Genomic DNA, 57,671 nt, shown 5'->3' with positions numbered 1-57,671 from the left:
GCGCGGTGCCCCCGTCGCGCAGCACCACGTCGGCCTCCCAGTGCGCGGGATAGTCGTGCCGGTCCGACGGGGTCTGCATGGGGCCCAGCGTACGGCTCGCGTATGACAACGGCGCGAGGCAGTCTGTGGAGGACGGCCGCCGTGCGGGCTGCATACATGGCGCCGCCCTGGGCACGCTTCACCGTGCGGAAATCCGGCTGGACACCCCTGGTTCATCTGAAGGGCAGCATCACATGGCTGAGCGCCGCGTCAACGTCGGCTGGGCCGAGGGTCTCCACGCCCGCCCCGCCTCCGTCTTCGTCCGGGCCGCCACGGCCTCGGGCGTCCCGGTGACGATCGCCAAGGCCGGGGGCGACCCCGTCAACGCGAGGTCCATGCTGGCCGTGCTGAGTCTTGGCGCCCAGGGCGGTGACGAGGTCGTCCTCACCTGTGACGCCGAGGGCGCCGACGTCGCCCTGGACCGGCTGGCGAAGCTGGTCGCCGAGGGTCTCGAGGAGCTTCCCGAGACCGTCTGACCATCGAACGGCATCGCGCGGAGCCGTGCCCCCTTCCCGCGGGCGCGGCTCCGGCGTCAGCCGTTCGCGGCGCACCGCCCCGGAGCGGGCGCTCGTGGGCCCCCGGGCGCTCGTGGAGCCTGTGGCGTCTCAGACGTGCACGCCGTGCGAGCGGAGGTAGGCGACGGGGTCGATGTCGGAGCCGTACTCCTGGCCGGTGCGCGCCTCGAAGTGCAGGTGGGGGCCGGTGACGTTGCCGGTCGCGCCGGACAGGCCGATCGGCGTTCCCGGAGTGACCTGCCGGCCGACGGAGACTTCGACGGAGGACAGGTGGCCGTACTGGGTGTACGTGCCGTCGTTCATACGGATCACGACCTGGTTGCCGTACGCGCCGCCCCAGCCGGCCTCGACGACGGTGCCCGGGCCCACGGCCTGGACGGGTGTGCCGCCGGCGGCGTGGAAGTCGATGCCGGTGTGGCTGCCGGAGGACCAGACGGCGCCTCCGCTCCGGTAACCGGTGGAGACGTACGAACCCGCGACCGGGGCGACGTAGGTGTTCAGGCGCTTGCGCTCGGCCGCGCGGGCGGCCCGCTCCTTGGCCGCGCGGGCCCGTTCGGCGGCCTCCTCGGCTGCCTTCGCCGCCTTCTCGCGGGCGGCCTCGACGGCTTTGCGCTCCGCCTCGGCCAGGTCGGCGGCCCGCTGCTGGGCGGCGACCTGGGCCTCGATCTCGTCGGCGACCGAATCGCCGATAGTGACGACCGGGGTGAGACCGGTCTGCTCGGCGGCGGGCTCGGCGGCGAGCGCCGGGGCCGCGAGGGTGCCGACGACGCCGGTGGCGGCGAGGGCCGCCACGCCCGCCGCGCGGGCGGTGGAGCGATGCATTCGGCTGGGACGACGGTGCTTCCCGGTGGCGCGCGTGAACGCCATGTACAGGCTTGTCCTTTCCTTCCCTCTCGCCTACCGGGTTAGCTGACGGGTTCGGAGCAGGAAGGTCTCCTACGGACCCCCTCGCGGCACGCGCGGGCGTCCGATTCACCCCAGGGACTGATGGTGGGTCCCCGGCTCCCCCGGCTCGCGCCGTAGGGGGACTCGGCGATGACTGTCCGGTGCCGCGGGTGCGGCGCACTGCCTGACGGACAGACCGGACGACGCTAAACGGGACATCTTTCGATCCCCAAACCGAAGGCGGCTTTTGTAGCGCATGCCACAGGCCAGACAGGCAGCCTCTCCCGCAATCCCCGCCAATTCCGGCATACGGGGGCCCTGGTGGCCGGTCAGCCACCAGGGCCCCCGGTTCGTGCGAGGTCCGGCGTCCTGTCGGTTCAGCTCGCTATTCGGCGGGGACCACCGTGACCTCGCCGATGCCGAGGGCCTCGACGGGCTCCTTGATCCGGGCCGCGTCGCCCACGAGGATCGTCACCAGCCGGTCCCCGGGGAAGGCGCTGACGACCGCCGCCGTGGCCTCCACGGTGCCGGTCGCGGCGAGCTGCCGGTACATCGTGGCCTGGAAGTCGTCGGGCAGGTGCTGCTCGACCTGGTCGGCCAGGGTGCTCGCCACGGCCGCCGCCGTCTCGTACTTGAGCGGCGCCACGCCCACCAGGTTCTGCACCGCCACGTCACGCTCGGCGTCGGTGAGGCCCTCCGCGGCGAGCGTGCGCAGCACCGTCCACAGGTCCTGAAGGGCCGGGCCGGTGCTCTCGGTGTCCACGGAGCCGCTGATGGCGAGCATCGCGGCACCCGAGCCGTCCGGGGCGGACCTCAGGACCTGCGCGAACGACCGCACACCGTAGGTGTAGCCCTTCTCCTCGCGCAGGACGCGGTCCAGGCGGGAGGTGAGGGTGCCGCCCAGGCAGTACGTGCCGAGGACCTGCGCGGGCCACACGCGCGCGTGCCGGTCCGGTCCGACGCGGCCGATGAGCAGCTGCGTCTGGACGGCGCCGGGCCGGTCCACGACGACGACGCGGCCGGTGTCGTCGGCGGTCACCGGCGGCACGGGACGGGCGGCGGCCGGGGAGCCGGTCCACGCGCCGAGCGTGTCGCCGAGCAGGGCGTCCAGGTCGGTGCCGGTGAGGTCGCCGACGATCACGGCCGTGGCGGTGGCCGGCCGCACATGCCGCTCGTAGAAGGCGCGCACGGCCCCGGCGTCGACGGCGGCGACCGTCTCCTCGGTGCCCTGGCGCGGGCGCGACACGCGCGAGTCGGCCGGGAACAGCTCTCTGGAGAGCTCCTTGGCCGCCCGCCGCGCGGGGTTGGCCAGCTCGTGCGGGATCTCGTCCAGGCGGTTGCGGACGAGCCGCTCGACCTCGCTGTCGGCGAACGCGGGCGCCCGGAGGGCGTCGGCGAGCAGCCCGAGTCCCTTGGCGAGGCGGGAGGCGGGCACCTCCAGGCTGAGGCGCACACCGGGGTGGTCGGCGTGCGCGTCGAGGGTGGCGCCGCAGCGCTCCAGCTCGGCGGCGAAGTCCTCGGCGGAGTGCTTGTCGGTGCCCTCGGAGAAGGCCCGCGCCATGATCGTCGCGACGCCGTCCAGTCCGGCGGGCTCCGCCTCCAGGGGCGCGTCCAGGAGCACCTCTACGGCGACGACCTGCTGGCCGGGGCGGTGGCAGCGAAGCAGGGTGAGGCCGTTGCCGAGCGTGCCGCGCTCGGGTGCGGGGAACGCCCAGGGCCTGGGCTCGCCGCCCTGCGGACGGGGGTGGAAGTCCATGGGGGCCAGGTCGGTCACTTGGCCGCCTCCTCGTTCTCGTCGGTGGCGTCACTCGCGTCGGTCGTCGCGTCGGCGCCCGCTTCGGTCCCGGGCCCGGTCGGCTCGTACACGAGCACCGCTCGGTTGTCGGGTCGCAGGCGGGCCTTGGCGACCTCCTGGACCTCCTCGGCGGTCACCTCGAGCACGCGCTGCACGGCGGTGAGGGCGAGCTGCGGGTCGCCGAACAGGACGGCGTACCGGCACAGTTCGTCGGCGCGGCCCGCGACCGTGCCCAGGCGGTCCAGCCACTCGCGCTCCAACTGGGCCTGGGCGCGCTCCATCTCCTCGGCCGTGGGGCCCTCCTCCGCGAACCGGGCGAGCTCCTCGTCGATCGCCGTCTCGATGACCGGCACCTCGACGTCGCCCGACGTCTTGACGTCCAGCCAGCCCAGGGAGGGCGCCCCGGCGAGCCGCAGCAGACCGAAGCCGGCCGCGACGGCCGTACGGTCCCGGCGCACCAGCCGGTTGTACAGGCGGGAGGACTCGCCGCCGCCGAGGACGGTCAGTGCCAGGTCGGCCGCGTCGCACGCGCGCGTGCCGTCCTGCGGCAGACGGTAGGCCGCCATCAGGGCACGCGCGGGAACCTCCTCCTCCACGACCTCGCGCAGCTGCTCGCCGATGACGTCCGGCAGCGTGCCGTCGCGCGGGGCGGGCTTGCCGTCGTGCCCGGGGATGGAGCCGAAGTACTTCTCGATCCAGGCGAGCGTCTGTCCGGGGTCGATGTCGCCGACCACGGAGAGCACGGCGTTGTTGGGCGCGTAGTACGTACGGAAGAACGCGCGTGCGTCCTCCAGTGTCGCCGCGTCCAGGTCGGCCATGGAGCCGATCGGGGTGTGGTGGTAGGGGTGGCCCTCCGGGTAGGCGAGGGCGGTCAGCTTCTCGAACGCCGTGCCGTAGGGGACGTTGTCGTAGCGCTGGCGGCGCTCGTTCTTGACGACGTCCCGCTGGTTCTCCATCGACTCGTCGTCCAGGGCGGCGAGCAGGGAGCCCATGCGGTCGGCCTCCAGCCAGAGAGCGAGCTCCAGCTGGTGGGCGGGCATCGTCTCGAAGTAGTTGGTCCGCTCGAAGCTGGTGGTGCCGTTGAGCGAGCCGCCCGCGCCCTGCACCAGTTCGAAGTGACCGTTGCCCGTGACCTGGGCGGAGCCCTGGAACATCAGGTGCTCGAAAAGGTGAGCCAGGCCGGTGCGGCCCTTGACCTCGTGGCGCGAGCCGACGTCGTACCAGAGGCACACCGCGGCGACCGGGGTCAGGTGGTCCTCGGAGAGCACCACGCGCAGGCCGTTGGCCAGGCGGTGCTCGGTCGCTGTCAGGCCGCCGGAGCCTGCCTGGGCTGTGGCCGTGTGACCCATGGGCATGTACGTCCCTTCGATCGCGGAAACTACAGGGAAACCGCCGGATGCTGCCGGTCCCGCCACTGTATGCAAGCGTGCGCGGGCTTCGCGAAGTTCCCGCGGCGCTGTACGCCCACAGCGAGACAGCCGGCGGCCCCCGGCGGGAATGCCGTCCGCCCGCAGGGGGAAGGGGCTCGCGCCGTGCGAGGGCGTAACCTGCGGGCAGCGCCGGGCCGGGCACCACCCTCTCGGGTCCCGGTCGGTCGCTGTCAGTGCCCCGGTCCACAATGGTCCGCGTCAGATCCGTTCGTTCACTGCTTCAGCAAGGAGCCGGCAGCGATGGCCCGCCGTAGTACGAAGACCCCGCCGCCCGACGACTCGTACGAGGAGAAGATCCTCGACATCGACGTCGTCGACGAGATGCAGGGCTCCTTCCTCGAGTACGCGTACTCGGTCATCTACTCCCGTGCTCTGCCTGACGCCCGCGACGGCCTCAAGCCGGTGCACCGTCGCATCGTCTACCAGATGAACGAGATGGGGCTGCGCCCCGAGCGGGGCTACGTGAAGTGCGCCCGCGTCGTCGGCGAGGTCATGGGCAAGCTGCACCCGCACGGCGACGCGTCGATCTACGACGCGCTGGTGCGCATGGCGCAGCCGTTCTCCATGCGGGTGCCGCTGGTCGACGGCCACGGCAACTTCGGCTCGCTGGGCAACGACGACCCGCCGGCCGCCATGCGGTACACCGAGTGCCGGATGGCCGAGGCCGCCAGCCTGATGACGGAGTCCATCGACGAGGACACCGTCGACTTCGCACCGAACTACGACGGCCAGGAGCGGGAGCCGGTGGCCCTGCCCGCCGCCTTCCCGAACCTCCTGGTCAACGGCGCCTCGGGCATCGCGGTCGGCATGGCCACGAACATGCCGCCCCACAACCTGCGCGAGGTCGTCGCCGCAGCCCGCCACCTGATCCGCCACCCGAACGCGGATCTCGACGCCCTGATGAAGCACGTCCCGGGCCCCGACCTGCCCACCGGCGGCCGCGTCGTCGGCCTGTCCGGCATCCGCGACGCCTACGAGAACGGCCGCGGCACGTTCAAGATCCGCGCGACGGTCACCGTGGAGGACGTGACGCCGCGCCGCAAGGGCCTCGTCGTCACGGAGCTGCCGTTCACGGTCGGTCCCGAGAAGGTCATCGCCAAGATCAAGGACCTCGTCGGTTCGAAGAAGCTGCAGGGCATCGCCGACGTCAAGGACCTCACCGACCGCCTGCACGGCCTGCGCCTGGTCATCGAGATCAAGAACGGCTTCGTGCCGGAGGCGGTCCTGGAGCAGCTGTACAAGCTGACGCCGATGGAGGAGTCCTTCGGCATCAACAATGTCGCCCTGGTGGACGGACAGCCCCTCACACTCGGCCTCAAGGAGCTGCTGGAGGTCTATCTCGACCACCGCTTCAACGTCGTCCGGCGGCGCTCGGAGTTCCGCCGCGGCAAGAAGCGCGACCGGCTGCACCTGGTCGAGGGCCTGCTGACGGCCCTGGTCGACATCGACGAGGTCATCCGGCTGATCCGCTCCAGCGACAACTCCGCCGAGGCCAAGCAGCGCCTGATGGACCGTTTCTCGCTGAGCGACGTGCAGACGCAGTACATCCTCGACACGCCGCTGCGCCGGCTCACCCGGTTCGACCGCATCGAGCTGGAGGCGGAGAAGGACCGGCTGACCACGGAGATCGAGGAGCTGACCCGGATCCTCGACTCGGACGCCGAGCTGCGCAAGCTGGTCTCGGCGGAACTGGCGAGCGTCGGCAAGAAGTTCGGCACCGATCGGCGCACGCTGCTGCTGGAGTCGGCGGGTGTCCCGGCCGCCGTGCCGCTGCAGGTCGCGGACGACCCGTGCCGGGTGCTGCTGTCCTCGACGGGTCTGCTGGCCCGCACGGTGAACAGCGAGCCGTTCCAGGAGGACGCGAAGGCCAAGCGCGTCAAGCACGACGTGATCGTCTCGGCCGTGCCGGCCACGGCCCGCGGCGAGGTGGGCGTGGTCACGTCGGCGGGCCGCCTGCTGCGACTGAACGTGGTCGACCTGCCGCAGCTCCCGCAGGAGATGCCGACACCGAATCTCTCGGGTGGCGCGCCGATCGCCGAGTTCGTGTCCCTGGAGGACGACGAGACGGTGATCTGCCTGACCACGCTGGACGAGTCGTCGCCTGGCCTCGCCATCGGCACGGAGCAGGGCGTCGTCAAGCGCGTGGTGCCCGACTATCCGGCCAACAAGGACGAGTTGGAGGTCATCGGGCTCAAGGACGGTGACCGGATCGTCGGCGCGGTGGAGCTGCGTACCGGCGAGGAGGATTTGGTCTTCATCACGGACGACGCGCAGTTGCTGCGCTTCCAGGCCTCGCAGGTCCGCCCGCAGGGCAGGCCGGCCGGCGGTGTGGCGGGCGTCAAGCTCGCCGAGGGCGCGAAGGTCATCACCTTCACCGCCGTCGACCCCGCGGTGGACGCCGTGGTGTTCACGGTCGCGGGCTCGCGCGGCACGCTGGACGACTCCGTGCAGACGACGGCGAAGCTGACCCCGTTCGACCAGTTCCCGCGCAAGGGCCGCGCCACGGGCGGTGTGCGCTGCCAGCGGTTCCTGAAGGGCGAGGACTGCCTGTCCGTGGCCTGGGCGGGCGCGGTGCCGGCTCGGGCCGCGCAGAAGAACGGCACCCCGGCCGAGCTCCCGGACATGGACCCCCGGCGCGACGGCTCGGGCGTGTCCCTGCCGAAGACGGTGTGGGTGGTGGCGGGGGCGATCTAGGGTCTGTCGTTTGGGATCAGGCCGGCTGTAAGACGCGGTGCTCTGCGGCCGACCCGAGCGGGGTCTGGTGCGTGCGGCTGCAAGGCGGAGGAGGGCGTCGACGCGGAGCGTCGGCCACCGACGACAGCGCGGCAGAGGTGCGTGCCGGACCCCGTGACGCCGGGGTGCTCCACACGACAGGCCCTATGAGGCGGCGGGCCCGCCCCGCCCGCATCCGCCGGACGGCGCCGTCCGGGCCGGCCCGGGCCGGAGCCCCTCACCCGGCCGCGCCCGCCGGGACGGCTCCGGGCCGGCTTCCTCCATGTCGAAGCCCCGCCCGTCCGGATCGGCCACGTCCGGACACGGTGCGTCGGGGTCCTGCCCCTCCGGATCCTGCACGTAGCGCAGCACGCCCCACATGCCGTGTTCGTCGGCGGTGTGCGGGGCGTCACTGCGGCAGGCGTCGAGCTCCGTGCGCAGGGCGGTCGCGTCGATGCCGGAGCCGATGAGGACGAGCCGGGTGAGACGGTCCTCGGCGGCGGGCCACGGCTCCGGGTAGAACCGCAGGAACCGGCCGACGGCATGCACGGCGTACCGGTTCCTGCGGTCGGACGCGCCGAAGTCGACGTACCCCTTGATCCGGTACAGCCCTTCGGGGCGGCTGTCGAGGAACGCGATGAGCCGGCGCGGGTCGAGGGGCACCTCGGAGACGAAGGACAGGCTGTCGTAGGCGGCGTGCAGATGCCCGTAGCGGTCCCCCGGGCCCTCCGGGTCGTGCGGGTCGTACTCGTCGTCGTCGGCGTGCTCGTGCAGGTCGTCGAAGGACAGTTGCCCCACGCGCTCCTCGCCGGGCCGGCAGTCGAAGAGGAACTCCGGGTCGATACGGCCGTACGTCGCGGGGACGACGGCGGCGCGGTCGGCCAGGGACCGCACGAGACCGAGGACGTGCCCGACGTCCGGTGCCCGGTCGAGTTTGTTGACCACGACGAGGTCGGCCAGCGAGAGATGCCGGTCGAGCTCGGGGTGCCGGGCACGGGTGTCGTCGAACTCGGCGGCGTCGACGACCTCGACGAGCCCGCCGTAGACCACGTCCGGGTTCTCGCTCGCCAGCAGCATGCGGACGAGTTCCTGCGGCTCGGCGAGGCCGCTCGCCTCGATGACGATGACGTCCATGCCGGCCTCGGGACGGGTCAGGCGCTCCAGGTACTCGTCCAGTCCACCGGCGTCGACGGCGCAGCACAGGCAGCCGTTGCCGAGTGAGACCGTCGAGTCGCCGAGGGCGCCGGCCACGGCCATCGCGTCGATCTCGATGGCGCCGAAGTCGTTGACGAGGGCGCCGATACGGCTGCCTCCGCTGCGGTGCAGCAGATGGTTGAGCAGGGTGGTCTTGCCGGAGCCGAGGAACCCGGCGAGGACGACGACCGGGATCTGCTGACGCGGACTCTGCCCCAACGTGCGACCTCTCTGACACCTGCGTGTACGTCTTGCGCCCACGTGTACACCGGGCTCACGCCCGGGTAACGCGTACGGCACCAGGATACGAGCCGAAGCGACCACCCGGCGGGCCCGCCGGACACCGGGCAGCGGCCCGGTCGGCCGTGTCCTGCCCGCCGTCCCACGGGTGTATCAGTCGGCCGTGGGGACCGGCTCCGGTGCCGCCGGACCCACGTACCGCGCGGCCGGGCGGATGATTTTCGGGTCCTTGGCCTGCTCGAGGATGTGGGCGCTCCAGCCGACCGTGCGGGCCGCCGCGAACGTCGGGGTGAACATCTCGCGCGGCAGGCCGCAGAGTTCCATGACGACGCCCGCGTAGAACTCGACGTTGGTGTGCAGTTCGCGGCCGGGCTTCAGTTCCGCCAGGATCGCCTCGACGCGGCGCTCGACCTCCACGGCGAAGTCCACCCTCGGGCCTCCGAAGCGCAGGGCGATCTCGCGGAGCATCCGGGAACGCGGGTCCTCCGTGCGGTAGACGGCGTGCCCGAAGCCCATGATGCGTTCCCCGGCCAGCACCCGTTCGCGGATCCAGGGGGCGATGCGGTCGGGTGTGCCGATGGCGTCCAGGGTGTCCAGGGCTCGGCTCGGCGCTCCGCCGTGGAGCGGGCCCGACAGTGCGGACACCGCGGCGGAGAGGCAGGCCGCCACGTCCGCGCCCGTGGACGCGACGACGCGGGCCGTGAAGGTGGACGCGTTGAATCCGTGATCAATGGTTGAGATCAGGTAGTGCTCGATCGCCCGGGCCTGCTCCTCGTCGGGCTCCGAACCGCTCATCATGTACAGGTAGTTGGCCGCGTACGGCAGGTCCTCGCGCGGCTCCACCGGCTCGAGTCCGTTGCCCAGCCGGTGCAGCGCGGTGAGCAGTGTCGGTACGGCCGCGGCGGCCACGAGGGTGTCGCGGCGGCGCTGCCCGGCGTCGGTGTCGTAGACCGGCCGGAAGCCCTTGGCCGCGCCGAGCAGGGACAGTGCCGTACGCAGGCCGGCCAGCGGGCCGGAGCGTGCGCCGGCCGTGGCCACGGCGGGCAGCGCGGCCCGCACCTCGTCCGGCAGGCGCCGCAGACCCGCGGTCTCGGCCGCGAAGGCCGCCCCGCGCGCGGCGTCGGGCAGGACGCCGTGCACGAGGAGATGCCAGACGTCCTCGAAGCCGCGCCTCTGCGCGAGTTCGACGGCCGAGTACTGGCGGTAGTGGTAGAAGCCCTCGCGCCCCCGGACGTCTCCGACGCGCGTGTCGGCGACGACAACGCCGGCGAGACCTCGCGGAACGTCGAGGCGAGTGGCTGCGGACCTGCTGACGGACATGACGACCTCCCTGGACTTGATTCGACTGTCCATGGTTGACTTCAACCCTGTCAACATTGATTGATAATCAATGTTCGCGACTGTCGGTACGGTGACCCTCATGCATGATCAAGAGCCCTCCCCCGCCGCTCCGGGACGCCGGCTGAGCACCAAGGAGGCCGCCGAGCTGCTCGGCGTGAAGCCCGAGACGGTGTACGCGTACGTCAGCCGCGGTCAGCTCAGCAGCCGGCGGGTGCCCGGCGGCCGGGGCAGCACCTTCGACGCCCGCGAGGTGGAGGCGCTCGCCGGGCGCGGCAGACGCGAGCAGAGCGGGAGTCCGGGCTCCGGCGGCGAGCTGTCCGTCCGGACCCGGCTGACCCTCATCGAGCAGGACCGGTACTACTTCCGTGGAGTCGACGCGACCGAACTGGCCGCGCACCACAGCTACGAAGAGGTCGCCGAGTGGCTGTGGACGGGCGCCCCGTGCCCCGGTGCCGTCTTCACCGCGCCCAAGGCCACCGTCGCCGTCGCCCGCCGCGCCGTGCAGGCCCTGCCCGAACACGCGGGCCCCACCGACCGGTTGCGGGTCGCCGCCGTCGCCGCGGCGGCCGCCGACCCGCTGCGCTACGACCTGTCCGAGGCAGCCGTCCTCGCCACCGCACGCATCCTCGTCCCCACGCTCGTCCACGCCCTGCCGCCCATGGGGCACGGAGGCGGGGACGGCCCGCTGGCCGGCCGACTGTGGGGACGGCTGAGCCGGCAGGACCCCGACGAGGCCCTGGTGCGCGCCCTGGACACGGCCCTCGCGCTGCTGGCCGACCACGACCTGGCCGCCTCCACGCTCGCCGTGCGGGTCGCCGCCTCGGCCCGCGCACACGCCTACGCGGCCGTCTCCGCCGGGCTCGGCGTGATCGAGGGGCCACTGCACGGGGCGGCGAGCGGCCTCGCCCACCGGATGCTGCTCGACGTACTGGAGACCGGCAGCGCCGGCCCCGTCGTCGCCGCGGAACTGCGGGCCGGCCGCCGCGTCCCCGGCCTCGGCCACCGGCTCTACCCGGGCGAGGACCCACGCGCGCGGGCGCTGTTCGCGCTGCTGGAGCAGATCCCGCGCGCGGCCCCCGCCCTGGCCGCGGCCCGCGACGTGGTGGCCACCACCGCGCGCCACACACCGCTGCACGCCAATGTGGACCTGGCCCTGGCGGTGCTGACCGTGTCCTGCAGGATGCCGGCCGCGGCGGGCGAGACGATCTTCGCGGTATCCCGGACGGCGGGCTGGATCGCGCACGCCCTGGAGGAGTACGGCGAGCGCCCTCTGCGGATGCGTCCGACCGGCCTCTACGCGGGTCCGAGGCCTCCTCGACCGTTGCCGGAGTAGGCACCGACGCGGCCGGAAGTCACACCCGGGCCAACTCAGGTTAGGCTCACCTCTGTGAGTACGTGCTCAACCGTCTCCCGGGATCTCGACGAGCCCGTTTCGGGCACCGCGGCCACCGCGACGACCTGGCTGCTCCTGGAGCAACCGGGTCCGTGGGGTGCCAGGGCGCTCACTTCGAGCCACCTGGATCCCGCGCTGGGCCACGCGCTGGAGGCGGCCGTACAGGGCACGGGCGTGCGCATCGCGCTCATCCGCCGCCCCGGGCGGCACGCCGACCTCGGCGCGCCCGCCGCCCGCCGCGTCTACGCCGCCCACACGAGGCCCGGGAAGGTGTGGCTGCACGAGGCGACCACGACGGACCCGCGGCGACTGCTCGACCTCGACTTCGCCGCGCTCGGCAGGGGCGAGCACACCGTCTTCGACGCCGTGCTCGAGGGCCGTCCCCACACCGGCGATCCGCTCGCCCTGGTGTGCACCAACGGCAAACGGGACCGCTGCTGCGCCCTCCTCGGCCGCCCCCTCGCCGCCGAACTCGCCGCGTCGGGCGTCGACGGCGTCTGGGAGGTCACCCATCTGGGCGGTCATCGGTTCTCCCCGACGCTGCTGGTGCTGCCGTACGGCTACGCGTACGGCCGCGCCGAGGCCCACGGCGTGAAGGAGATCCTGCACGCCGTCCAGGAGGGCCGGATCGTGGTGGAGGGCTGCCGCGGCAGCTCCGCGTGGGAGCGGCCCGGCCAGGCGGCCGAGCTCGCCGTGCGCACGGCGGTCGGCGAGTACGCGGCGGACGTGCTGAGCGTGGTGCGCACCGACGGCGACGCCCCGCGCCGGGAGGTGACCGTCGCGCACGCCGACGGGCGGCACTGGCAGGTCGTGGTGGCCGAGGGGGCGTCCCTGCCGCCCCGCGCGGGGAGCTGCGGCGCGTCGGTGCTCGGGGCGCCCGCCCGGATGGACGTGGTGGCGGTGCGGGAAGTCACCCTGCCGGTGCCCACCGGCTGACACGTCGGGCCGGCCCCACGGGTTGATCAATGCATCCATACGGCACCCGTTCCCCTCGCGGACTGCCGCCCACGTACCGTCGTGGCATGAGCTCCACTCCCCTCGCACGGCGCCTGCGCATCGGTCTGCCCCGGCGGGTGTTCTCGCAGGTCCTGCTGATGCAGCTGGCGATCGCCGCGGGCGTCGCGGTGCTGGCGACCGGGCTGTTCCTGGCGCCCCTCGGCGACCAGCTGGACGACCAGGCGATGCGCCGGGCGCTCTCCATCGCCCAGACGACCGCACAGGAACCCCGGCTCGTGGACGACCTGCGCGCCACGCCCGCGTCACCGGACGGTCCGGTGCAGCGGGAGGCGGAGCGGATCCGGAGGGCCACGGGCGCCGAGTACGTCGTGGTGATGGACCGCCGCGGAGTGCGCTGGTCGCACACCGACCCGGACAACGTCGGCGGGCTCGTCTCCACCGACCCGGGCCGCGCACTGGCCGGCCAGGAGGTGATGGAGATCGACGAAGGCACCCTGGGCCGCTCCGCGCGCGGGAAGGTGCCCCTGCGGGACGACGACGGCGACATCGTCGGGGCGGTCTCGGTCGGTATCGCCTACGACAGCGTCCGGACGCGGCTCATCCACACGATCCCGGGGCTGTTCGCGTACGCGGGCGGCGCACTGGCCGTCGGCGCACTGGCGGCCTGGCTGATCTCGCGGCGGGTCCACAGACAGACGCGTGACCTCGCCTTCTCGGACATCGCGGCGCTGCTCGCGGAGCGCGAGGCGATGCTGCACGGCATCCGGGAGGGCGTGGTGGCACTGGACCGCGCGGGCCGGGTCCGCCTCCTCAACGACGAGGCGCAGCGCCTGCTCGGCGTGGGCGAGGAGGCCGTCGGCCGGACACCCGGCGAGGCGCTCGGCCCGGGCCGTACGGCCGATGTCCTGGCGGGCCGGGTCACGGGCACCGACCTGCTCGCCGTACGCGGCCATCGTGTCCTGGTCGCCAACCGCATGCCCACCGAGGACGGCGGCGCGGTGGCCACCCTGCGTGACCGCACCGAACTGGAGCAGCTGGGCCGGGAGCTGGACTCGACGCGCGGCCTGATCGACGCGCTGCGCGCCCAGGACCACGAGCACGCCAACCGCATGCACACCCTGCTGGGGCTGCTGGAACTGGAGATGTACGACGACGCCGCGGAGTACGCCGGGGAGGTCGTCGGCGACCACCGCGCCACCGCCGAGCAGGTCACCGAGAAGATCCAGGACCCGCTGCTGGCCGCGCTGCTGGTCGGCAAGGCGACCGTGGCGGCCGAGCGGGGCGTCGCCCTCTGCCTGTCGGACCGTACGCGGCTGCCGGACCGGCTGGTCGACCCGCGCGGGATCGTCACCGTGGTCGGCAATCTGGTGGACAACGCGCTGGACGCCGCCGCGGGCACGCCGCACGCGCGCGTGGAGGTGGCGCTGCGCGCCGAGGGACGCACCGCGGTCCTCGACGTGCGCGACACCGGTCCGGGTGTCCCGGCGGAACTGCGCGACCTCGTCTTCACGGAGGGCTGGTCCACGAAGGATGCTCCGGCGCACCGCCGGCGCGGCATCGGCCTGTCCCTGGTGCGCCGCCTGGCCGAACGGCAAGGGGGCAGCGCGACGGTCGGCGAGTCGCCGGGCGGGGGTGCGCGCTTCACCGTGGTCCTGCCGGAGGCGCTGACCGACGCCGTCGCGGTACCGGGGCCGGCCGTGACGCCGCCCGGGCCCACCGCCGCCGGACCGGACACCGGCCCGGCCATCGGACCGGACACCGGCCCGGCCGCCGAACCGGTCGCAGGACAGGAGCCGGGATGATCGAGGTCCTTGTCGTGGACGACGACGTCAGGGTCGCGCGGGTCAACGCCGCCTACGTCGGGAAAGTCCCGGGCTTCCACGTCGCGGGTGAGGCGCACAGCGCGGCGGAGGCACTGCGCCAGGTCGATGCGCTGCCCCGGGTGGACCTGGTGCTGATGGATCACTACCTGCCCGACGAGACGGGCCTGGCCGCGGTCAGGGAGATGCGCCGACGGGGCCACCAGACCGACGTGATCATGGTGACGGCGGCGCGGGACGTGTCGACGGTGCAGGCGGCGATGCGGCACGGGGCACTTCAGTACCTCGTCAAGCCGTTCGCCTTCGCGGGCCTGCGGGCCAGGCTGGAGGCGTACGCGGAGCTGCGCCGCACCCTGGAGGGCGGCGGCGAGGCAGAGCAGGCCGAGGTGGACCGCATCTTCGGTGCCCTGTCCGCGCCGTCGGAGCCCGAGTTGCCCAAGGGCCACTCCCCCACCACCGCCGAGCTGGTGCGTCAGGCTCTGCTGAACGCCGAGGGCCCGCTGTCGGCACAGGAGATCGCCGAGCGGACCGGCGTGAGCCGGCAGACCGCCCAGCGCTACCTGAAACTCCTGGAACGCACGGGACGGGCTCGCCTGACCCTCAAGTACGGCGACGCGGGCCGCCCGGAGCACCGGTACACATGGGCCACTCGCACGTAGGACACCGACGCCGTCCGGCGCCCCCGCCCCAACCCGCACGCGTGGCACGCGGCGAGTACGGTCGGCGTGTCCGCATGGCAAGCAGGGCGAGCGTGGTGAACGCGGCGAGCAGAGCGAGCGCGCGAGCGCGTCGACCCCAGTTCGCGGCAAGCAGGCGAGCGCGGTGAGCAGGGCGAGCAGCGGGCGGCGAGGAAGTTCCCGCGGCGATCCGCACGCGCCGCTCCGTCATGCGTGCCGCGACGACGTCGGCGAGAGTGAACCGGCCGCAGTTGCGGACCAGTTCGGCGACGAGGTGCAGCACCACGAGCCGGGTCACCACGAATGCCACGGAACAGAGCAGGCCGTCGTATGCGAACCAAGCGATGAGGCCGGAGCTGCCGAGGAAGGACGCGGCATACATGTACTCGCCCACGAGGGCGAAACCCTTCCAGGGGGCTGAGTGGACGGCCGCCCCGCCGAGGACTCCGGGGCGGAACCGCGCCGTTCGCGGCTCACCCAGGTGGTGACGCCGAACATGACGGCGACGTGCCGCGCCCTTCGTGGTCTCGCGTGACGCACACGTGCGTGCACGTGCCGGCCGTCCTGACCGGCCGGGCGCGATCACGCGCCCGGCCGGTCAGGACGGCTGTCAGGCGTCGATGCGGGACCTGTCGAGCGTCGCCGCCGAGTTGGAGATGAACTCCTTGCGCGGAGCGACGTCATTGCCCATCAGCAGGTCGAAGACCTGCTCGGCGGCCTCCAGGTCGGTGAGGTTGATCCGCCGCAGGGTGCGGCGCCGCGGGTCCATGGTGGTTTCGGCCAGCTGGTCCGCGTCCATCTCTCCGAGGCCCTTGTAGCGCTGGATGGAGTCCTTGTAGCGGACGCCCTTGCTCTGGAACTCCATGAGCCTGTCGCGCAGCTCCCGGTCCGAGTACGTGTAGACGTACTTGTCCTGGCCCTTCTTCGGCTGGACGAGTTCGATGCGGTGCAGCGGCGGGACCGCCGCGAATACCCGGCCGGACTCGACCATGGGCCGCATGTAGCGGTGGAACAGGGTCAGCAGCAGCGTACGGATGTGGGAGCCGTCCACGTCGGCGTCGGTCATCATGATGATCTTGCCGTAGCGCGCGGTGTCGATGTCGAAGGTCCGGCCGGAACCGGCTCCTATGACCTGGATGATCGCGCCGCACTCGGCGTTCTTCAGCATGTCCGTGACCGACGACTTCTGGACATTGAGGATTTTGCCGCGGATCGGCAGCAGCGCCTGGAATTCGGAGTTCCGGGCGAGTTTCGCCGTACCGAGGGCGGAGTCTCCCTCGACGATGAACAGCTCGCTGCGGTCGACGTCGTCGCTGCGGCAGTCGGCGAGCTTGGCGGGCAGCGAGGAGGATTCGAGGGCCGTCTTGCGGCGCTGGGCATCCTTGTGCTGACGCGCCGCGATGCGCGTCCGGGCCGCGGCGACGGCCTTCTCCATGACCACGCGGGCCTGCTGGGCGTCGTCCCGTTTGGTGGAGGTCAGGAACGCCTTGAGCTCACGGGAGATCACCGTGTTGACGATGCGGCGAGCCGCCGAGGTGCCGAGGACCTCCTTGGTCTGACCCTCGAACTGCGGCTCCGCCAGGCGCACCGTGACGACCGCGGTCAGTCCCTCCAGGGCGTCGTCCTTGACGATGTCGTCCTCTGCGACGCGCAGCATCTTCTTGGCGCGCAGCACCTCGTTCATCGTCTTGGCGACGGCCTGTTCGAACCCGGCGACGTGGGTGCCGCCCTTGGGGGTGGCGATGATGTTGACGAACGACTTGACGGTCGAGTCGTAGCCCGTCCCCCAGCGCAGCGCCACGTCGACGCCGAGCTCGCGGGTGACCTCGGTGGGGGTCATCTGGCCGTGGGCGTCCAGGACCGGGACGGTCTCCTTGAAGGCGCCCTGACCGGTGAAGCGGAGGACGTCGCAGATCGGCCTGTCAGTGGCCAGGAACTCGCAGAACTCGCTGATACCTCCGTCGAAGCGGAAGGACTCCTCGCCCTTGCTGCCGCCGTCCCCCAGGCCGTACTCGTCACGGACGACGATGGTCAGGCCGGGCACCAGGAAAGCGGTCTGCCGGGCACGCTGGTGCAGCGTGTCCAGGGAGAGTTTGGCGTCCTTGAGGAAGATCTGGCGGTCGGCCCAGTAGCGCACGCGCGTGCCGGTGCGGGCCTTGGGGACTTTCTTGGTCTTGCGCAGGCCGCTGCCGGACTCGAACCTCGCGTCCGCGCCGTCGCCGGCGAAGGCCCCGGGGACACCACGCCGGAAACTGATGGCGTTGGTGTGCCCGCCGCGGTCCACCTCGACGTCGAGCCGCGCGGAGAGCGCGTTCACGACGGAGGCACCGACGCCGTGCAGGCCGCCGGAGGCGGCGTACGAGCCGCCGCCGAACTTGCCGCCGGCGTGCAGCTTGGTCATGACGACCTCGACACCGGACAGGCCGGTCTTGGGCTCGACGTCGACCGGGATGCCCCGGCCGTTGTCCCGCACCTCGACCGAGCCGTCGTCGTGGAGGATCACGTCGATGTGGTCGCAGTATCCGCCCAGAGCCTCGTCGACGGAGTTGTCGATGATCTCCCAGAGGCAGTGCAGCAGGCCTCGACTGTCGGTGGATCCGATGTACATGCCCGGGCGCTTCCGCACGGCCTCGAGCCCTTCGAGGACGAGCAGGTGCCGCGCGGTGTAGTTGGAACCGTCCCGGTCTGCTCCTGCCAGCAGCGCTGTGGACGGCACGGACGTCTCGGCGGTCACGCGGTTCGCTCCTCGCTGAATTTCAGATGGGGCCCCGATGGGTAAGGGCGCGGCTTCAGTCACCGGTGAGAGGGTACCGAGGCCTGGTAGAGCCGTTGTCACGCCACCCTCGCCCGGAGCTCACCCTAAACCACGGTCGCATGCGTGTTCGATCCCTCGATGGGGTGAAGAACACATCGCGTTCCCTTCGAGGCATGAACCATTTAGGCTCCGGGCACGTCCTCATCAACAACCGGCAATCCAGCCGGGAGGACGCGACCATGACCGACAGCGCGAACCCGTACGACACGACAGACACGTAATACGGCACATTCGCCGCCAACCGGCAACTGCCAGCCTCCTCGGAAAGATTTTTTCGAGGAAAAGCCGCGAGCGGGAACGTTTGGGGGCTGGTTGGATGTTGACCCTGGTACGACAGCTCGTCGAGCTAGAGAAGAGGCGACGTGACTACTGTTCTGACTTCCGCGAGCCCGCTGACGGCCGCTGATCGCTGCGACCGCTGCGGCGCCCAGGCGTATCTGCGCGTCGTCCTGCTGAGTGGCGGAGAACTGCTCTTCTGCGCCCACCACGGTCGCAAGTTCGAGCCGGAACTCAAGAAGATCGCCGCTGAGATACAGGACGAGACGGAGCGGCTGACGGCCGTTCCCGACGCCGAAGAAGAGCGCTGACCCCAGCACACGACCTCGCGACCGACGAGCCAGGCCGGCAAGGCCGGTGAACGGGCGGCCGTCCCCGCAATCGCGGAGGCGGCCGCCCTCGTCGTGTTCGGCAGGGCCCCGTCAGGCACCCTCAGCGGCCCCCGTGCGCCCTTGCGCGCCCTCCCTCGCCCCGTCCCGCCCCAGCGTCCGTACGACGTCGGACACGCGCGTGTAGACGCCCGGACTGCCGGCCCGCCCGCAGCCGCTCCCCCAGGACACCAGGCCGATCAGCCGCCCCCGGGCCACCAGCGGCCCGCCGCTGTCACCCTGGCAGGCGTCACGGCCCCCCTGCGGCTCCCCCGCGCACACCATGCGAGCGGCGTCGTACGCCCCGTCGACGCTGCCCGCATACGCCCGCTCGCACCTCGCGTCGGACAGCACGTGCACGCGTGCCGCGCGCAGGCTGTGCGCGTAGTCGCCGCCGCCCGTCCTGTCACCCCATCCGTAGACCCGGGCGCCCGTACCCGGCTCGTACGCGGGGTCGCCCTTGTCCGCCGCCGGAACGACGGCGTCTCGGGGCAGTGGTTCGGCGAGGGAGAGCACGGCGAAGTCACCGGCGTTGCTGACGGCGTCGTAGTCCGGGTTCACCCAGGTCTTCCGGACCGCGATCTCCTGCCCCCGGCCCGTGCGCAGGTCGGTGCGCCCCGCTATGACCCGCAGGTCGGGCACCCGGTTCGGCGGCGTGCCGAGGACCTCCTCGCCCATGCAGTGGGCCGCGGTGAGCACGGTGCTCCGGCCCACGGCGACGCCGCCGCAGAACTGCCCGGACCGCGTACCCCCGAACCGGTCACGGCTGGACAGCGCGATCGTCCAGGGAGCATCGGCCACGTCGACGGGGAATCCGCCGACGACCACGCTGTCGGCGGCGGCCGGGACGGCGGACACCAGGGGCAGGGCGGTCGCGGCCGCGGCCAGGACCAGCGGCCCGGCAAGCGCGTGGGCAAGGGGACGGGACATGACGCTCCTCACTCAGGGGTGTGCGTGGAACACCCAGCGTCATCCGGAAGACCGGGGCCCGCATCCGCGCGGCAGCACGAAGGCCCGGTTTCCCTGCGGGGAAACCGGGCCTCGTCGTGGCGGGAGGCGGACTAGTCGAGGTAGTCGCGCAGCACCTGCGAGCGCGACGGGTGGCGCAGCTTCGACATGGTCTTGGACTCGATCTGGCGGATGCGCTCACGCGTCACGCCGTAGACCTTGCCGATCTCGTCGAGGGTCTTCGGCTGACCGTCGGTGAGACCGAAGCGCATGGAGACCACGCCCGCCTCGCGCTCGGACAGGGTGTCCAGGACGGAGTGCAGCTGCTCCTGCAGGAGCGTGAAGCTGACCGCGTCGGCCGGCACGACGGCCTCGGAGTCCTCGATGAGGTCACCGAACTCGCTGTCGCCGTCCTCGCCGAGCGGGGTGTGCAGCGAGATGGGCTCACGGCCGTACTTCTGGACCTCGATGACCTTCTCGGGGGTCATGTCGAGTTCCTTGGCCAGCTCCTCCGGGGTGGGCTCGCGGCCCAGGTCCTGGAGCATCTGGCGCTGCACACGCGCCAGCTTGTTGATGACCTCGACCATGTGCACCGGGATGCGGATGGTGCGGGCCTGGTCGGCCATGGCGCGGGTGATCGCCTGACGGATCCACCAGGTGGCGTACGTGGAGAACTTGTAGCCCTTGGTGTAGTCGAACTTCTCGACCGCGCGGATCAGGCCGAGGTTGCCCTCCTGGATGAGGTCCAGGAAGAGCATGCCGCGGCCGGTGTAGCGCTTGGCCAGGGAGACCACCAGGCGGAGGTTGGCCTCCAGGAGGTGGTTCTTGGCGCGGCGGCCGTCCTCGGCGATGATCTCCAGCTCGCGCTTGAGCTTGGGGGCGAGCTTGTCGGAGTTCGCCAGCTTGTCCTCGGCGAACAGACCGGCCTCGATGCGCTTGGCGAGCTCGACCTCCTGCTCGGCGTTGAGCAGCGGGACCTTGCCGATCTGCTTGAGGTAGTCCTTGACCGGGTCGGCGGTGGCTCCGGCGGCCGCGACCTGCTGCGCGGGCGCGTCGTCCTCGTCCTCGTCGGACAGGACGAAGCCCGCGCTCTCGGTGCCCTCGGGCTCCTCGCCGGGCTTGACCTCCTCGACGGCCTCGTCCTCGACTGCCTCGGCGTCGTCCTTCTTGGACGCGGTCTTCTTCGCCGCCGTCTTCTTGGCCGCGGTGGTCTTCTTCGCCGCCGTCTTCTTGGCGGTGGTCTTCTTGGCAGCCGCCTTCTTGGCCGGCGCTGCCTCTTCCTCGGCGGAAGCGTCGACGGCGGCCGGGGTGGCGGCGGTGGCGGTGGCCTTGCGGGCGGTCACCGTCTTCGCCGCGACCGTCTTGGTGGCGGTGCGCTTGGCCGGGCTCTTCGCTGCGACGCTCTTCCGGGTGCGCTTGGGTTCCGCGGCACTGACCATCAGCGTCACACCCTCTTCCTCGAGGATCTGGTTGAGGCTGCGCAGTACGTTCTTCCACTGAGTGGCCGGAATCTGGTCAGCTTCGAAGGCCCGACGCACGTCATCGCCGGCGATCTGCCCCTCAGCCTTTCCCCGCTCAATGAGCGCCATGACAGAGACGGACTCGGCGATCTCCGGCGGGAGCGTACGGGATGTGCTGGCCGACACGAACAACCTCTCGGAACGTTGGAAAACGGCTTCCGGCACCGTCCACGATGGACAGGAGCCGACCACCGGCTTGGGGATGGGCCGACGGCGCGGGCGGGCGCCGGGAGATGCACAGCGCCTTGAACGGCGTCCGTATTCCCTCCGCGGCTGTCACCTCTTAGGTCATCGCGCTGTTCCCACCAGTGTTACGCCCAATCCGCGTGGCCCGAGTCACATCCCGTAAACCGCAAAACGGTCAGACATGGGCAAGATGGGTCACTGATGGGCTCAAACCGGTCGGCATGATGGCTTGCGGCACCCTCGCGCGGTCGGGCCCCGCAGGATGCTGCGGGGCCCGACGGGGGACGGCTCGCCGGCCGGGCGATGCCACGGGCGGGGAGGTCACCCCCGGCGGCGCCGTCCTCGGTGGGCGGCTGTCAGTGCTCGCGCGGGGCAGGCACCACACGCTCCACCTCGGGCTGGACCGTGAGCAGCTGCCGCATGGTCGCCTCGGCCGCCGCGCCGTCGCCGGCCGCGAGGGTGTCGATGATCCTCGCGTGGTGCGTCATCGACACCTCGCTCGGCCGGTCACAGCCGGTGACCGGGCCGCCGGACACCTGCAGGGCGGCGGACACGATCCCGAAGAGGTGCTCCAGCATGCGGTTGCCCGCGACCTGGATGAGGAGCGAGTGGAACTCGGCGTCCGCACGCGAGAAGGTGAGCGCGTCGCCCTGGGTCATGGCGTGGTTCATGATCTCCACCATGTCCGTGAGGCGCTGCTGGACCTCCTCACGGCCGTGCCCCGCGGCGAGGCGGGCGGCCAGCGGCTCGATCGTCCAGCGCAGCTCGCTCAGCTCACGGCGCTGATCGTCGCGCTGCGGCCCGAAGGCACGCCATTCGATGATGTCCGGGTCGAGGAGGTTCCAGTCGCTGACGGGACGCACGCGCGTGCCCACATTCGGGCGGGCGCTGACCAGGCCCTTGGCCTCCAGCACCCGGAGCGACTCGCGCACGACGGTGCGGGACACCTCGAAACGCTGGCCGATCTCCTCGGGCACCAGCGGGCGGTCGGCGCCCAGGTCACCGCTGACGATCATCTGGCCGAGCTGCTGGACGAGTTGGCCGTGCAGCCCGCGTCCGCGGCTGCCCGCGGCACGCCGGCCCACTCGGCCCAGCTCGGGTTCCGTGCCGTCCCAGGCGGAGGTACCTACGCGGTCGCCGACGGGCGACTCGGCGAAGGGGTAGCGGTCGAGTTCGCCCGGGCTCGACAGGCCGGAGTCGGCGGAGCGGGCGGCGGTCATCATGGTGTGCGCAAGGGTACTCACGGATCTTTTGTCGGCGCCGTCCTCAACTCCCTTGAGGTCTTTGGTGAAAAGCACACGAAAGGGTGATCGCTCACCCCGTCGCAATTGACGCCTTATCGGAAAGAAATGAGCTTTCCCCGGGGAGTTGCGCGCACCGCACGACCGGAAGTGCGAGAACCGCACCCGTCAAACCCTGCCGCGCACCGCGCTGAACACATACACGCAGAGCAGCGTGGTCAGTGACAACGCCATCGCGCCACCGGCGGGTTGGGCGATCACGCGCAGCGCACCGTCCACATACCGCTCCCCACCGAACGGCCACTGCGGCAGGAGCACCTCGTGCAGCCTCGCGTGCAGTGCCGACGCCGTTCGCACGGACGGTCCCCGAAAGAGCTTGTGTACGAGCGGCACGACGACCACCGGCACCGTCACCACCGTCGCCAGCCCCGCCGTCGTCGACCGGAACACTCCCGCCGCCAGCACACCCGCCCAGGCACACCCCACGACCAGTCCGGCCCACGCCACGCCCCACACCACCCGTCCCTCGGAGACCTCCACGACCTCCCGTCCGAACAGCAGATACAGCACCTCCGCGTCACACCCGACCGTCAGAACCGCCAGCACCAGCGCGACAACGGCGGAGACGACGAGTTTCGCGGCCAGCAGCCCCAGCCGGCGGGGCACGGTGCCGCGATCGGCCGCCAGTGCGGGATGACGGAACTCGTCACCGAAGGCGAGCGCACCGACCAGCCCCGCACCGAGCGCCGCGGGCGGCAACGGCACCTCCCGCGGCCAGGCGGTCAGAAGCCGCGTCGGCCGGGTGTGTCCGATCCGGGCCATCACGACAGCGGTCACGACGGACACGAGCAACACGGCCGCGGCGATGCCGAACGTTGTCGCGACACCGGTGACGCGTCGGAGCTCGTAGTGCAGGGGACGCAGGGGGGTGGGGGCGGGGCGGACGGCGATGAGGGGTGGGAGGGGGGGTGGGGAAGGGGAAGGGGGCGGGGAGTCGAGGGTGCGGGGCGCGGGGACGGACCGCAGGGCCGGAGCCGACTCGCCCTCCCGCGGGTGCGGCTGCCCCTGCTCACGATCCGGTCCCTGCCCGGCGCCGCCCTGCAACTGCTCCGGGACCCGCGTGTCCTGCGTGTCCTGTGCATCAGCGGCGTCCATCACGGGCCCCATGTCGCCGATCTCGTCCGCGAGTTGATGCACGACGATGCCGTGCCGGAACGCCACCTCGCCGACTTCGGCGCAGCTGCCGCCGTACACGGACAGACGGTTGCCGCCCTCGTGGGTGACCTCGAGGAAACGCTGGGCGATGCGGGCGTCCTGGGCAAGGAGGGTGGCGAGCCGGGGGGCGTGCGGGGTGCGGACGGCGACGCGGGGGCGCAGCCGGGTGCGGGCGAAGTCGGCGGCTTCCTGGTCGGCGACGACGCGGCCGTCGTGGAGGGTGATGACGTGGTCGGCGGTGCGTGCGGCCTCCTTGGGGTCGGCCGTGGTGAACAGGACGGTGCCGCCCTGATCGGCGTGGACGCGCAGCAGATCGTGCAGCCGGCGGCTCTCGCGGGTGGAGAGTTCGGCCGCCGGGTCGTCGAGGACGAGGGCGTGGGGGTCTCCGAGCAGTGCGCTGGCCAGGCCGAGGCGGCGGTCCATGCCGCGGGAGAGGGTGCCGAGACGTTCGTCGCGCAGGCTGACGAGGCCGACGGCTTCGAGGACTTCGTCGGCACGTCGGACCGGGACGCCGACGGCGGCGCAGAGCATGCGCAGGTGACCGCGTACCGTGCGGGAGGGGTGCCCCGGTACGTCGCCCAGCAGCACGCCGACTTCACGGGACGGATGGGTGATGCGGTGCAGCGGGCGGCCTCGGAAGTGGGCGGTCCCTCGCCCGGGTTGCAGCTCGAGCATCAGTCCGAGTGCCGTCGTCTTGCCCGCGCCCGGCGTCCCGAGCAGCGCGGTGACGCGGCCGGAGTGCGCCTCGAAGGAGACGTCGTCGACGGCGGGCGGTAGCTCTCTGCGGGGCTTGCTGGTCAGTCCGATGGCCTGGATCACCCGCAGCAAGATAGCGGGCTATGTCCGGTTTTCGGGGATCACGCGGGGCGCCGCAGTGTGGGATCGGATCTGTCGGACCCGTGTTCGCCGTTCGTGCCGGGCGCCGGTCGCGAACGGTCGTACCGGCCTCGACCGCCCCTGCCGTACGTCGCTCCGGTCTGATCCGGACGTGCCGTCGACCGTCCTTGTACGGCGTTGTCTGTGGAGCCCTGTCGAAGGGACGCGGTGGAGGCCGGTTGTGGACGGCCGCGTCACATCTCGGGGCGCAGCATGGGCGGGTTGAGGAGGGTGGCGCCGCCCGCACGGAAGAGCTGGGCCGGGCGGCCGCCTTGGCGGGTGGTGGTTCCTCCGGTGGGCACGAGGAAGCCGGGGGTGCCCGTGACCTTGCGGTGGAAGTTGCGCGGGTCGAGCGCGACGCCCCAGACGGCCTCGTAGACGCGGCGCAGCTCTCCGACGGTGAACTCGGGCGGGCAGAACGCGGTGGCGAGGGAGGAGTACTCGATCTTGGACCGGGCGCGCTCGACCCCGTCGGCCAGGATCCGGGCGTGGTCGAAGGCGAGCGGTGCGAGCGGTTCCCCTTCGCGGCCGTAACCGTCCTTCTGGAGCAGTTCTCCGACCGGTGCCCAGCGTGCGTTGCTGGCGTCGCCGCCGGCCCGGGGGGCCGGGAGGTCCGGGGCGAGGGCGAGGTGGGCGACGCTGACGACGCGCATCCTGGGGTCGCGTTCGGGGTCGCCGTAGGTCGCGAGCTGTTCCAGGTGTGCGCCGTTGTCCTGGGCGGGGACGGCGGGGTCGTGGACACGCAGCCCGGTTTCCTCGGCGAGTTCACGCGCGGCCGCCTGCGCCAGGTCCTCGTCGTCCCGTACGAAACCGCCGGGCAGTGCCCAGCTGCCCTGGAACGGGGATTCGCCCCTGCGTACCGCCAGCGCGCACAGGGAATGGCGGCGCACGGTCAGCACGACCAGGTCCACGGTGACGGCGAAAGGCGGAAAGGCTGACGGGTCGTAGGGCATGCGGCGATCATAGTCGTCTGCCTGACGATAAACACTCTCTTCGTCGGTCTCGTCGATGCCGGTCCGCTTCGGTCCGCGCGGGGTGTCGTCCCACGTCGGGTGCGGGACGGGGGTGCTCCGGGCCGTCCGTCGTGCCGGGTCGTGGCCCCGGGCGCGGGCCCGTCGTCGTCCGGGGCCGGCCGGTGCGGAGTCAGGGCAGTTGCCGGTTGGTCACGCCTCCCCCTCCGTCTGGCCACTTCCCCCGCGGGCGGCTCCGGAGCGTGGAGCGCCGCGCCGGCCGCCGTCCTTTTTGGCAGGGCGGGGGCGGGAGTCCGGGCGAGTGTCCCGCGGCCGTGTCCCGTTCGGGGAGCGGTGCGGCGGACGGTGCCGGTTGCCGGCGGTGCCCTCGGCGCGCGCCCGCCGTGGGCGTCGGGTGGCTTCCGCGATGAGGGCGGAGCCAGAGTCGGCGTCATGGCCGGGGCCGGGGTCGAGGTCGGAGCCGGGGTCGGGGGCAGGGTCGGCGGTGGTCCCGCTCTCCGGTGCCTTCCCGCTGGTTGATTCCGGCGCGTTGTCCGGGGTCTTGTCGTCAGACGTCGCCCTCTCGCCGCCCGCCGCCTTCCGGGAGAGCCGGCCGGAGTCGGTGCCGGTGGCCCGCTGTTCTCCGCGCTCCGCGCGTTCCGCGCGCAGGCAACGGCGGATCGACTCGGGGTCCAGGCCCTGGTTGCAGGCCTGATGCAGCAGACGGGCGAAGAGGTACTCGGGGTCCGCGCCGAGGGCCATGGCCAGCGCTTCCCTGGCCTCCAGTTCGTCGCCGGTGGACCAGGCGACCCAGCCGGCCAGGGTGAGCGGTGAAGCGGCGTGCTCACCGTATGGGCCGGCGCAGCGGCGTGCGAGGGCTCGCCAGAGGCGCAGGGCGAGCCCGGCCTCGGTGCCTTCCATCCACTCTGCGGCGCGGTCGCGTGTGTGGCGGTCCTGGAGGCCGAGAATCAGGATCGCCGCGTCGTCGGGTGGGAGCAGTTCGTCGTCGCGGAGGTCCGCGGTGACGGTGGCCGCGGGCGGGGTGGCGGCGAAGCGGCTCATGACGCGCTCCGCGAGGTGGAGGGTCTCCTCGACGACGTCGGCGCGGCTGTCGGGGTCGAACATGCGGGGTACCAGGACCGCGCTGCGGGCGTCGAGGGCGATCTCCTGTTCGAGCATGGCCGAGTCCTCCCTCGGGAGGAGACGGGCGCGCAGGTCGCGCAGGGTACCGCGGACCTGGATGCCGGCGTAGGTGGCCGCTGCGGCGATCACGGAGGTGCCGGGCAGGCCCATGGGGACTCCGTTCGCGGGGCAGCACACCTCGTTGTCGCAGCAGTACGACCAGAAGCGTCCGTCGGAGATGCACAGTGCCTCGACGACCGGCACGTCGAGACCGCCGCATTCGAGGCGGACCTTGTGGGCGAGGGGCCGCAACCGCTCCATGACCTGACGTCCCGATTCACCGGTCGCCGGTTCCTGACAGAGGTAGACGACCATCCGTCCGGGGCGGGAGCCCCGGCGTTCGCTGCCCGTGACCAGGCCGTGCACCAGTTGCCCGGCGGCGGACGGCCAGTCGTCGGGGTTCGTGGGGATGCCCAGCCTGGCCCGGCCGCCGAACCTGCCGCGGCCGTTCTCGTCGCTCAGGGCGACCAGGACGATGCTGTCCTCCGGCCGGTAGCCGAGGAGGTACGGCAGGGCGTCGGCGAGCTCGGACGGGGTGCGCAGGGTGACCTGGTGTTCGGTGAAGGCCGGGACCTCGAGGGAAATGTCCCCCTCCCCCGCGGTGATGTCGCTGTTGTCGGAGGGTCCGGTCGTGTCGCTGTGGTTCGTCATGCCGGGACGATCTCGCGGATTGCGAAACTCCGCTCGGCCCTGTGGATAAGTCCGATCAGGGACACGTCACCTCAGGGCTGAGGTCCTCCTTCGTCGTCCACAGGCGAGGCGAGCTGTCGGTCCCGTCCTGTTGTATGGGACGCATGGAGCACACGAGCAACGCGGAACTGCGGACGGCCGCCGACACTGTCCTCGCCCGTCTCGTCGGGGACGACACGGGCACCGCCCGGCTGCGCGAGGACCAGTGGCGGGCCATCGAGGCGCTGGTCGCCGAGCAGCGCCGGGCCCTGGTCGTGCAGCGCACCGGGTGGGGGAAGTCCGCCGTCTACTTCGTGGCGACGGCGCTGCTGCGCTCGCGGGGCGCGGGTCCCACGGTGATCGTGTCCCCGCTGCTCGCGCTGATGCGCAACCAGGTAGAGGCGGCGGCCCGCGCCGGTGTCCGCGCCCGGACGATCAACTCCTCGAACACGGAGGAGTGGGACACGGTCCAGGCCGAGATCGCGGCCGGCGAGGTGGACGTGCTGCTGGTCAGCCCGGAGCGGCTCAACAATCCGGACTTCCGTGACCAGGTGCTGCCGAAGCTGGCCGCCGCGACCGGCCTCCTCGTGGTGGACGAGGCCCACTGCATCTCGGACTGGGGTCATGATTTCCGGCCGGACTACCGGCGGCTGCGGACCATGCTGGCCGATCTGCCGCCCGGCGTTCCCGTGCTCGCGACCACCGCGACGGCCAACGCGCGCGTGACCGCCGACGTCGCCGAACAGCTCGGAACCGGTGGCTCCTCGGACGCCCTGGTGCTGCGCGGCCCACTGGACCGGGAAAGCCTGAGCCTCCACGTGCTGCGGCTGCCGGACGCCGCGCACCGGCTGGCGTGGCTCTCCGACCACTTGGGCGAACTGCCGGGCTCCGGCATCGTCTACACGCTCACGGTGGCGGCCGCCGAGGAGGTCACGGCCTTCCTGCGGCAGCGCGGCCACACCGTCGCCTCGTACACGGGGAAGACGGAGAACGCCGACCGGCAACAGGCCGAGGAGGACCTGCTCGCCAACCGGGTCAAGGCGCTCGTCGCCACCTCCGCGCTGGGCATGGGCTTCGACAAGCCCGACCTGGGCTTCGTGGTGCACCTCGGCTCGCCGTCCTCCCCCATCGCCTACTACCAGCAGGTCGGCCGCGCCGGCCGCGGCGTCGAGCACGCCGAGGTGCTGCTTCTGCCGGGCACGGAGGACGAGGCGATCTGGCAGTACTTCGCGTCGCTGGCGTTTCCCCCGGAGGAGCTGGTGCGCCGTACTCTCGACGTCCTCGCGCGCGCGGAGCGCCCCCTGTCTCTGCCCGCCCTGGAGCCGTTGGTGGAGCTGCGTCGCTCCCGTCTGGAGACCATGCTCAAGGTTCTCGACGTGGACGGGGCGGTCAAGCGGGTCAAGGGCGGCTGGATCGCGACCGGCCGGCCATGGACGTACGACACGGAGCGGTACGACTGGGTCGCGCGGCAGCGGCGGGCCGAGCAGGAGGCCATGCGCGCGTACGCGACGACGGCGGGGTGCCGGATGGAGTTCCTGCAGCGGCAGTTGGACGACGAGGGCGCCAAGCCCTGCGGCCGCTGCGACAACTGCGCGGGCCCGCGCTTCGGGGCGGACGCCTCCGCCGACGCCGTCGGCGCTGCCAAGGCCGATCTGGGACGGGCGGGGGTCGAGGTGGAGCCGCGGCGCATGTGGCCGACCGGGCTCGCGGCGATCGGCGTGGACCTGAAGGGGCGCATTCCGGCCGGTGAACAGGCCGCGTCCGGGCGGGCCCTGGGGCGGCTCTCGGACATCGGCTGGGGCAACCGGCTGCGGCCCATGCTCGCTGCGCAGGCCGCCGACGGCCCTGTTCCCGACGACGTCGCGAAGGCCGTGGTGGGTGTCCTCGCGGACTGGGCGAGAGGACCCGGCGGCTGGGCTTCGGGGGCCGGGGACGCCTTGGCCCGCCCCGTCGGTGTGGTCACCGTCGCCTCGCGCACCCGCCCGCAGCTGATCGACTCCCTCGGGGCGCACATCGCGCAGGTGGGCCGGCTGCCGTTGCTCGGCTCGGTCACGTACACCGGTGAGGCTCCGCCGTCCTCCCGGAGCAACAGCGCCCAGCGGCTGAAGGCACTCGACGGAGCGCTGACCGTGCCGCCCTCACTCGCCTCCACGCTCGCCGAGGCGCACGGCCCGGTTCTGCTCGTGGACGACTTCACCGAGACCGGCTGGACCCTCGCGGTCGCGGCCCGCATGCTCCGCCGCGCGGGCGCCCAGGAGGTGATGCCGCTGGTCCTCGCCGTACAGGGATGACCGCGAGCGGGGTGGGTGCCTGTCGTGCCCGGCCGTGCCGTCGGCGGGATGCAGCGCGACGGCGGGGCGACGAGTCGGACAGCACCCGGGCGGGAGCCGGGCGTACGGCCCACCCCTCCGGCCGCCCCGCAGCACCCGTCTGTCCCCTGCTTCCCGTCCTGCTGGGCAATCCCCACGCCCGCTTTCCACCGGACCGCCCCACGCCCACTTCCGTTGGACCACCACCCCCCGCCCGCTTCCCAGCGGACCACCCTGCACCCGCACCCGCACCCGCACCCGCACCCGCACCCGCACCCGCAGACCGACTGCGTCACCTCGCCCCCGCACACACCTGTCCCGCCGCAACCCCCAGGCGTCACCGGGCCGCGCGGTGGGCAGGTATACAGCAGGGATATAAACGGCGTACCGCTCGATAACGGTCGGCGACCCCAATTGCTCGTTGCCGCATCCCAGTTCGAGGGGAAGAATTGAAGTCCGCTCCCCGCACGGCTCGTCCGTGATCAGGCAGGGCTCAACTGCGGTGCGCGATCCCCCGAATCCGATCTCGCCCGCAGTGTGGGCGCGTAGCCGAAGGGAGGAACGTGACCTTCGGATTCGCTCCGTCCTCGGCGGCCTCGTTGTCGACGTCCGCCACCTCCGCCAATCGCGTGCTGGAGCCCGGAGAATGGGCCGCTGCCGGGATCCCTCTGCTGCGCAATCCCCGCGAGGTGGTCAGCGGACTGCACAGCCGACACCATCCAAGACCCGAGACGGCCGTCGTGGCGGTGCTCGATCCGGACGACCGGCTGCGGGCGAGCGCCTCGTTCACGCGCCGCCAGTCGCAGGCCGACGGCTGGATGTTGCGCAACGCCCTGCTCGCGCAGCTGCGCCGGGTCATCCCGCACGACCTGCGCCGTCGCACGCCGGTGCGCACCGCCGTGCTGTTGTACTGCCGTGAGGGCGACACCCGCTGGACGGAGGAGGACGGCGCGTGGATGTGGGGCCTGCGCGACGCCTGCACCCTGCACGGGCTGCGCTGCGGTGCGTACATCACGCTGACGCAGGACGGCTGGCAGGTGCTTGGCGAGGGGCGGGGTGGACGTCGGCCCAGCGCGGATTCGGCGCCGGAGCCGTTCGCCACGTCCGAGGCGCCGCCTCCGCCGCCCAGGACCGGCGGGGTCTCCTCGGACGTACTGCGCCGGGTGGCGGCCCGATGAGCCGGACGAGTACCTGAGTCGCAAACGCTCGATGAGTCCTGACGGAACGTTCCGCCCCCGCCGACGTCCCGCCAAGGCTCCCACCGTGCGGCCATACGCACAGCACCACACGACACCGTTTGCGGCACTTCCGAGCGGTCCCGGAACCCACCAATCCACGAACCCGCGAATTCACGGACCGGCCAAGCACGAACCCACGGACTCCGAACCCGCGAACTCACGGACCCGCGAATTCACGGACCCACGGACTCCGAACCCGCGGACCTTCGAACCCGCGGACCCGGCGGCACTCCAGGGACTCGACTCGACTCCCTGGAGGGCGCGGCGTCGGCCGGTCTCAGACCCCTGCGCCCAGCACCGGGTTGATGCGCTGCGGTTCGCCGCAGACGATCAGCAGGGCGCCGGCCCGCGTGTGGGACGTGGCCAGGGCCGAGGCGTCGGCCGCTTCCGAGCCGCCGTTGACGGCGACGACGACCACGGGACGTACGGCGGCGCGGCCCACGGCGGCGGCGTCCGCGTAGAACACGTCGTCGCCCGCGTCGTGCTGAGCCCAGTAGGACTCCTCGCCGAAGGACAGTTCGTGCGCGGCCCACGGGTGCGGGTCTCCGGTGGTGACCACCAGGATGTCGCCGGGCGCGCGGCCGGACTCCAGAAGCAGGTCCACGGCTTCCTCGGCGGCGTCGAGGGCACCCTCGGCCGGGGCCGGGACCAGCTGGATCTGTGCCGTGGCCGAGCCGGCGGCGGTGGTGGCCGGTGCCGGCGGTCCGGGCTTGGCGGCGACGTCGCGCGGGGTGCGCTGCGCCGGCGCGGTGGCCCGCGGAGGGCCGGGGCGACCGGGCCGCGACGGAGCCGCGGGACGGGGACCGGGTACGGGGTGAGGGGTCGGCGCGGTGCGGCTGTTGGCCGGGGTCGCGCGGGGACCCTGGGCACTCTCGTGAATCTGAGGCTCCTCGGGAATGAGAGGCATGAGCTGATGTTTATCAAACGCTAGTGCGGCTCGCGCGGGCGGGTCGCCCCCGCGCGCGCGAATCCGTCAGAAATCGAAGCCGAGCTGACCCTCGATCTCGGGCCCGCTTCCGTTCACCCAGCTGCGGACCTTCTTGAGGTGCCGCCACCTGGGCAGCGCATCAAGATACGCCCACGACAACCGGTGGTGCGGGGTGGGGCCCCGTTCCTCGAGTGCGGCCTTGTGCACGGGCGACGGATACCCGGCGTTGTCCGCGAAACCGAAGTCTGCATGGTCGACACCCAGTTCGGCCATCATTTTGTCGCGCTGCACCTTGGCGATGACCGAGGCCGCCGCGACCGCCACGCACGACTGGTCGCCCTTGATGACGGTGCGGACCTGCCAGGGCGTGCCCAGGTAGTCGTGCTTGCCGTCGAGGATCACGGCGTCGGGGCGGACCGGAAGGGTTTCCAGGGCACGCACCGCGGCGAGCCGCAGCGCGGCCGTCATGCCGAGCCGGTCGATCTCCTCCGGGGAGGCGTGCCCGAGGGCGTACGACGTCACCCAGGTCCGCAGCGTCCCGGCCAGCTGCTCGCGGCGTTTGACGGTGAGGAGCTTGGAGTCGGTGAGGCCCTCGGGGGGCCGTCGCAGTCCGGTGATCGCGGCGCAGACGGTGACGGGACCGGCCCAGGCGCCGCGCCCCACCTCGTCGACACCGGCAATGACCTTCGCTCCGGTCGTGGCGCGCAGGGAGCGCTCGACGGTGTGAGTAGGTGGTTCGTACGGCATGGCGTCATCAGCCTACGCCGCCCGCAACTCGTCGCGACACCCCGGCTCCCCCGGCGGCTTCAGGACTTCCGAGGCCGGCGTCGGGCGCCGGCCGGGATGGCGGCAGGGCGCGGGCCCCGGTGGGCGTCAGGTGCTGGCCGGGTTGGCGGTCGGGCGTCGGCGGGGGAGGGCCGTCAGGTGCCTTCCGGGCGGAGCAGGGGGAGCATCAGCCGGTCGATCAGCTCTTCCACTTCCTGACCATTCCATTCGCTGCTGCACAGCTTCGACCGGTACATCATCATCGCCGGGATGACATCGAGGACGTAGCTGTTGTCGGCGTCGGGACGCACCTCTCCCCGGTCGATTCCGCGGCGGATGATCTCCCTGATCAGCTGGACGGTGGGCTCCACCACGCCGGCGAAGATCACGCCGTGAAAGCGTTCCGCCTGGCTCGGATCGCATTCGTGAATGACGGAGCGGAGGGCGGTCCCGGGGCGGGAGTACATCGCGTCGCGCGCCTGGACGCACAGCGCCAGCAGGTCCTCGCGCACGCTGCCCAGATCGGGTGCATCCTGGATGTGCGGCAGGCCGGCCTGTAGCGCGTCGGCGACGAGGTCCTCCTTGGAGGGCCAGCGTCGGTAGACCGCGGCCTTGCCGGTCTGAGCCGCGGCTGCGATGCCCTCCATCGTGAGGCCGTTCCAGCCGACCGTGCCGAGTTGCTCCAACGCGGCGTCCAAAATGGCGCGTTCGAGTACGGCGCCGCGCCGGCGAAGGGAGGCCTGCCGAGCGGGGGCGGCCGTCCAGCGCGAGGTAACCATCAGTGTCTCCAGCGAGCGGGGAAGCGGGTTTCCGGGGACGTGGGGTTCTGTTCGTGGGCCCTGTTCATCGGCTCATGCACGGGCCCTGTTCGTGTGGCACTGCTTGCGCGACCCGGCTTGGCCGCATGTGGGCCGGTTCGTCCGGCGTCGGGGATACGCCGTACACGGGCGAGCCAAGTGAACGGTTGCGTTCACTACGAGCGCTTACTACCGTAGAGCCGTCAGTGAACGGTCGCGTTCACTAAGACACTGGCACTCGTGGGGGACCCATAGTGACAACCTCTCCATTGATTCAGGACCACAAGCCGGGTGCGGCCCGCCGGGAGGGGCATCCCGGCATCGCGCTCGCCGTCATCGCGGCCTGCCAGCTCATGGTGGTACTCGACGCGACGATTGTGAACATCGCGCTCCCGCACATTCAAGACGCTCTCGAATTCAGCACCACCGACCTCACCTGGGTCGTCAGCTCGTACACGCTCACATTCGGCGGTCTGCTGCTCCTCGGCGGCCGGGCCGGGGACATCCTCGGGCGCCGGCGCGTCTTCATGGCCGGCATTCTGCTGTTCACGCTGGCTTCGCTGCTGGGTGGACTCGCGCAGGAGCCGTGGCAGTTGCTGGCGGCCCGCGTCCTGCAGGGCGTGGGTGGTGCGATCGCCTCGCCCACGTCACTGGCGCTCATCACCACCACGTTCCCCGAGGGGCCGGAACGCAACCGGGCCTTCGGTGTCTTCGCCGCCGTCTCCGCGGGCGGCGGCGCCATCGGCCTGCTCGCGGGCGGCATGCTCACCGAATGGCTGGACTGGCGCTGGGTGCTGTTCGTCAACGTGCCGATCGGTGTCCTGATCGCCGTGCTCACGCCGCTGTACATAGCCGAGTCGGAGCGCCACACCGGCCGCTTCGACGTCGCGGGCGCGGTGACCTCGACGGCGGGCATGGCGTCGCTGGTCTACGGCTTCATCCGTGCCGCGGACGAGGGCTGGCGGGACAGCCTGACGCTGGGTTCCTTCGGTGCCGCCGTCGTGCTGCTGCTGGCGTTCGCGTTCATCGAGACGCGGGCCAAGGAGCCGATCACGCCGCTGCGGATGTTCGCCGACCGCAACCGCTCGGGCACGTACGTGATCATGCTCAGCCTGGCCGCTGCGATGTTCGGCATGTTCTTCTACATCGTCCTCTTCGTGCAGAACGTCCTCGGATACAGCCCCATCGAGGCCGGTCTGGCCTTCCTGCCGGTGACCGTCGTGATCGCGCTCGGCGCGGGCCTGTCGCAGCGGTACCTCCCGGTGTTCGGCCCGAAGCCCTTCATGGTCGTGGGCTCGGTGCTCGCGCTGCTCGGCCTGGCCTGGCAGTCCCTGCTCAGCTCCGACAGCACCTACGTCGGCGGGATCCTCGGCCCGATGCTCATCTTCGGCTTCGGCATGGGGCTCAACTTCGTCACGCTCACCATCACGGCGGTCTCCGGAGTCGCCCGGCACGAGGCGGGGGCGGCGTCCGGGCTGCTCAACACCACGCAGCAGGTGGGCGGCTCGCTGGGTCTGTCCATCCTGACGACCGTGTTCGGTACGGCCAGCAGGGACGAAGCGCAGAAACAGGTGCCGGACTTCCTGGCGCACGCGACGCCGGCGCAGAAGGCGGAGTTCGCCCAGACCCGGCAGCTGCCGGGCTCGTGGGGTCATGAGGTGCTCGCGCAGGGCATCTCGCTGAGCTTCGTCGCGGCGGCGGCCATGGCCGTACTCGCCGTGATCACCGCGAGTGTGGTGATCCAGGTCCGCAAGAGTGACCTGGACGCGCTGGCGGGGACGGGGCCGGTGATCGGCTGAGACGGGGCGAGGCGGGGCCGGAGCCGGCAGTCGCGAGAGCCCTCGGGAGCGCGGCGCTCGGGCCGTATCCCGTCTCCGCGGGCACCGGCCCTCAAGCCGCCGTCGGCGCCCAGCTCGGCAGTCCCTCGGTTCGCTCCAGCCAGGCCGCGGGCACTCTGCCCGCCCCGCCCGAGGCGATGATGCCGCCCACGATCGCGCAGGTCGTGTCCACGTCCCCGCCGACCTGTGCGGTCGTCCAGAACGCCTGCTCGTAGTCGCCGAGGCACCGCGCGGCCGACCACAGCGCGAAGGGCACCGTGTCGTGTGCCGTCGTACGCCGTCCGCAGCCCAGAACGGCCGCGACGGTGCCCGCGTCCCCGTAGTCGAGCATGTCCTTGGCTCTGCGCAGGCCCGCGCCGACCGCGCTCTTCCTCGGCACCAGTGCGATGACTCCGTCGAGGAGTCCTTCGGCGCTCGGCGGTCCGTCCGGCGCGGCGGCCAGTGCGGCGGCAGCGGCGACGGCCATCGCGCCGACCACCGCCTCGCGGTGCTGGTGCGTGGGGTAGGCGGAGATCTCCGCCTGGTGCGTGGCCTGCTCGGGGTCGTCCCCGTACCAGGCACCCAGGGGGGCGATCCGCATCGCGGCGCCGTTGCCCCAGGAGCCCTGGCCGTTGAACAGCGCGGCGGACAGCTCGCGCCAGTCGCCGCCCTCCCGGATCAGCCTCAGCAGCCGGTTGACGGCCGGGCCGTAGCCGCGGTCGAAGTCGTGGTGCCGGGCGAACGAGCGCGCCAGCGCGTCCTGGTCGATGCGCCGGTGGGCGGCCAGGACGGCGACCACCGAGCAGGCCATCTCCGTGTCGTCGGTCCACTGCCAGGGCCCGTGGGGCAGCTCGCGCCGCTTGAGCAGCGGGACGTTCACCGGGACGAAGAACTGCGAGCCCAGCGCGTCCCCCACCGACAGCCCGCGCAGGGCTGCCAGGGCACGCGCCAGGCGCCCGTCGGACCCGTCGGACGATCCACCGGGTTCGCCCGGCCGGCCGGTTTCTCCGGTTTCATCGGGTCCGCCGAGGGGGGAGTGTGCGGTCATCGCCCTGCCCACTTCATCCAGTGATCCCGAACGGCTCCGGGTCACGCCAGCGTGCGAACGGCCGGTCGAGCCGGTACTTCCCGTCACCCCCGAGAACGAGCATCCTCATCTCCCCGTTCCCGGGATTGACCAGCGACTCGAACTCGGCCACGGTCCAGTGGAACCAGCGCATGCAGAACAGCCGCATCGCCAGGCCGTGCGTCACGATCAGGACGTTGGGCGGGTGGTCCGGCGCCTCGAAGCTGCGGTACAGGCTCTCCAGGAAGCCGCCCACCCGGTCGTACACGTCGGCCCCGGACTCGCCCTGCGCGAAGCGGTAGAAGAAGTGGCCGTACGCGTCCCGGTAGGCCTTCTGGAGTCGGACGTCGTCGCGGTCCTGCCAGTTGCCCCAGTCCTGCTCGCGCAGCCGGGGCTCCTCACGCACCCGTATCCGCTCGGGGTCGAGGCCGAAGCCCCGCAGTGTCTCGTGCGTGCGGCGGTACGGGGAGACGTACACACTGATCCGTTCGCGGCCGAACAGGTCGCGCAGGATCTTGCCCGTCCCCTCGGCCTGCTGTCTGCCTCGTTCGGTGAGGGCGAGAGCGTGGTCGGGCTCCCGCTCGTAGACGGAGTCATCAACATTGCCCGTTGACTCGCCGTGCCGGACAAGGACGATGCGCCGTGGTCGTGCCATGCCAGCACACTAGATCGGGTCGGCGGCACCCGAGCACCCGTACGGGCCCCATACGGCGTAGGTCACACAGATCCCGCACGACGGCACGCGCGTGCCGCGACGGCGGACGGTCCGAAATCAGACCGTCCAGGCGGGTTCGAGGTCCACGACGTCCCCCGTGAGGGCGGCGATGTCGGCCTCCGTCTGGGCCCGCAGGGCGAGCCGTTCCACCCGTTCGGTGCGGTACTTCCCGTGCTCGGCCGCCGAGCGCCACATGGACAGGATCAGGTACTCGTGGCCCGGTGCCTCGCCGAACAGCCCCCGGATCATGCCCGGCGAGCCGGCCATCGCCGGGTTCCACACCTTCTCCTGCATCAGCGTGAAGTGCTCGGCGCGCTCCTCGCGGACCCGGCACAGCGCGACCCGCAGCAGGTCGGCGTCGGTGAAGCGCGGTTCGAAGCCGGTCTTCACGTCGAAGCGGTAGTCGAACAGCCGTGCCTGGGCGTCCTTGAAGGTGCCCGACTGGGCCATGGCGAGCCGGTCGTGGGAACGCGCCATGAAGGAGTCGTAGAAGGCGCGGCTCTCCCAGAAGGCGAAGACGTGCGCCACGTCCGGCCGCCCCCGGCTCCAGCCACCGCCCTGTCCGCGAAATCCCGGCTCACCCAGAAGCCCCGCCCATTTCCGCTGCCCCCGTTCGAACCCGCGACGGTCCACGACGGTGCAGCGAATCCACTTGACCAGCACCGCGCCATCGTACGGCCACCGAGCGTGGCGCCGGTCACGCTCGGACGTACCGCTTCCCGGCGCGCGGCGCCCCCTGCGTGGGAGGATGGCAATCAGCCCTGGCTGAGGAGCGGTTGGGGAAGGGCGTGCAGAGGCAGTACGCGAGGCAGGACGGGGAAGGGGACATCAGGTGAACGGTCTGGGCAAGGGAATCCGCAAGGTCGAGGTCTCGCTGAAGTGGGATCCGAGTCCGGCGGGGGAACCGCCCGCCGATCTCGACCTGGTCGCCGGTACGTACCTCGCGAGCGACCCGCACGGCGACGCCGACTATCTGGTGCATTTCGACAGCCGCTCCCCCGACGGCACGATCATGCTGAACCGGGACAGCTCGGACGGCAAGGGCTTCGGCTGGGACGAGGTCATGACGCTGGAGCTCGACCGGCTCAGCGAACGGTACGCGCGCGTGCTGGTCGGCGTCGTCATCCAGCAACGGCAGGGCGACAAGACGTTCGCGACCGTGGACAGCGTGGCCATGCGCATCCGGGAGGGCTACACGGTCCTCGCCGAGGACGACTTCGGCGGTGTCCCCGGCTCGACGGCGGCGACGGTGGCGGAGTTCGTCCGGGACGAGAGCGGCGCCTGGGACTTCCGTCCCGGTGTGCACGGCTCCGACGCCGACCCGGCCACCTTCACCAGGACGATGGGCGCGCTGCGCCGCTGAGTACGGCACGGATACGGAAACGGCGGAACAGAGGCAGAGCAGAAGGGGACCGGCCGGTGGCCGGTCCCCTTCGACGTCTCGGCGCTCAGCGATCAGCGTTGAGCGCCCGGTGTGCGGTCAGCTGCACCCGCTCGTCGAGCCGCAGCCCTCGCAGATGTAGCAGGAGCCCGCCCGTTGCATCTTCGTACCGCAGGAGAAGCACAGCGGGGCGTCCGCCTGGATGCCCAGCTGCATCTCCACCAGTTCGGCACTGGTGTGCGCCTGCTGCGGGGCCGGCTTGACGGCCTCCGTCCCGGTCTGCGGCGCGCTGACGGCCTTCAGTTCCTGGGCGCGGGGCGCCGACTGGGCCAGGCCCTCGACGTCCAGTTCCTCGTCGGTCGGCTCGTACGAACCGGTCTCCAGGTGGCGCTGGCGCTCCTCGGCGGAGTGGATGCCGAGCGCGGAACGCGTCTCGAAGGGCAGGAAGTCCAGCGCCAGGCGACGGAAGATGTAGTCGACGATCGACTGCGCCATCCGCACGTCCGGGTCGTCCGTCATACCGGCCGGCTCGAAGCGCATGTTGGTGAACTTCGAGACGTACGTCTCCAGCGGCACGCCGTACTGCAGGCCGACGGAGACCGCGATGGAGAAGGCGTCCATCATGCCCGCGAGGGTGGAGCCCTGCTTGGACATCTTCAGGAAGACCTCGCCGAGACCGTCGTCCGGGTAGGAGTTGGCGGTCATGTAGCCCTCGGCGCCGCCGACGGTGAAGGACGTGGTGATGCCGGGGCGGCCCTTGGGGAGGCGCTTGCGGACCGGGCGGTACTCGACCACCTTCTCGACCGCGGTACGGATCGTCTCCTCGGCCTTCTCGGTGATCTCCACCTTCTCCTTCTCCTTGGTCTTCGCGGAGAGGGGCTGGCCGACCTTGCAGTTGTCGCGGTAGATCGCGAGGGCCTTGACGCCGAGCTTCCAGGCCTCGTAGTAGATCTCCTCGACCTCCTCGACGGTCGCCGTCTCCGGCATGTTCACCGTCTTGGAGATGGCGCCGGAGATCCACGGCTGGATCGCGGCCATCATGCGGACGTGGCCCATCGGGGAGATGGCGCGCTCGCCCATGGCGCAGTCGAACACCTCGTAGTGCTCGGGCTTGAGGCCGGGGGCGTCGATCACATTGCCGTGGTCGGCGATGTGGGCGACGATCGCCTCGATCTGCTCCTCCTGGTAGCCCAGGCGGCGCAGGGCCTGCGGGACCGTGCCGTTGACGATCTGCATCGAGCCGCCGCCGACCAGCTTCTTGAACTTGACCAGCGCGAGATCGGGCTCGACACCGGTGGTGTCGCAGGACATCGCGAGGCCGATGGTGCCGGTCGGGGCGAGCACGGACGCCTGGGAGTTGCGGAAGCCGTTCTTGTCGCCGAGACGGACGACGTCCTGCCAGGCCTCGGTGGCGGCGGCCCACACCGGGGTGTCCAGGTCGTCCATGCGGACGGCCCTGCCGTTGGCGTCGGCGTGCTGCTTCATGACGCGCTTGTGGGCGTCGGCGTTGCGGGCGTAGCCGTCGTAGGGTCCGACGACCGCGGCGAGTTCGGCGGAGCGCCGGTAGGCCGTGCCGGTCATCAGGGAGGTGATGGAGCCGGCGAGGGAACGGCCGCCGTCGGAGTCGTAGGCGTGGCCGGTGGCCATCAGCAGGGCGCCGAGGTTGGCGTAGCCGATGCCGAGCTGACGGAAGGCGCGGGTGTTCTCGCCGATCTTCTGGGTCGGGAAGTCGGCGAAGCAGATCGAGATGTCCATCGCGGTGATGACCAGCTCGACGACCTTCTGGAAGCGGTCGGCCTGGAAGGACTGGTTGCCCAGGCCGTCGTCCTTGAGGAACTTCATCAGGTTCAGCGAGGCCAGGTTGCAGGACGTGTTGTCCAGGTGCATGTACTCGCTGCACGGGTTCGACGCGGTGATCCGGCCGGACTCGGGGCAGGTGTGCCAGGCGTTGATGGTGTCGTCGTACTGGATGCCGGGGTCGGCGCAGGCCCAGGCGGCCTCGGCGATCCTGCGGAAGAGGTGCTTGGCGTCGATCTCCTCGATGACCTCGCCGGTCATACGGGCGCGCAGGCCGAACTGCCCGCCGCCCTCCACCGCCTTCATGAACTCGTCGTTCACGCGGACCGAGTTGTTGGCGTTCTGGTACTGGACGGACGTGATGTCGTCGCCGCCCAGGTCCATGTCGAAGCCCGCGTCGCGCAGGACGCGGATCTTCTCCTCTTCCTTCACCTTGGTCTCGATGAAGTCCTCGATGTCCGGGTGGTCGACGTCGAGGACGACCATCTTGGCGGCGCGGCGCGTGGCACCACCGGACTTGATGGTGCCGGCGGAGGCGTCGGCGCCGCGCATGAAGGAGACCGGACCCGAGGCGTTGCCGCCGGAGGACAGCAGTTCCTTGGAGGAACGGATGCGGGACAGGTTCAGGCCCGCGCCCGAACCGCCCTTGAAGATCATTCCCTCTTCCTTGTACCAGTCGAGGATCGACTCCATGGAGTCGTCGACGGACAGGATGAAGCAGGCCGAGACCTGCTGGGGCTGCGTGGTCCCGACGTTGAACCAGACGGGGCTGTTGAAGCTGAAGATCTGGTGCAGGAGGGCGTACGCCAGCTCGTGCTCGAAGATCTCGGCGTCGGCGGGCGAGGCGAAGTACTTGTGGTCCTCGCCGGCCTTCCGGTACGTGCGCACGATGCGGTCGATCAGCTGCCTGAGGCTGGTCTCGCGCTGCGGGGTGCCGACAGCCCCGCGGAAGTACTTGCTGGTGACGATGTTGACCGCGTTCACCGACCAGAAGCCGGGGAACTCGACGCCGCGCTGCTCGAAGTTGACCGAGCCGTCGCGCCAGTTGGTCATGACGACGTCACGGCGCTCCCACTCCACCTCGTCGTAGGGGTGGACCCCCGGGGTGGTGTGGATGCGCTCGATCCTGAGTCCCTTCCCGCCCTTGGTGCTCTTGGCTCGGGAACTCCGTGCCGGACCGCTCGCCGTCTCTGTCATGCCGCCTCCCTGTACGGGCGAAAACGCCCTGAAGTGCCCCGATTGTTCCCGTGGCACGGTGTTCTGTCTGGTGTCGCGGGCATCTCGGACGCCGCCCACGACAGGTCTTCCTCGTCGCCGCCGTACGGCCGGCCCGGTCTCGTGGTCCGGGTCCGGCCCGCCGGTCAGTCGGCGGCACCCGCGGGTTCGGGGACCTGTCCGGTCCCCGCCGGCCCGCGGCCGTCTCCCTGGCCCCCCGCGCCCTCGCGGTCCTCGTCGTCCGCGCCGGTGCGCCCCGTCTGCTGCCTCAGTTCCACGATCGCGGCCTCGAAGTCCTCGAGCGAGTCGAACGCCCGGTAGACGGAGGCGAATCGCAGATAGGCGACGAGGTCGAGCTCCTGCAAGGGGCCGAGTATGGCCAGCCCCACGTCGTGCGTGGTCAGCTCGGCACTTCCGGTGGCCCGCACCGCCTCCTCGACCCGCTGGCCGAGCTGCGCGAGCGCGTCCTCGGTGACCGGCCGGCCCTGGCACGCCTTGCGCACGCCGTTGATGACCTTGGTGCGGCTGAACGGCTCGGTGACTCCGGACCGCTTGACCACCATGAGCGAACACGTCTCCACGGTCGTGAAACGACGGGAGCAGTCAGGGCACTGGCGGCGCCTGCGGATCGACGTGCCGTCGTCGGTCGTACGGCTGTCGACGACGCGGCTGTCGGGGTGCCTGCAGAAGGGGCAGTGCATGGTTCCCAACCCTCCTCACAGCAGACTCCATGACCTCGCCGGGCCGCTCGGGCCCCGCGAAGCAGCCCCAAGCATAGGCGATCTCCTGCGGCCCGCAGACCGGGGGGACCACAACTTCTGGGCCGCCGATGCAATCCAACCACTAGATGTGGGGATTGGCTCCCGTACGCACCGCACTCGCGTGTCGCAGCCGCATGGTCGCGGAGCGTGCGGGGACGGCGCGGGCACACCGGGAGGGAAGGCGCGTCCGCCGCGGACACCGAGGTCCGGCACCGGCCGCCGGAAGGCCGGATGACAGACTGGGCAGCACCCGACAAGTCCGCCGCCCGGCGGTGAAGAGTACAGCGACGGATGCATTCACCCGATCCCGGCAACGTGGCAGCAATACACCTGGACTCTTGGTCGCGTCGATTGATTCGCGTTTTTTCACTCGAACGTGTGTTTGGCGCAACCTTTCGAAAGCAACTACCGTTGTTCAGCAGGGAGACCATCGAGAGGGGCCAACGTGACCACGACCGCAGCCAGTGCCACCACCATCACTGCCCAGGACCGCTCCCAGGGCCGACTTGAGCCGGTGCACGCGGTGAACGGCGCCACGAATCCCGAGGGGGCAAAGCGCTCCCTGCCCGGGCGACCTCCCGGCATCCGGGCGGACAGTTCCGGACTCACCGACCGGCAGCGCCGGGTGATCGAGGTCATCAGGGACTCGGTGCAGCGCCGGGGGTACCCGCCGTCGATGCGGGAGATCGGCCAGGCCGTGGGCCTGTCGAGCACCTCGTCCGTCGCCCACCAGCTGATGGCACTCGAGCGCAAGGGCTTCCTGCGCCGCGACCCGCACCGCCCGCGCGCCTACGAGGTGCGTGGCAGCGACCAGGCCGCCTCCGTGCAGCCCACGGACACCGCCGGGAAGCCCGCCGCGTCGTACGTCCCGCTGGTCGGCCGTATCGCCGCCGGCGGCCCGATCCTCGCCGAGGAGTCGGTCGAGGACGTCTTTCCCCTGCCCCGGCAGCTCGTCGGCGACGGCGAACTGTTCGTCCTCAAGGTGGTAGGCGACTCGATGATCGAGGCCGCCATCTGCGACGGCGACTGGGTCACCGTGCGCCGCCAGCCCGTCGCCGAGAACGGTGACATCGTCGCCGCGATGCTCGACGGCGAGGCCACCGTCAAGCGTTTCAAGCGCGAGGACGGCCACGTCTGGCTCCTCCCCCACAACGCCGCCTACGAGCCGATCCCCGGTGACGACGCGACCATCCTCGGCAAGGTGGTGGCCGTACTCCGCCGCGTGTGACCCCCGCGGCGGGCGTGCCCCGCACCACACCCGCACCCGCTCCCTGACCGGGCCCCGGAACCCCTGCGCCGGTTCCGGGGCCCCGTTTTGTGCCCGTCACCCGGTCTGTCCCCGAACCGGCGCCGCTGGCCTGCTGCGCCGGTCGATCACTGCGGGGCCCCCGCACTGGAGACTGTCGTGGGCGGCGCCGGACCTACTCCGTGGCGGCCTGGGCCGCCACGTCGATCGCTGCCAGGGATCGGCGGACCTGGTTACGGTCCGTGGTGTACCAGAAGTCGGGCAGTGACGCCTTGATGAAGCTGCCGTAGCGGGCCGTCGCCAGCCTGGGGTCCAGTACGGCGACCACGCCGCGGTCGCCCGAGGCGCGGACGAGACGACCGGCGCCCTGGGCCATGAGCAGCGCCGCGTGCGTGGCGGCGACCGCCATGAAGCCATTGCCCCCGTTGTCCTCCACCGCCTTCTGGCGGGCGCTCATCAGCGGGTCGTCCGGGCGCGGGAACGGGATCTTGTCCATGACGACGAGCTGGCAGCTCGGGCCCGGCACGTCGACGCCCTGCCAGAGCGACAGCGTGCCGAACAGGCAGGTCTTCGGGTCGGCCGCGAAATTTTTGATCAGCTCGCCGAGCGTCTCCTCGCCCTGAAGGAGGATCGGGAACTCGGGAATCCGGGAGCGCAGTTCCTCCGCGGCGAGCTGCGCGGCGCGCATCGACGAGAACAGCCCGAGGGTGCGCCCGCCGGCCGCCTGGATGAGCTGCGCCAGCTCCTCGAGCATGTCGGCGCGGTCGCCGTCGCGCGCGGGGCGCGACAGGTGCTTGGCGACGTAGAGGATGCCCTGCCTCGGGTAGTCGAAGGGGGAGCCGACGTCCACGCCCTTCCATTGCGGCAGGTCGTCGCCCTCCGTGCCCTCCGGGGCCAGGCCCAGGGAGGCTCCCACGCCGTTGAAGTCACCGCCCAGCTTCAGGGTCGCGGAGGTCAGCACCACCGAGCGGTCCGCGAACAGCTTCTCCCGCAGCAGACCCGACACCGACATGGGGGCCACGCGCAGGGACGCTCCGAAGCGGTCGTGCCGCTCGTACCAGACGACGTCCCATTCCGCGCCGTGGGTGATGCGCTCGGCCACCGCGTGGACGTTCTCCACACTGGCCAGCGCCTGCTTGCGCACCGCGTCCTCGTCCTGGACGGACTTGTCGCGGGTCGTGCCGAGCGCGGAGATCACCGTGCGGCACGCGTCGCGCAGCGCCGCAAGGGCATAGCCGAGGTCGTCCGGGATCTCCTCCAGGCGGCCCGGCAGCGCCAGCTCCATCAGCCGCTCGAAGCCCTCGGCGGCGGTCTGGAGCTGGTCGGCGGCCTTTTCGTCGACCAGCTTCGCGGCGCGGCGCACCGCGCGGTTGACCTGGCCCGGGGTGAGCTCGCCCGTGGCGACGCCGGTGACACGGGAGACCAGTTCGTGCGCCTCGTCGACGATCAGGAGCTCATGCTGCGGGAGGACCGGGGCGCCCTCGATGGCGTCGATCGCGAGCAGCGCGTGGTTGGTGACGACGACCTCGGCGAGCTTGGCCCGCTCCCGGGCCGTCTCGGCGAAACACTCGGCGCCGTACGCGCACTTGGTGGCGCCCAGGCACTCGCGGGACGACACCGACACCTGGGACCAGGCACGGTCCGACACGCCCGGGGTGAGGCCGTCCCGGTCTCCGGACTCGGTCTCGTCGGCCCAGTCGCGCAGCCGCAGGAGGTCCTGGCCCAGCTTGCTGGTGGGTGCGGCGGCCTCGAACTGGTCGAAGAGGCCCTCCTCCTCGTCCTGCGGGACGCCCTCGTGCAGGCGGTGCAGGCAGAGGTAGTTCGACCGGCCCTTCAGCATGGCGAACTCCGGGCGGCGGCGCAGCAGCGGATGCAGCGCCTCCACCGTGCGCGGCAGGTCCCGTTCCACGAGCTGGCGCTGCAGGGCCAGCGTGGCCGTCGCGACCACGACCCGCTCTCCCTGCGCGAGGGCGGGCACCAGGTAGCCGAGCGACTTGCCGGTGCCGGTGCCGGCCTGGATCAGCAGGTGGGAACCGTCGTCGACGGCCCGGGCGACGGCTTCGGCCATGGCCACCTGGCCGGGGCGCTCCGTACCGCCGACGGCGGTGACGGCGGCGTGCAGGAGATCGGGAAGTGAGGGCTTCGTCATAGCCCGACCACCCTACGGCCCGGCACTGACAACCGGGCGATCACGCGGGACCTGCCCCTCTTTCGTGAGCCCGGTCCCGTCGGCCCGGGTCCCCGGTCCGGGGGCCTCACCTTCCCGCCTGAGGCCTTTACCGCGCGTCCTTCTGCGGCCCGTACCGCGTCCGCGAGGCACTCCGGCACGGCGTCGGTCCGCTCGCCGGTAAGACACAGGGGCCGGCAGCATGCCGGGCGTTGCGTCTCCGGTGGGTCGAGGCTCCGGGCGCGTGCGTCAGCCGTCTGCCGCCTGCCGACTGCCGACTGCCGACAGCCGACAGCCGACAGCCGACAGCTGGAACCGGCGTACGAACAATCCACCGAAACCACCACGCCGACGCCCCGCCCCACCAGCCTCCCGACAGCCCGCACACCCCCAGCCGTAGTTCCCCGCAATCTCTCTGGACACATTCCCCAGCAGCAAAGGAGACTGTTGCTCACGTTCCTTCAGGGGAATTGTCATTGGTATAGATCACGGGAGTCGCGACCCGATATCCTGCCGATGCGGCCACTCGTGTCCCGGTTGTCCGGGGCGGAGAACTCCGGTGGCGGAGTCGGCGATCACCGGCCGGAGAGCGGCGTACCGGGGAACAGGGATCGTCCGCTTCGTTGCCAATGCCACCGAGTCTGCTGAACGTTGCTCAAACAGGGAACTGTGCGAATGAACGTCCGTCGACCCAAAGCTTCTCTATAGGCGGGTTCATTCCGATTGACCGTTTGGTTGGCATCTCCCCCGACGGCACGACGGCTACCACACGAGCCCGGGGCGACAACGGCGGCACACCAGGCGAAGTTGGCAACTAGGCGTCAGCGCGGGCCGAATACGCGCGAGTAACCGTCCCCATAGCACCCAAAGCGGTGGCAGCGGCGCCGGTTCCGGTCACTGCCTCTGCAGCTTGCTGTCACTGACAGCACCACGAGAACTGGATATCGTCGGGAAGTCGTGATTACCTACACCTGATTTCGACCGCACCAAGAGCACAAACCCCACGATCGATGCACAACACGCCTTTTCCTTGACCGGGAGGCAATGCGTCGTGGTTGGCACGAGATTAACTTCTGGTTTAAACAAAGCGCCGAGCGGGGGCCGGCAGTGACACACTCAGCGTCACTGGGCCGGGGCCATCCTGAGCCGGTACACGCGCGGCGACGCAATGTGAAACAACATGGGGGCGCACGCGTGGCTGGCACTTTGTTCGAACTACCGACGGTCGGCGAGCTTGCAGAAAACGCCCCTCAGGGCCATGCCGCTCGGCTGGAACAGACGCTGCTGCAGGCCCGGGGGCTGATCGAGTACACGGTCTCCCTGCACCGCCGCCGCCCGGCGACGACGGCGGGCCTGACCCACATGGACGCCGAGGGGACCACCAGCACCCTCGAGGAACTGGTGTCCCGGGCGCGCAGTTCGGTGAACGTTGCGCTCACCGGGTCGGCCGCTCTGGTGCAGGCCGCGCTCCGCGTGCTGGTGCAGGTGCCCAGCGGAGTGACCGTGCGCGTCCTGTGCAGCCCGGCAGCCGTCGACATGGCGCCCGACGTGCTGCGCAGCCTCCCGGCCGTGCGGGTCTTCCCGCACGAGCTGTGCGGGATCGTCGTCGTCGACGGAAAGTCCGCGTTCCTGCGGCTCGGTTCCACGGGCGACGAGGACGGCAGGGCAGCCGTCGTCACCGACCCCGCCGCCGTCAGCACCCTCCAGCTGCTGTACGTCGGCGTCTGGTCGCGCGGCCGCAAACTCGTCGACCACCCCGAGCTGAGCCCCCGGCTGCGCTCCGACCTCACCCGCCGCATCCTGGAGCAGTTGCGCTCCGGGCGCACCGACGCCACCGCCGCGCGCGAGCTTCAGGTGTCCCTGCGGACCTACCGGCGTCATGTGGCCGAGATAATGCGGGAGTTGCACGCGTCGTCCCGCTTCCAGGCCGGTGTCCGCGCCGTGGAGATCGGACTGCTTCCCAAGGCGCCGTGACCGGCGGGGCGGGACGCCGTGCGGGGCGACCCGGCGAACGGAACATCCAGCGAGAAGTGGGGGCACACCGTGTGCAGCCAATCGGGGGACGAGTTGGAGCATGCCCTTCTGCAGCTCAGAGAGCTCATCGAGTCGACGATGATCATGCACCGGGACCGCAGCCGGCGCGAGCAGCTCATCACGGCGCTGCCCGGTGGCTACGGCAGCCTCATCGGCGCCACCCGTGAGCTGATCGAGCAGTCCGGCGAGACCGTGGACATCCTGCGTTCGCGGGTGCCGGCCCCGGGCAGGCGGCTGGAGAAGATCGGGCGGCTGGAGACCGAACTGCTGCACTTCCCCCGGGAGTCGGTCGCGGTGCGGCTGCTCGCCGGCCCGGACCTGGTGGGTGAGTCCTTCGTCAAGCAGCTCCCCCCGGAGCGCCAGAAGCAGATGTCGATCCGGGTGGCGCGGCTGCCTCCCCTGCAGGTGCTGATCGCCGACGGCGCGACCGCCCTGGTGGTGGTCGGCCCGCCCGCCGAGCGCCGGGCGTCCCTGATCCGGGTGCCCGAGGTGCTGGAGGCCCTCCGGACGCTCTTCGAGAGCCTGTGGAACACCGCCCTGGAGCCCCGGGACGACGTCGTGTTCGGCGACCGCGACCGGGCGGTGCTGGCCCGGCAGATCCTGGGCGCCATGCGGGCCGGCGTCACCGACGAGGTCGCGGCCCGCGAACTGACCGTCTCCGTGCGCACGTACCGGCGTTACGTCGCGGAGATCATGGCCCTGCTGGGTGCCACGTCGCGCTTCCAGGCGGGGGTCCGGGCCGCGGAGCTGGGGATGCTGCCGCGCAACACCACGTGCTGGCAGGACGTGAAGAGGTCGGGCGCAGGTTCCTGAAACGCGCATTGCCTCCCCGACCGCACGGGCAGTTGGATGGGCGCGCAGGGAACGGGACTCATCTTCGGGGTGGTCCCCGTCTCCGGCGGTTCCCCCCGTAACCGCCGGTCCGCGGCGACCCGTGCCGGCCCGGCCGGTGCGGGTCCCGTGTCCTCGACGACTCCGTGCGGAAGGTGCATCCATGGATCAGCGGTCGATCGGTCTGGTGTTTCCCGGCCAGGGAACACAGCGTCAGGCAATGGGCGCCGCGTGGCGGGACACACCCTCCTGGGAGATCACCGCCGAGATTTCCGAGGCCACCGGGGAGGACATCCCCGACCTGCTGCTGAACGCCACGACGGAGCAGCTGCGGCGCACCGACCTGGCCCAGATGTCCGTGTTCGCGGTGGAGATGATCGCGCACGCCGAGGCGGTGCGGCGCGGCGCGTTCGACGGCCCCGTGGTGGCCTGCGCCGGGCACAGCCTCGGCGAGTACGCCGCCCTCACCGCGGCCGGTGCCCTCACCCTCGGTGACGCCGCGGCCCTCGTCGCCAAGCGGGGCCGTGCCATGCGGGAGGCCTCCGGCGCCCGCGAGGGCACCATGGGCGTCCTGGTCGCGGCCCCTCTCCCGGACGTGGAGCAGCTCGTGGCCGACGTACGGGAGCGGGGGGAGGACGTGTGGGTCGCCAACGTCAACGCCCCCGGGCAGACCGTGGTCTCCGGGTCCGTGGACGGGGTCGGCCGGGTCGCGGAGGAGGCGCCCTCGATCGGCGCCAAGCTCATCCGGGTTCAGGTCGGCGGTGCGTTCCACAGTCCGTACATGGCGCCCGCGGCGGAGGCTCTCGCGACCGCGCTGAAGGAGACCACGTCCGCGCCCCGGCATCTGCCGGTGGTGGCCAACGTCGACGCACGGGCCTACGACGGCGACAGCGGCTGGACCGAGCTCGGCACCCGCCAGCTCACCTCGCCTGTGCTGTGGGAGGAGAGCGTCCACACCCTCACCGGCACCCTTGGCTGCACCCGGCTGGTCGAACTCGGCCCCGGGCGCACGCTGGCGGGACTGATCCGCCGGATCGTCCCGGACGTCGAGGTGGTGTCCGTGGACAGCCCGGCTGCACTGGACTGACGAGATCCACGCGAGCAGAAGAGGCCGGACAACATGGCAGCTGTTCCCGACGGCACGACGATGATCAGCCTCCCGCAGGAGTGGGTCAGCGGTGTCGGCGTGCTCGACAAGGCGTCCACCCTGCTGGCGATCGTGGAGCAGGCACCGACGCCGCTGAGCGAGTTGGTCTCCCGCAGCGGTCTGACCCGGCCCACGGTGCACCGGATCGCGGTCGCGCTGGAGCGCCTCGGACTCCTCGGCCGGGACTTCCACGGCCGCTTCGTGCTCGGGCCGCGCCTGGGCACCATGTCCGTCGAGGCGCGCTACGACCGGCTGGCGCAGGCGTCGGCCCCGGTGCTGGCCGAGCTGCACGCCAGGACAGGTCTCGAAACCCGGATCCTGCGACGCCGGGGCAGGCTGCAGACCTGCGTGGCGACGGGCCCGGCCGGTGCCGAGACCAACGGCACGGAGCGGGTTCCCGTCGGTATGTCCCGGCCTGCCACCGTCGGTCCTGTCGCGCTGGTGCTCCTGGCCTGGGAAGAGCCCGAGGAGATCCACGACGGGCTGCACGGCGCGCGGTTCACGGCCGCCCACCTCGCCCAGGTACGCCGGCGCGGATGGGCCCGCGGGTCCGACGTCATGGTCCCCGGGGACATCGCTTTCGCCGTGCCGGTGCAGGACGTGGGAGACCGGGTGGCCGGCGCGCTCTCGGTGTCGGGACCGCGGAGCCGGATGGACTCGCTGCCGGAACGGTGGCTCGCAGCCGTCGTCTACGACGCCGCCGCCGACCTCGCCGACGCCCTGCGCCGCTCCCGCGCGCTGCCGTCCCCCCGCCGTGGTGCGGCGACGGCAGCCCACAGCCGCAGGACGTCCTCGGGAACCCACTGACCGTCAGGGTGAACGGCTCGGTGGAAGCCCGAGTACGCCCTCGCGGGGACTTCCGGCGACCACTTCCCCAGGCATCGGTCGGGCCCGCGGGCACGCCCCGTTCCGGGTGGCGGCCGGGGTGCGCCGCGGCCGGCCGTCCCCGACGGCGCACCGGGGCCGGACGCGGCCTGCCGGTGCGTCGTCGACGGAGCGTCACGGTGATGCGCAGGGGCCTCCCGGCGGTCGGTGTGGATGTCGCGATCCACACCGACGCCGGGAGGCCCTCACCCGTTCACGGCGCTCGACCGGCAGGTCGTCCCGCTCGGCCACGTGATCCGAAGGGGCCCGGCCCGGCTGCGGCTACGTCCGCGCGGCGACGTGTTCCTGCGCGGGCGGCTCCGGCACGCTTTCCGGGACCGGTTCGACCCGGACCTTGCCGGGCCACCACGTCCGGTGGCCGAGCAGCGTCGTCACCGCGGGCACCAGCAGCAGCGCCATCACGAAGGCGGTGAGCAGGATGCCGAAGGCCACCGCGAAACCCATCTGGCGGAGCATGGCGTTCTGTGCCAGCAGCAGGACGCCGAAGGTGCCTGCCAGGATGACGGCCGCGGTGCCGATGGTGGACGCGGAGTGGGTGATGGCCTCGCGGACGGCCTCGACCGGGGTCCTGCCGTGCGCCACCTCCTCGCGCAATCGCGCCACCATGAGGATGTTGTAGTCGGTGCCGATCGCGACGACGAACAGATAGACGATCACCGGGAGGGCGAAGGGCAGGCCCGCCTCGCCTCCGACGTTCTGGAAGAGGAAGACCGTGGCACCCAGCGTCGCCGCGAAGCCGAGGCCGACCGCGATCATCAGATGCACCGGCGCGACGACGCTGCGCAGCAGCAGACCGAGGATCAGCATGATGGCCAGGCCCGCGGCCGGGAAGACCACGGAATAGTCCCGCTTGGTGGCGTCCTGGATGTCGGCGAGTACGGCGGAAGTGCCTCCGACGAGGGCGCGAGTGCCCTCCGGGGCTGCCTCGTGGGCCGCGTCCCGGAGCGGGCCGTCGAGCAGTTCGACGGCCTTGTCGCTGGTGGGCTTGTACTCGAGTGCGACGCCGAACTGGGCGACGTCGCCCTTGGGCGCGAGGATGCCGGGCGTCACGCGCCCGAAGCCGGTGGCGGACAGGTCCTTGGCATAGGCATCGATCTGCCCCTGCTGCAGCCGGCCGCCGTCCTTCGCCTCCAGCAGGATCCACGTCGGGTCGGTCTGCCCGGCCGCGAAGCCGCGCTGCAACTCCTTGGACGCCTGGACCGACTCCAGGTCCTGCGGCAGCGAATTGCCGCCGTCGAAGATGGTGTGGAGGCCGAAGGCCCCCGTCGCGAGCACCGCGAGCAGACCGCCGGAGACGGCGGCGACCAGCCCCGGCCGGCGGGCGGTGAGCGAGGCGGCGCGGCCGGCGAGGACGTGCTTGGGTTCCTTGCTCCACGCCTTGGACGGCCAGAAGGCCTTGGTGCCCAACAGGGAGAACACCGCCGGCACGAGTGTCAGTGCGGCCACCAGGGTGACAGCCACCGAGATCGCCAGCGCCGGGCCGAGCACCTTCAGCATGCCCAGGCTGGAGAGAAGCAGCGCGAGGAAGGCGACGATCACCGCGCCGGCGGCCGAGGCGATGGTCTCCCCGACCCGCGTGACGGCGTTGGCCATCGCCTCCTTGGGTGCCTGTCCGCGGCGCAGGAACTCCCGGTAGCGGAACAGGAGGAACAGGATGTAGTCGGTGCCGACGCCGAACAGCACCACGATCAGCATCGACCCGATCGAGGCGTCCGCCTCCAGCCCGCCGATCTCGGAGGCGATACCGATCAGGCCGTTGACCGCCACGAAGACCAGGACGATGACGAGGACCGGCAGGATCGCGATGAGGGGGCTGCGGAAGATCGCCGCGAGCAGCACGATGAGCAGCACCAGCGTCGCCATCATGATCAGGGCGTCGGTGTTGCCGGCGGACTCCTGGGTGTCCAGCGCGGTCGCCGCCGCTCCGGTGATCCCCATGTGCAGCGAGGTGCCCTCGATGAGGGGTTTCGCCTCTTCGCGCATTTCCCGGACCGAGTCGATCAGGGTCTCGTCGTAGGGATTCTTGGTCGTCGCGAGGACGCTCGCCAGGGCGATCTCACCGTTGGCGGACACCGCCCGCGGACCCGATTCCACCTTGCTGATCTTCTCGAGGCCCTTGCTCTCCAGCGCCTCGGCGATCTTGTGGACGTCCGACAGGTCGGCCTTGGTCAGCCTGCCGTTGTCCTCGCGCCGGAAGACGATGGTCGAAGCGGGCTGTTCCTGCTGCGGAAATGCCTTCTTCTGGAGTTCCCCGACCTGCACCGATTCGTATTGCGAGGGCAGGAATTCGGCCTGATCGCTGACCTGCTTGAGGGGCGGCGCCAAGGCGGCCACGCCAATTGCCGCGATCACCCACGCCAATATGGTCAGCCAGGGGTGTTTGACGGCGGACCGTCCAACCCGTCCGAACATGAGGGGATGCTCCTTCTCAGGGGTTGCAAAGGCGCACTGATTATCGCCGCGCGTTACCCATGGTTGCCTCGGCGAAAAAAACGTGGCATCAACATGCCGCCTTTGATACAAAGTTCGGAGACTTTCCCGCTTTGCTATCAACTCTCATTTCAATGGCACCTTCCTGCCACTGCGTTGTCGCTCCTCGGAGGCGCTGCGAGGATTGCAGCCGGAAATGCGAAGACACGCGAGTGCGCCCACAGGCTCCCGACAGGACGGCTTTCCCCGTGACCGCAGAGCAGCTGTACGACGCGCCGGACGGCCACCGCGTACACGCCGCCGGGCTGTTGCGGCGGCTGGGTCCCCAGGCGCCCGCCTTCCAGGCCCGGTTGGGCGAGGCACTGTCCGACGCGGAACACCTGCTCCACGCGTGCACGCGCGATGCCTCCGACCCCCGTGTCGGGGCACTCGCCGGACATCTGGCGGCCACGGGCGGCAAGCGTCTGCGGCCGCTGCTGGTGCTGCTCGCCGCGGAGTTCGGGGACCCGGCGGCCCCGGGCATCGACCGGGCGGCCGTCACCGTCGAACTGGTCCACCTCGCCTCGCTCTATCACGACGACGTCGTGGACCGCGCCACCGCCCGCCACGGCTCCGCCAGCGCCAACGCCCTGTGGGGCAACCGGCCGGCGGTCCTCGCCGGCGACCTGCTCCTGGCGCGGGCCGCCCGGCTCTCCGCCGACCTGGTGCCCGAGGCGCTCGCGCTCAACGCCCGCACGGTGAACCGCATCGTCGCAGGCCAGATGAGGGAACTCGTCGGTCCGACGCCGGGCGGCGATCCCCTGGAGCACTACTTCGAGGTCACCGTCGGCAAGACCGCCGCGCTGCTGGCCATGTCGTTGGGGGTCGGCGCCCTCCAGGCGGGTGCCCCCCGCGCCGTCGCGGACGTCCTCGTCACCTACGGCGAACAGCTCGGCATCGCCTTCCAGATCGCCGACGACCTGCTGGACCTGCTGTCTCCCGAGTCGTCCAGCGGCAAGGAGCGGGGCAGGGACCTGCTCATGGACGTGCCCAGCCTGCCGGTGGTGCTGGTCAGGCAGGGCACCGACGCCTGTGACGCCGAGTTGCGTGAGGTGCTGGCGGTCGGGCCCGCGGCGGGCTCCGGATGGCATCGTCGCTTTCTGGACCTGTTCGCCACGTCCCGGGCCAGGGTCCGCAGTGAGGAGATCCTGCGCCATCGGCTGGAGCGGGCCAGGACGGGACTGCGTGCACTGCCGCCGCGGGACGCGCGGTTCACGCTCGACAGCCTGTGCGACTTCGTGGCGTCGCGCACCGGGTGACCGCTCGCTCGGCCCGCACCCGTAACGCGACCCGGAGCAGGGGCGCGTGGGCGACGGCACGGCGTATGGGTCGTCCCCGGGGCCGGTTTGCGGCGCCGATGGGGGCGACCCGGGCGCCCGGGTGCCGACGGTGACGTCCGAGGGCACCCGGGGACGTTCCTCAGATCAGGCCCACCTGCATGGCCCGCGCACCTGCCTGGAACCTGCTACGCGCGTCGAGTGCGACCATGGCCGCGGCGACATCGTTGCGTACGGTACGGACACTGCACCCCAGCCGGCGGGCGATGGCGTCGTCGGTGAGCCCCTCGGCCAGCAGGCGCAGAACGATTTCCTTGCGGGGTCTTCGACACGCCGCGCCACCGGGAGTGCGGGTGAGGTGACGTACCGCCGTGCCCCGTTCCCACAAGCGATCGGCGAGGGCGCACAGGGAGTCGAGCTCAGCGGCGGAGCGCACCACCCGGGACTTGTAGGCGTCGTCGACCACCACGGCCGCCGCGCCATCCATGATCATGGCGCACAGCGGCACCGAGTCGACCATGCGGGGCGGTACGCCCTGCTGGGCCAGCCACTGCGCGTGGACTCCGGCCGGTGAGGCGCGGAAGACGGCGCTCGACCAGACGGCCCGTAGCCGCGTGCCGCGGCGCAGGCTCATGTCCACCAGGGGACGGGAGAAGGCGAAGCCCCCCGGCACGTGGCCGGGCACGAGGAGCACCACGTCATCCTCGGCCTTGGCGACCATGCGCTCGATGACGGTGGACGCGTCGTCGCGGTACCCGCCGCCGACGGACTCCTCGATGCGCTCCACCGCCCGCTCGTGCAGGGCGATGAAGCGGTCGATCGCAGCCGGGCTGGGCTGCGGCGAACGCCCCTCGTACATGGACTGGGCCAGCAGCTCCGGGAGAGCGATGCACGGCTCGACCGCGCGAAACGCCGCGGGGTCCTCGGGTGACACGCTGGCCAGGCCCTCGGCCAGCAGCGTGTCCATCGCCTGCACCAGCTCGTGCGCCGGCCACTTCAGGGTCCTCGCCAGTTCCTGCATCCGCCAGTTGGACTGTCGGAGCATTCTCCGGTAGAGAAGCTCGGTAGCTTCGTCGAGACCGATTCCGGATTGCGCCACGTCTACCTCTCGGAAAGCGTCTTTCCCGGGGGGCAGGTCCTGCCCTCTCACAGGGTCAACCTAGACACGCTTGGATCGGCCTGGAGTGTTCGGTCAGAGGTTCGACATCTTGGTGCCAACAGCGGTGCCGCAGGCGGCCCGTGGGCCCGCTCCGCACCGTCGCATGTTCCTGCAGTGGCCGTGGCTGCCGAGATATGCGCCCGCTAGCGTGGCGCTCCACTAAATCCGTCCCATGATGGGAGCCCCGATGCAGGAGCGTGAACTACGGGCCTTCGTGGCGATAGCGGAGATCGGCCGCATGGATCTCGCGGCCAAGAAGCTGGGTTACTCGCAGCCGGCAATCAGCTATCAGATCATCTGCCTCGAGCGGTCGCTGGGCATCAAATTGTTCACCCGGAGTTCCGGCGGCACGACTCTCACGCGCGACGGCCACACAATTCTTCCGTCGGCACGCGCGACCCTCATGCTGATCGACAACATCAAGAAGGAGTGCCTGGAACTCAGCCGAGCTCCTCTGGAGAGCCTTTCCCAGTGAGGAGGGTCAGTCGCGACGCGACCCCCTTCGGTCTCGCAGCGACTTCACCATCTACAAACAAAGGGGGGAACCGTGGCACAGCAGACGATGGAAGTCGCCGCGGGCAGCGCCTCGTCGGCGACACCGTTCCGCGGCACTGTTGTGGTGTCGGGACTGGCGAGTGACGCGCACACCTGGAACCTGGTCTACCTGCAGCTCCTCATCGAGGAACTCGGCTATCACGTGGTCAACCTCGGCCCCTGCGTACCGGACGCCGTCCTGGTCGAGACATGCCGCAGGATCGATCCTGCGCTGATCGTCCTGGGCAGCGTCAACGGGCACGGCCGCACCGACGGCCTTCGCGTGGTCGCCCGGCTGCGTGACTGCCCGGAACTGGTCGCCACTCCCACGGTGATCGGCGGCAAACTCACGGTGTCCGACGAGGACGCCTCCCTCTTCGCGCCGGAGCTGCTCGAGGCCGGCTTCGACGCCGTATTCCCCGACCGGGCCGCCCACCCCGTCGAGTTCACGGCGTTCGTGGCCGCGCTCCCGGCCGCTCCCCGGCGCGGCCTGTCCATCGGGGGACCCGAGTGACCGCACGTGTCCCGGACGCCCCACCGCACAGACGGCAGGGGTTCGGCGCCTTCGTGCGCGCCCGCGCGGCGAACGGTGCGCTCGTGGTGCAGCCCCGGATGGGTTTCAGCGATCCGGGGCACATGCGCGCGGGGTTGACCGCCACCAGGGCGGCGCGAGCACACACCGTGGGCACCGTCACCCTCGACAGCTACACCAGGGTCGGGGACCTCGACGCCGTCGAACCCGCCCTGCGCGCGGGCACGCCGCTCAACGGCTACCCGATCGTCACCCACCCCGGCGCCACGACCCGGGCGGTACTCGACGGCGTCGCGGGCCCCGACTTCCCCGTCCAGGTGCGGCACGGCTCGTCCCTCCCGCAGCACATCTTCCGCAGGCTCATCGACCTCGGCCTGGACGCCACCGAGGGCGGCCCGGTCTCCTACTGCCTGCCCTACGGTCGTACTCCCCTGGCCTCATCGATCGCAGCCTGGCAGGAGTGCACCGAACTCTTCTCCCACGCGCGCGACCTGGGCGCCGAGCCGCACCTGGAGACGTTCGGCGGCTGCATGCTCGGCCAGCTCTGCCCGCCGAGCCAGCTCGTGGCCATCAGTGTGCTGGAGGCGCTGTTCTTCCGTGCCCACGGCTGCCGGAGCATCTCGGTGAGCTATGCCCAGCAGACCCACCCCGGGCAGGACACCGCGGCCGTGTTCGCCCTGCGCCGGTTGTGCGCCGCCCTGCTTCCCGACGTGGACTGGCACGTGGTCGTCTACGCCTACATGGGGGCGTATCCGGTGACCGAGGCCGGCGCGTACCGGGTACTGCGCGAGGCGGCCGAACTGGCGGTGCGGACGGGCTCCGAGCGGCTCATCGTCAAGACGGTCGCGGAGTCACGGCGCATCCCCACCGTCGAGGAGAACGTGGCGGCCCTGGAGTACGCCGCCCGCGCGGCCACGGACAATACGACGACGGCGCGCGACCCCGGTACGGACTCGCAGACGTACGCCGAGGCACAGGCCCTCGTCGAGGCGGTGCTGAATCTGCACTCCGACCTCTCGCGGGCCCTGGTGATGGCCTTCGAGCGCGGCTACCTCGACATCCCCTACTGCGTTCACCCCGACAACCGGGGCCTGACCCGCAGTCGGCTGGACGAGGAGGGCCGGCTGTGCTGGGCGGAGACCGGAGCGCTGCCGCTGGGGCGTCTGGTGCACACGGGCCGGCGCCGTGAGGTGACCGCCGCGGGCCTGCTGGCGGATCTGTCCTACCTGCGGCGGAAGATGGACCGGGAGGCCATCGGCGCCCCTCCCGGCACCGAACTGACGGGTTCCGCCTGACGCGCCCCGGATGGTGCGCGGCGCCCGCCGTCTGTGCTGCTCCTCGGGGTGGGCGAGGCACT

44 protein-coding genes, 1 pseudogene and 1 riboswitch (1 of these 46 running past the window's edge) are annotated in these 57,671 nt (G+C 71.4%); of the genes and pseudogenes, 20 read left to right on the top strand and 25 right to left on the bottom strand.

Annotated elements, in window-relative coordinates:
- Window positions 1-79, bottom strand: partial view of a GNAT family N-acetyltransferase gene (locus ABZ354_RS23315; protein ID WP_358659697.1) — the start only. It extends 3,011 nt beyond the left edge of the window; only the first 79 of its 3,090 coding nucleotides appear in the window; it begins with the start codon at window positions 77-79; the stop codon falls past the left edge of the window.
- A gap of 154 nt (window positions 80-233) precedes the next feature.
- On the opposite strand from ABZ354_RS23315, the gene ABZ354_RS23310 reads away from it, so the two are divergent.
- Window positions 234-515: an HPr family phosphocarrier protein gene (locus ABZ354_RS23310; protein ID WP_358659695.1), complete on the top strand. Its 282-nt coding sequence runs from the start codon at window positions 234-236 to the stop codon at window positions 513-515.
- 129 nt (window positions 516-644) lie between these two features.
- On the opposite strand, the gene ABZ354_RS23305 is transcribed toward ABZ354_RS23310, so the two are convergent.
- From ABZ354_RS23305 to ABZ354_RS23295, 3 genes are all read right to left on the bottom strand, one after another.
- Window positions 645-1,421: a M23 family metallopeptidase gene (locus ABZ354_RS23305; RefSeq protein ID WP_358659693.1), complete on the bottom strand. Its 777-nt coding sequence runs from the start codon at window positions 1,419-1,421 to the stop codon at window positions 645-647.
- Window positions 1,422-1,433: 12 nt separating this feature from the next.
- A riboswitch (cyclic di-AMP (ydaO/yuaA leader) is annotated at window positions 1,434-1,599 on the bottom strand.
- A 225-nt stretch (window positions 1,600-1,824) separates the two neighbouring features.
- Window positions 1,825-3,213 (bottom strand): pitrilysin family protein, encoded by a 1,389-nt coding sequence (locus ABZ354_RS23300; RefSeq protein WP_358659691.1) that lies wholly within the window; start codon window positions 3,211-3,213, stop codon window positions 1,825-1,827.
- The gene (locus ABZ354_RS23295; protein ID WP_358659689.1) at window positions 3,210-4,589 is read right to left on the bottom strand and encodes a pitrilysin family protein; all 1,380 of its coding nucleotides are present in this window, start codon (window positions 4,587-4,589) and stop codon (window positions 3,210-3,212) included. Before ABZ354_RS23295 ends, ABZ354_RS23300 begins: the two co-directional genes overlap by 4 nt.
- A gap of 315 nt (window positions 4,590-4,904) precedes the next feature.
- Between ABZ354_RS23295 and ABZ354_RS23290 the strand changes: the two genes are divergently transcribed.
- Window positions 4,905-7,358 (top strand): DNA topoisomerase IV subunit A, encoded by a 2,454-nt coding sequence (locus tag ABZ354_RS23290; RefSeq protein ID WP_358659687.1) that lies wholly within the window; start codon window positions 4,905-4,907, stop codon window positions 7,356-7,358.
- A 183-nt stretch (window positions 7,359-7,541) separates the two neighbouring features.
- Here the strand turns inward: ABZ354_RS23290 and ABZ354_RS23285 are convergent, their stop codons facing one another.
- Window positions 7,542-8,789 carry a GTP-binding protein gene (locus ABZ354_RS23285; RefSeq protein WP_358659685.1) on the bottom strand — a complete coding sequence of 416 codons (1,248 nt, stop codon included), beginning with the start codon at window positions 8,787-8,789 and terminating at the stop codon, window positions 7,542-7,544.
- A 174-nt stretch (window positions 8,790-8,963) separates the two neighbouring features.
- Window positions 8,964-10,130, bottom strand: coding sequence for a citrate synthase/methylcitrate synthase (locus tag ABZ354_RS23280; RefSeq protein ID WP_358659684.1), 1,167 nt, complete (start codon window positions 10,128-10,130; stop codon window positions 8,964-8,966).
- A gap of 100 nt (window positions 10,131-10,230) precedes the next feature.
- Here ABZ354_RS23280 and ABZ354_RS23275 point away from each other — a divergent pair, with 100 nt between their 5' ends.
- The 4 genes from ABZ354_RS23275 to ABZ354_RS23260 all read left to right on the top strand — a co-directional run bounded on the left by ABZ354_RS23275 (window position 10,231) and on the right by ABZ354_RS23260 (window position 14,980).
- Window positions 10,231-11,484, top strand: a complete 1,254-nt coding sequence (locus tag ABZ354_RS23275) for a citrate synthase (protein ID WP_358659682.1) — start codon at window positions 10,231-10,233, stop codon at window positions 11,482-11,484.
- Window positions 11,485-11,538: 54 nt separating this feature from the next.
- Complete coding sequence (locus ABZ354_RS23270; protein ID WP_358659680.1) at window positions 11,539-12,480, top strand: sucrase ferredoxin; 942 nt, start codon at window positions 11,539-11,541, stop codon at window positions 12,478-12,480.
- Window positions 12,481-12,566: 86 nt separating this feature from the next.
- Entirely contained in the window at window positions 12,567-14,303 is a 1,737-nt protein-coding gene (locus ABZ354_RS23265; RefSeq protein ID WP_358659678.1) for a sensor histidine kinase, read from the top strand.
- Window positions 14,300-14,980 carry a response regulator gene (locus tag ABZ354_RS23260; RefSeq protein WP_358659676.1) on the top strand — a complete coding sequence of 227 codons (681 nt, stop codon included), beginning with the start codon at window positions 14,300-14,302 and terminating at the stop codon, window positions 14,978-14,980. Before ABZ354_RS23265 ends, ABZ354_RS23260 begins: the two co-directional genes overlap by 4 nt.
- Window positions 14,981-15,167: 187 nt before the next feature.
- Here the strand turns inward: ABZ354_RS23260 and ABZ354_RS23255 are convergent.
- Together ABZ354_RS23255 and ABZ354_RS23250 are read right to left on the bottom strand one after the other, a co-directional pair.
- Window positions 15,168-15,496 (bottom strand): annotated as a pseudogene (locus tag ABZ354_RS23255) (cation acetate symporter); the annotation flags it as partial.
- A gap of 112 nt (window positions 15,497-15,608) precedes the next feature.
- Window positions 15,609-17,732: a DNA topoisomerase IV subunit B gene (locus ABZ354_RS23250; protein WP_358659674.1), complete on the bottom strand. Its 2,124-nt coding sequence runs from the start codon at window positions 17,730-17,732 to the stop codon at window positions 15,609-15,611.
- 443 nt (window positions 17,733-18,175) lie between these two features.
- Between ABZ354_RS23250 and ABZ354_RS23245 the strand changes: the two genes are divergently transcribed.
- Window positions 18,176-18,400, top strand: coding sequence for a hypothetical protein (locus ABZ354_RS23245; protein ID WP_358659672.1), 225 nt, complete (start codon window positions 18,176-18,178; stop codon window positions 18,398-18,400).
- 111 nt (window positions 18,401-18,511) lie between these two features.
- Here ABZ354_RS23245 and ABZ354_RS23240 read toward each other — a convergent pair whose 3' ends face one another.
- The 6 genes from ABZ354_RS23240 to ABZ354_RS23215 form a co-directional block, all read right to left on the bottom strand.
- On the bottom strand, window positions 18,512-19,387 hold the full coding sequence (locus ABZ354_RS23240; protein ID WP_358659670.1) for a serine protease: 876 nt from the start codon (window positions 19,385-19,387) through the stop codon (window positions 18,512-18,514).
- Between the two features lie 131 nt (window positions 19,388-19,518).
- On the bottom strand, window positions 19,519-21,051 hold the full coding sequence (locus tag ABZ354_RS23235) for an RNA polymerase sigma factor (protein WP_358659668.1): 1,533 nt from the start codon (window positions 21,049-21,051) through the stop codon (window positions 19,519-19,521).
- Window positions 21,052-21,467: 416 nt separating this feature from the next.
- A complete protein-coding gene (locus tag ABZ354_RS23230) occupies window positions 21,468-22,355 on the bottom strand; it encodes an FCD domain-containing protein (protein WP_358659666.1) in 888 nt (295 codons plus the stop codon).
- Window positions 22,356-22,520: 165 nt separating this feature from the next.
- Window positions 22,521-24,386, bottom strand: coding sequence for an ABC transporter ATP-binding protein (locus ABZ354_RS23225; protein WP_358659665.1), 1,866 nt, complete (start codon window positions 24,384-24,386; stop codon window positions 22,521-22,523).
- 251 nt (window positions 24,387-24,637) lie between these two features.
- Window positions 24,638-25,396: an NUDIX hydrolase gene (locus ABZ354_RS23220; RefSeq protein ID WP_358659663.1), complete on the bottom strand. Its 759-nt coding sequence runs from the start codon at window positions 25,394-25,396 to the stop codon at window positions 24,638-24,640.
- 210 nt (window positions 25,397-25,606) lie between these two features.
- Window positions 25,607-27,226, bottom strand: a complete 1,620-nt coding sequence (locus ABZ354_RS23215) for a DUF4192 family protein (protein ID WP_358659661.1) — start codon at window positions 27,224-27,226, stop codon at window positions 25,607-25,609.
- Window positions 27,227-27,369: 143 nt separating this feature from the next.
- Between ABZ354_RS23215 and ABZ354_RS23210 the strand changes: the two genes are divergently transcribed.
- Window positions 27,370-29,535 (top strand): RecQ family ATP-dependent DNA helicase, encoded by a 2,166-nt coding sequence (locus ABZ354_RS23210; protein ID WP_358659659.1) that lies wholly within the window; start codon window positions 27,370-27,372, stop codon window positions 29,533-29,535.
- Between the two features lie 581 nt (window positions 29,536-30,116).
- Window positions 30,117-30,731: a hypothetical protein gene (locus tag ABZ354_RS23205; protein ID WP_358659657.1), complete on the top strand. Its 615-nt coding sequence runs from the start codon at window positions 30,117-30,119 to the stop codon at window positions 30,729-30,731.
- Between the two features lie 337 nt (window positions 30,732-31,068).
- Here the strand turns inward: ABZ354_RS23205 and ABZ354_RS23200 are convergent, their stop codons facing one another.
- The 3 genes from ABZ354_RS23200 to ABZ354_RS23190 form a co-directional block, all read right to left on the bottom strand.
- The gene (locus tag ABZ354_RS23200) at window positions 31,069-31,698 is read right to left on the bottom strand and encodes a hypothetical protein (protein ID WP_358659655.1); all 630 of its coding nucleotides are present in this window, start codon (window positions 31,696-31,698) and stop codon (window positions 31,069-31,071) included.
- Window positions 31,699-31,764: 66 nt separating this feature from the next.
- Window positions 31,765-32,466, bottom strand: coding sequence for a ribonuclease HII (locus tag ABZ354_RS23195; protein WP_358659653.1), 702 nt, complete (start codon window positions 32,464-32,466; stop codon window positions 31,765-31,767).
- A gap of 173 nt (window positions 32,467-32,639) precedes the next feature.
- On the bottom strand, window positions 32,640-33,263 hold the full coding sequence (locus tag ABZ354_RS23190) for a TetR/AcrR family transcriptional regulator (RefSeq protein WP_358659651.1): 624 nt from the start codon (window positions 33,261-33,263) through the stop codon (window positions 32,640-32,642).
- 272 nt (window positions 33,264-33,535) lie between these two features.
- Here ABZ354_RS23190 and ABZ354_RS23185 point away from each other — a divergent pair, with 272 nt between their 5' ends.
- Window positions 33,536-35,080 carry an MFS transporter gene (locus ABZ354_RS23185; RefSeq protein ID WP_358659649.1) on the top strand — a complete coding sequence of 515 codons (1,545 nt, stop codon included), beginning with the start codon at window positions 33,536-33,538 and terminating at the stop codon, window positions 35,078-35,080.
- A gap of 91 nt (window positions 35,081-35,171) precedes the next feature.
- Here the strand turns inward: ABZ354_RS23185 and ABZ354_RS23180 are convergent, their stop codons facing one another.
- The 3 genes from ABZ354_RS23180 to ABZ354_RS23170 all read right to left on the bottom strand — a co-directional run bounded on the left by ABZ354_RS23180 (window position 35,172) and on the right by ABZ354_RS23170 (window position 37,542).
- Window positions 35,172-36,146, bottom strand: coding sequence for an ADP-ribosylglycohydrolase family protein (locus tag ABZ354_RS23180; RefSeq protein ID WP_358659647.1), 975 nt, complete (start codon window positions 36,144-36,146; stop codon window positions 35,172-35,174).
- 13 nt (window positions 36,147-36,159) lie between these two features.
- A complete protein-coding gene (locus ABZ354_RS23175; protein WP_358659645.1) occupies window positions 36,160-36,819 on the bottom strand; it encodes a histidine phosphatase family protein in 660 nt (219 codons plus the stop codon).
- 117 nt (window positions 36,820-36,936) lie between these two features.
- Window positions 36,937-37,542, bottom strand: coding sequence for a YdbC family protein (locus ABZ354_RS23170; RefSeq protein ID WP_358659643.1), 606 nt, complete (start codon window positions 37,540-37,542; stop codon window positions 36,937-36,939).
- Between the two features lie 169 nt (window positions 37,543-37,711).
- Here ABZ354_RS23170 and ABZ354_RS23165 point away from each other — a divergent pair, with 169 nt between their 5' ends.
- On the top strand, window positions 37,712-38,242 hold the full coding sequence (locus ABZ354_RS23165; protein ID WP_358659641.1) for a TerD family protein: 531 nt from the start codon (window positions 37,712-37,714) through the stop codon (window positions 38,240-38,242).
- A 117-nt stretch (window positions 38,243-38,359) separates the two neighbouring features.
- On the opposite strand, the gene ABZ354_RS23160 is transcribed toward ABZ354_RS23165, so the two are convergent.
- Both ABZ354_RS23160 and nrdR read right to left on the bottom strand, forming a co-directional pair.
- Window positions 38,360-41,254: a vitamin B12-dependent ribonucleotide reductase gene (locus ABZ354_RS23160; protein WP_358659639.1), complete on the bottom strand. Its 2,895-nt coding sequence runs from the start codon at window positions 41,252-41,254 to the stop codon at window positions 38,360-38,362.
- 164 nt (window positions 41,255-41,418) lie between these two features.
- Window positions 41,419-41,973, bottom strand: a complete 555-nt coding sequence (gene nrdR / locus ABZ354_RS23155; RefSeq protein WP_358659637.1) for a transcriptional regulator NrdR — start codon at window positions 41,971-41,973, stop codon at window positions 41,419-41,421.
- A gap of 505 nt (window positions 41,974-42,478) precedes the next feature.
- Here nrdR and lexA point away from each other — a divergent pair.
- On the top strand, window positions 42,479-43,261 hold the full coding sequence (lexA, locus tag ABZ354_RS23150; protein ID WP_358659636.1) for a transcriptional repressor LexA: 783 nt from the start codon (window positions 42,479-42,481) through the stop codon (window positions 43,259-43,261).
- 193 nt (window positions 43,262-43,454) lie between these two features.
- On the opposite strand, the gene ABZ354_RS23145 is transcribed toward lexA, so the two are convergent.
- Window positions 43,455-45,428 carry an ATP-dependent DNA helicase gene (locus ABZ354_RS23145; RefSeq protein ID WP_358659635.1) on the bottom strand — a complete coding sequence of 658 codons (1,974 nt, stop codon included), beginning with the start codon at window positions 45,426-45,428 and terminating at the stop codon, window positions 43,455-43,457.
- 1,212 nt (window positions 45,429-46,640) lie between these two features.
- Between ABZ354_RS23145 and ABZ354_RS23140 the strand changes: the two genes are divergently transcribed.
- The 4 genes from ABZ354_RS23140 to ABZ354_RS23125 all read left to right on the top strand — a co-directional run bounded on the left by ABZ354_RS23140 (window position 46,641) and on the right by ABZ354_RS23125 (window position 50,265).
- On the top strand, window positions 46,641-47,420 hold the full coding sequence (locus ABZ354_RS23140; RefSeq protein ID WP_358659633.1) for a TrmB family transcriptional regulator sugar-binding domain-containing protein: 780 nt from the start codon (window positions 46,641-46,643) through the stop codon (window positions 47,418-47,420).
- Between the two features lie 93 nt (window positions 47,421-47,513).
- Window positions 47,514-48,293: a LuxR family transcriptional regulator gene (locus ABZ354_RS23135; protein ID WP_358659631.1), complete on the top strand. Its 780-nt coding sequence runs from the start codon at window positions 47,514-47,516 to the stop codon at window positions 48,291-48,293.
- A 181-nt stretch (window positions 48,294-48,474) separates the two neighbouring features.
- Window positions 48,475-49,398 (top strand): ACP S-malonyltransferase, encoded by a 924-nt coding sequence (locus ABZ354_RS23130; protein ID WP_358659629.1) that lies wholly within the window; start codon window positions 48,475-48,477, stop codon window positions 49,396-49,398.
- Window positions 49,399-49,431: 33 nt separating this feature from the next.
- The gene (locus ABZ354_RS23125; protein WP_358659628.1) at window positions 49,432-50,265 is read left to right on the top strand and encodes a helix-turn-helix domain-containing protein; all 834 of its coding nucleotides are present in this window, start codon (window positions 49,432-49,434) and stop codon (window positions 50,263-50,265) included.
- Window positions 50,266-50,604: 339 nt separating this feature from the next.
- Here the strand turns inward: ABZ354_RS23125 and ABZ354_RS23120 are convergent, their stop codons facing one another.
- Window positions 50,605-52,695: an MMPL family transporter gene (locus ABZ354_RS23120; protein WP_358659626.1), complete on the bottom strand. Its 2,091-nt coding sequence runs from the start codon at window positions 52,693-52,695 to the stop codon at window positions 50,605-50,607.
- Window positions 52,696-53,021: 326 nt separating this feature from the next.
- On the opposite strand from ABZ354_RS23120, the gene ABZ354_RS23115 reads away from it, so the two are divergent.
- A complete protein-coding gene (locus ABZ354_RS23115) occupies window positions 53,022-54,071 on the top strand; it encodes a polyprenyl synthetase family protein (RefSeq protein WP_358659624.1) in 1,050 nt (349 codons plus the stop codon).
- Between the two features lie 160 nt (window positions 54,072-54,231).
- Here ABZ354_RS23115 and ABZ354_RS23110 read toward each other — a convergent pair whose 3' ends face one another.
- Window positions 54,232-55,134, bottom strand: a complete 903-nt coding sequence (locus ABZ354_RS23110) for a helix-turn-helix transcriptional regulator (RefSeq protein WP_358659622.1) — start codon at window positions 55,132-55,134, stop codon at window positions 54,232-54,234.
- Window positions 55,135-55,435: 301 nt separating this feature from the next.
- On the opposite strand from ABZ354_RS23110, the gene ABZ354_RS23105 reads away from it, so the two are divergent.
- The 3 genes from ABZ354_RS23105 (at window position 55,436) to ABZ354_RS23095 (ending at window position 57,609) form a co-directional block, all read left to right on the top strand.
- Window positions 55,436-55,723 carry a LysR family transcriptional regulator gene (locus tag ABZ354_RS23105; protein WP_358659620.1) on the top strand — a complete coding sequence of 96 codons (288 nt, stop codon included), beginning with the start codon at window positions 55,436-55,438 and terminating at the stop codon, window positions 55,721-55,723.
- 87 nt (window positions 55,724-55,810) lie between these two features.
- Window positions 55,811-56,296, top strand: coding sequence for a methylaspartate mutase (locus tag ABZ354_RS23100; RefSeq protein WP_358659731.1), 486 nt, complete (start codon window positions 55,811-55,813; stop codon window positions 56,294-56,296).
- The gene (locus tag ABZ354_RS23095) at window positions 56,293-57,609 is read left to right on the top strand and encodes a methylaspartate mutase (RefSeq protein ID WP_358659618.1); all 1,317 of its coding nucleotides are present in this window, start codon (window positions 56,293-56,295) and stop codon (window positions 57,607-57,609) included. The genes ABZ354_RS23100 and ABZ354_RS23095 overlap by 4 nt, the downstream gene beginning before the upstream one ends.
- Window positions 57,610-57,671: the final 62 nt, after the last annotated feature.

Origin of the sequence: Streptomyces sp. NPDC005925 (assembly GCF_040638805.1) — a bacterium.
GTDB lineage: Bacteria > Actinomycetota > Actinomycetes > Streptomycetales > Streptomycetaceae > Streptomyces.
This window is presented reverse-complemented; position numbering and strand designations above follow the sequence as displayed.

Bases quoted from the DNA above. Each gene is read 5' to 3' on its own strand.
- ABZ354_RS23130 (WP_358659629.1), top strand. From the start codon at position 48,475: ATGGATCAGCGGTCGATCGGTCTGGTGTTTCCCGGCCAGGGAACACAG.
- ABZ354_RS23260 (WP_358659676.1), top strand. From the start codon at position 14,300: ATGATCGAGGTCCTTGTCGTGGACGACGACGTCAGGGTCGCGCGGGTC.
- ABZ354_RS23190 (WP_358659651.1), bottom strand. From the start codon at position 33,263: ATGGTTACCTCGCGCTGGACGGCCGCCCCCGCTCGGCAGGCCTCCCTT.
- ABZ354_RS23200 (WP_358659655.1), bottom strand. From the start codon at position 31,698: ATGCCTCTCATTCCCGAGGAGCCTCAGATTCACGAGAGTGCCCAGGGT.
- ABZ354_RS23215 (WP_358659661.1), bottom strand. From the start codon at position 27,226: ATGACGAACCACAGCGACACGACCGGACCCTCCGACAACAGCGACATC.
- ABZ354_RS23110 (WP_358659622.1), bottom strand. From the start codon at position 55,134: ATGCTCCGACAGTCCAACTGGCGGATGCAGGAACTGGCGAGGACCCTG.
- ABZ354_RS23265 (WP_358659678.1), top strand. From the start codon at position 12,567: ATGAGCTCCACTCCCCTCGCACGGCGCCTGCGCATCGGTCTGCCCCGG.
- ABZ354_RS23125 (WP_358659628.1), top strand. From the start codon at position 49,432: ATGGCAGCTGTTCCCGACGGCACGACGATGATCAGCCTCCCGCAGGAG.
- ABZ354_RS23160 (WP_358659639.1), bottom strand. From the start codon at position 41,254: ATGACAGAGACGGCGAGCGGTCCGGCACGGAGTTCCCGAGCCAAGAGC.
- ABZ354_RS23105 (WP_358659620.1), top strand. From the start codon at position 55,436: ATGCAGGAGCGTGAACTACGGGCCTTCGTGGCGATAGCGGAGATCGGC.
- ABZ354_RS23310 (WP_358659695.1), top strand. From the start codon at position 234: ATGGCTGAGCGCCGCGTCAACGTCGGCTGGGCCGAGGGTCTCCACGCC.
- ABZ354_RS23175 (WP_358659645.1), bottom strand. From the start codon at position 36,819: ATGGCACGACCACGGCGCATCGTCCTTGTCCGGCACGGCGAGTCAACG.
- ABZ354_RS23210 (WP_358659659.1), top strand. From the start codon at position 27,370: ATGGAGCACACGAGCAACGCGGAACTGCGGACGGCCGCCGACACTGTC.
- ABZ354_RS23195 (WP_358659653.1), bottom strand. From the start codon at position 32,466: ATGCCGTACGAACCACCTACTCACACCGTCGAGCGCTCCCTGCGCGCC.
- ABZ354_RS23275 (WP_358659682.1), top strand. From the start codon at position 10,231: ATGCATGATCAAGAGCCCTCCCCCGCCGCTCCGGGACGCCGGCTGAGC.
- ABZ354_RS23280 (WP_358659684.1), bottom strand. From the start codon at position 10,130: ATGTCCGTCAGCAGGTCCGCAGCCACTCGCCTCGACGTTCCGCGAGGT.
- ABZ354_RS23240 (WP_358659670.1), bottom strand. From the start codon at position 19,387: ATGTCCCGTCCCCTTGCCCACGCGCTTGCCGGGCCGCTGGTCCTGGCC.
- nrdR (WP_358659637.1), bottom strand. From the start codon at position 41,973: ATGCACTGCCCCTTCTGCAGGCACCCCGACAGCCGCGTCGTCGACAGC.
- ABZ354_RS23145 (WP_358659635.1), bottom strand. From the start codon at position 45,428: ATGACGAAGCCCTCACTTCCCGATCTCCTGCACGCCGCCGTCACCGCC.
- ABZ354_RS23290 (WP_358659687.1), top strand. From the start codon at position 4,905: ATGGCCCGCCGTAGTACGAAGACCCCGCCGCCCGACGACTCGTACGAG.
- ABZ354_RS23220 (WP_358659663.1), bottom strand. From the start codon at position 25,396: ATGCCCTACGACCCGTCAGCCTTTCCGCCTTTCGCCGTCACCGTGGAC.
- ABZ354_RS23305 (WP_358659693.1), bottom strand. From the start codon at position 1,421: ATGGCGTTCACGCGCGCCACCGGGAAGCACCGTCGTCCCAGCCGAATG.
- ABZ354_RS23180 (WP_358659647.1), bottom strand. From the start codon at position 36,146: ATGACCGCACACTCCCCCCTCGGCGGACCCGATGAAACCGGAGAAACC.
- ABZ354_RS23295 (WP_358659689.1), bottom strand. From the start codon at position 4,589: ATGCCCATGGGTCACACGGCCACAGCCCAGGCAGGCTCCGGCGGCCTG.
- ABZ354_RS23100 (WP_358659731.1), top strand. From the start codon at position 55,811: ATGGAAGTCGCCGCGGGCAGCGCCTCGTCGGCGACACCGTTCCGCGGC.